The 57,671-nt window shown below is 38.1% G+C and carries 53 protein-coding genes and 2 pseudogenes; 13 read left to right on the forward strand and 42 right to left on the reverse strand.

Translation table 11 applies throughout. The features are described from left to right. The first annotated feature begins 222 nt into the window (after positions 1-222). Positions 223-348 (forward strand): hypothetical protein, encoded by a 126-nt coding sequence (locus AC1M36_RS20355; protein WP_336451548.1) that lies wholly within the window; start codon positions 223-225, stop codon positions 346-348. Here AC1M36_RS20355 and AC1M36_RS20360 read toward each other — a convergent pair. From AC1M36_RS20360 to spo0F, 14 genes are all read right to left on the reverse strand, one after another. After that, a complete protein-coding gene (locus AC1M36_RS20360; RefSeq protein ID WP_336451547.1) occupies positions 326-874 on the reverse strand; it encodes a manganese efflux pump MntP in 549 nt (182 codons plus the stop codon). The two genes, AC1M36_RS20355 and AC1M36_RS20360, sit on opposite strands and share 23 nt — an antisense overlap. Positions 875-1,059: 185 nt before the next feature. Next, positions 1,060-2,103, reverse strand: a complete 1,044-nt coding sequence (locus AC1M36_RS20365) for an L-threonylcarbamoyladenylate synthase (RefSeq protein WP_479846134.1) — start codon at positions 2,101-2,103, stop codon at positions 1,060-1,062. A gap of 108 nt (positions 2,104-2,211) precedes the next feature. Next, positions 2,212-2,670 (reverse strand): mechanosensitive ion channel protein, encoded by a 459-nt coding sequence (locus tag AC1M36_RS20370; protein ID WP_336451545.1) that lies wholly within the window; start codon positions 2,668-2,670, stop codon positions 2,212-2,214. Between the two features lie 50 nt (positions 2,671-2,720). Continuing rightward, positions 2,721-3,590, reverse strand: coding sequence for a stage II sporulation protein R (gene spoIIR, locus AC1M36_RS20375; RefSeq protein WP_336451544.1), 870 nt, complete (start codon positions 3,588-3,590; stop codon positions 2,721-2,723). A 395-nt stretch (positions 3,591-3,985) separates the two neighbouring features. Then, positions 3,986-4,837, reverse strand: coding sequence for a peptide chain release factor N(5)-glutamine methyltransferase (prmC, locus tag AC1M36_RS20380; RefSeq protein ID WP_336451543.1), 852 nt, complete (start codon positions 4,835-4,837; stop codon positions 3,986-3,988). Continuing rightward, positions 4,837-5,904, reverse strand: coding sequence for a peptide chain release factor 1 (prfA, locus tag AC1M36_RS20385; protein WP_336451707.1), 1,068 nt, complete (start codon positions 5,902-5,904; stop codon positions 4,837-4,839). Before prfA ends, prmC begins: the two co-directional genes overlap by 1 nt. Before the next feature lie 516 nt (positions 5,905-6,420). Beyond that, positions 6,421-7,005, reverse strand: a complete 585-nt coding sequence (locus AC1M36_RS20390) for a thymidine kinase (protein WP_336451542.1) — start codon at positions 7,003-7,005, stop codon at positions 6,421-6,423. Between the two features lie 108 nt (positions 7,006-7,113). Next, entirely contained in the window at positions 7,114-7,359 is a 246-nt protein-coding gene (locus AC1M36_RS20395) for a type B 50S ribosomal protein L31 (protein WP_000643436.1), read from the reverse strand. Positions 7,360-7,455: 96 nt separating this feature from the next. After that, positions 7,456-7,680, reverse strand: coding sequence for a hypothetical protein (locus AC1M36_RS20400; RefSeq protein WP_336451541.1), 225 nt, complete (start codon positions 7,678-7,680; stop codon positions 7,456-7,458). Positions 7,681-7,858: 178 nt separating this feature from the next. After that, a complete protein-coding gene (gene rho, locus AC1M36_RS20405; protein WP_017153573.1) occupies positions 7,859-9,130 on the reverse strand; it encodes a transcription termination factor Rho in 1,272 nt (423 codons plus the stop codon). Positions 9,131-9,646: 516 nt separating this feature from the next. Next, on the reverse strand, positions 9,647-10,612 hold the full coding sequence (glpX, locus tag AC1M36_RS20410; protein ID WP_026591839.1) for a class II fructose-bisphosphatase: 966 nt from the start codon (positions 10,610-10,612) through the stop codon (positions 9,647-9,649). A gap of 155 nt (positions 10,613-10,767) precedes the next feature. After that, positions 10,768-12,057 carry a UDP-N-acetylglucosamine 1-carboxyvinyltransferase gene (gene murA, locus AC1M36_RS20415; protein ID WP_336451539.1) on the reverse strand — a complete coding sequence of 430 codons (1,290 nt, stop codon included), beginning with the start codon at positions 12,055-12,057 and terminating at the stop codon, positions 10,768-10,770. Positions 12,058-12,495: 438 nt separating this feature from the next. Beyond that, positions 12,496-13,353, reverse strand: coding sequence for a class II fructose-bisphosphate aldolase (locus tag AC1M36_RS20420; RefSeq protein WP_243525283.1), 858 nt, complete (start codon positions 13,351-13,353; stop codon positions 12,496-12,498). 211 nt (positions 13,354-13,564) lie between these two features. Beyond that, positions 13,565-13,933: a sporulation initiation phosphotransferase Spo0F gene (gene spo0F / locus AC1M36_RS20425; RefSeq protein ID WP_016112701.1), complete on the reverse strand. Its 369-nt coding sequence runs from the start codon at positions 13,931-13,933 to the stop codon at positions 13,565-13,567. Between the two features lie 206 nt (positions 13,934-14,139). Between spo0F and AC1M36_RS20430 the strand changes: the two genes are divergently transcribed. After that, positions 14,140-14,667, forward strand: a complete 528-nt coding sequence (locus AC1M36_RS20430) for a DUF2529 domain-containing protein (RefSeq protein WP_336451538.1) — start codon at positions 14,140-14,142, stop codon at positions 14,665-14,667. A 35-nt stretch (positions 14,668-14,702) separates the two neighbouring features. Here the strand turns inward: AC1M36_RS20430 and pyrG are convergent, their stop codons facing one another. The 8 genes and pseudogenes from pyrG to AC1M36_RS20470 form a co-directional block, all read right to left on the reverse strand. Continuing rightward, positions 14,703-16,310 (reverse strand): CTP synthase, encoded by a 1,608-nt coding sequence (gene pyrG, locus AC1M36_RS20435; RefSeq protein ID WP_336451537.1) that lies wholly within the window; start codon positions 16,308-16,310, stop codon positions 14,703-14,705. 257 nt (positions 16,311-16,567) lie between these two features. Further along, positions 16,568-17,086 carry a DNA-directed RNA polymerase subunit delta gene (rpoE, locus tag AC1M36_RS20440; protein WP_336451536.1) on the reverse strand — a complete coding sequence of 173 codons (519 nt, stop codon included), beginning with the start codon at positions 17,084-17,086 and terminating at the stop codon, positions 16,568-16,570. Positions 17,087-17,601: 515 nt separating this feature from the next. After that, a complete protein-coding gene (locus tag AC1M36_RS20445) occupies positions 17,602-18,231 on the reverse strand; it encodes a TetR/AcrR family transcriptional regulator (RefSeq protein WP_336451535.1) in 630 nt (209 codons plus the stop codon). A 63-nt stretch (positions 18,232-18,294) separates the two neighbouring features. After that, positions 18,295-19,434, reverse strand: coding sequence for an acyl-CoA dehydrogenase AcdA (acdA, locus tag AC1M36_RS20450; protein ID WP_479846135.1), 1,140 nt, complete (start codon positions 19,432-19,434; stop codon positions 18,295-18,297). A 26-nt stretch (positions 19,435-19,460) separates the two neighbouring features. Next, positions 19,461-20,591, reverse strand: coding sequence for an acyl-CoA dehydrogenase (locus AC1M36_RS20455; protein ID WP_336451533.1), 1,131 nt, complete (start codon positions 20,589-20,591; stop codon positions 19,461-19,463). A gap of 92 nt (positions 20,592-20,683) precedes the next feature. Next, positions 20,684-21,535: a 3-hydroxybutyryl-CoA dehydrogenase gene (locus tag AC1M36_RS20460; RefSeq protein ID WP_336451532.1), complete on the reverse strand. Its 852-nt coding sequence runs from the start codon at positions 21,533-21,535 to the stop codon at positions 20,684-20,686. A gap of 19 nt (positions 21,536-21,554) precedes the next feature. Next, positions 21,555-22,839: pseudogene (locus AC1M36_RS20465) on the reverse strand (acetyl-CoA C-acetyltransferase). 9 nt (positions 22,840-22,848) lie between these two features. Further along, positions 22,849-24,954, reverse strand: coding sequence for a (Fe-S)-binding protein (locus AC1M36_RS20470; RefSeq protein WP_336451531.1), 2,106 nt, complete (start codon positions 24,952-24,954; stop codon positions 22,849-22,851). 204 nt (positions 24,955-25,158) lie between these two features. Between AC1M36_RS20470 and cls the strand changes: the two genes are divergently transcribed. The 3 genes from cls (at position 25,159) to AC1M36_RS20485 (ending at position 30,115) form a co-directional block, all read left to right on the forward strand. Further along, on the forward strand, positions 25,159-26,352 hold the full coding sequence (gene cls / locus AC1M36_RS20475) for a cardiolipin synthase (RefSeq protein WP_336451530.1): 1,194 nt from the start codon (positions 25,159-25,161) through the stop codon (positions 26,350-26,352). Positions 26,353-26,397: 45 nt separating this feature from the next. Beyond that, positions 26,398-27,351 carry a UV DNA damage repair endonuclease UvsE gene (uvsE, locus tag AC1M36_RS20480; RefSeq protein ID WP_336451529.1) on the forward strand — a complete coding sequence of 318 codons (954 nt, stop codon included), beginning with the start codon at positions 26,398-26,400 and terminating at the stop codon, positions 27,349-27,351. 79 nt (positions 27,352-27,430) lie between these two features. Next, positions 27,431-30,115 carry a DUF4084 domain-containing protein gene (locus AC1M36_RS20485; protein WP_336451528.1) on the forward strand — a complete coding sequence of 895 codons (2,685 nt, stop codon included), beginning with the start codon at positions 27,431-27,433 and terminating at the stop codon, positions 30,113-30,115. A gap of 39 nt (positions 30,116-30,154) precedes the next feature. Here the strand turns inward: AC1M36_RS20485 and AC1M36_RS20490 are convergent, their stop codons facing one another. Together AC1M36_RS20490 and AC1M36_RS20495 are read right to left on the reverse strand one after the other, a co-directional pair. Further along, on the reverse strand, positions 30,155-30,301 hold the full coding sequence (locus AC1M36_RS20490; protein WP_336451527.1) for a quorum-sensing peptide PapR: 147 nt from the start codon (positions 30,299-30,301) through the stop codon (positions 30,155-30,157). 157 nt (positions 30,302-30,458) lie between these two features. Then, the gene (locus AC1M36_RS20495) at positions 30,459-31,313 is read right to left on the reverse strand and encodes a helix-turn-helix domain-containing protein (protein WP_336451526.1); all 855 of its coding nucleotides are present in this window, start codon (positions 31,311-31,313) and stop codon (positions 30,459-30,461) included. Positions 31,314-31,538: 225 nt separating this feature from the next. On the opposite strand from AC1M36_RS20495, the pseudogene AC1M36_RS20500 reads away from it, so the two are divergent. Then, positions 31,539-31,983, forward strand: a pseudogene (locus AC1M36_RS20500) (M4 family metallopeptidase); the annotation flags it as partial. A 38-nt stretch (positions 31,984-32,021) separates the two neighbouring features. Here AC1M36_RS20500 and AC1M36_RS20505 read toward each other — a convergent pair. Genes AC1M36_RS20505 through AC1M36_RS20520 form a run of 4 tightly spaced genes read right to left on the reverse strand, consistent with a single transcriptional unit; the run spans position 32,022 to position 35,385 of the window. Further along, positions 32,022-32,624: a response regulator transcription factor gene (locus tag AC1M36_RS20505; protein WP_336451525.1), complete on the reverse strand. Its 603-nt coding sequence runs from the start codon at positions 32,622-32,624 to the stop codon at positions 32,022-32,024. After that, on the reverse strand, positions 32,621-33,751 hold the full coding sequence (locus tag AC1M36_RS20510; protein WP_479846136.1) for a sensor histidine kinase: 1,131 nt from the start codon (positions 33,749-33,751) through the stop codon (positions 32,621-32,623). The genes AC1M36_RS20505 and AC1M36_RS20510 overlap by 4 nt, the downstream gene beginning before the upstream one ends. Beyond that, positions 33,752-34,486, reverse strand: coding sequence for an ABC transporter permease (locus tag AC1M36_RS20515; RefSeq protein ID WP_336451523.1), 735 nt, complete (start codon positions 34,484-34,486; stop codon positions 33,752-33,754). Beyond that, on the reverse strand, positions 34,483-35,385 hold the full coding sequence (locus AC1M36_RS20520; RefSeq protein ID WP_336451522.1) for an ABC transporter ATP-binding protein: 903 nt from the start codon (positions 35,383-35,385) through the stop codon (positions 34,483-34,485). The genes AC1M36_RS20515 and AC1M36_RS20520 overlap by 4 nt, the downstream gene beginning before the upstream one ends. A gap of 196 nt (positions 35,386-35,581) precedes the next feature. Here AC1M36_RS20520 and map point away from each other — a divergent pair, with 196 nt between their 5' ends. Together map and AC1M36_RS20530 are read left to right on the forward strand one after the other, a co-directional pair. After that, a complete protein-coding gene (gene map, locus AC1M36_RS20525) occupies positions 35,582-36,379 on the forward strand; it encodes a type I methionyl aminopeptidase (protein WP_336451521.1) in 798 nt (265 codons plus the stop codon). Between the two features lie 440 nt (positions 36,380-36,819). Next, positions 36,820-38,220 carry a M28 family metallopeptidase gene (locus AC1M36_RS20530; RefSeq protein WP_336451520.1) on the forward strand — a complete coding sequence of 467 codons (1,401 nt, stop codon included), beginning with the start codon at positions 36,820-36,822 and terminating at the stop codon, positions 38,218-38,220. 125 nt (positions 38,221-38,345) lie between these two features. Here the strand turns inward: AC1M36_RS20530 and argS are convergent, their stop codons facing one another. After that, positions 38,346-40,016 (reverse strand): arginine--tRNA ligase, encoded by a 1,671-nt coding sequence (gene argS / locus AC1M36_RS20535; RefSeq protein ID WP_431613153.1) that lies wholly within the window; start codon positions 40,014-40,016, stop codon positions 38,346-38,348. Then, on the reverse strand, positions 40,016-40,453 hold the full coding sequence (locus AC1M36_RS20540; RefSeq protein ID WP_336451518.1) for a YwiB family protein: 438 nt from the start codon (positions 40,451-40,453) through the stop codon (positions 40,016-40,018). Before AC1M36_RS20540 ends, argS begins: the two co-directional genes overlap by 1 nt. A 202-nt stretch (positions 40,454-40,655) precedes the next feature. Between AC1M36_RS20540 and AC1M36_RS20545 the strand changes: the two genes are divergently transcribed. After that, positions 40,656-41,642, forward strand: a complete 987-nt coding sequence (locus tag AC1M36_RS20545) for a S66 family peptidase (protein WP_336451517.1) — start codon at positions 40,656-40,658, stop codon at positions 41,640-41,642. Between the two features lie 24 nt (positions 41,643-41,666). On the opposite strand, the gene AC1M36_RS20550 is transcribed toward AC1M36_RS20545, so the two are convergent. After that, the gene (locus AC1M36_RS20550) at positions 41,667-42,029 is read right to left on the reverse strand and encodes a YxeA family protein (protein ID WP_479846137.1); all 363 of its coding nucleotides are present in this window, start codon (positions 42,027-42,029) and stop codon (positions 41,667-41,669) included. Between the two features lie 233 nt (positions 42,030-42,262). Here AC1M36_RS20550 and AC1M36_RS20555 point away from each other — a divergent pair, with 233 nt between their 5' ends. Continuing rightward, positions 42,263-43,300 (forward strand): PTS sugar transporter subunit IIC, encoded by a 1,038-nt coding sequence (locus AC1M36_RS20555; RefSeq protein ID WP_336451515.1) that lies wholly within the window; start codon positions 42,263-42,265, stop codon positions 43,298-43,300. A gap of 149 nt (positions 43,301-43,449) precedes the next feature. Here the strand turns inward: AC1M36_RS20555 and speB are convergent, their stop codons facing one another. The 4 genes from speB to AC1M36_RS20575 form a co-directional block, all read right to left on the reverse strand. Then, entirely contained in the window at positions 43,450-44,322 is an 873-nt protein-coding gene (gene speB / locus AC1M36_RS20560) for an agmatinase (RefSeq protein ID WP_336451514.1), read from the reverse strand. A gap of 272 nt (positions 44,323-44,594) precedes the next feature. Further along, complete coding sequence (gene speE / locus AC1M36_RS20565) at positions 44,595-45,422, reverse strand: polyamine aminopropyltransferase (RefSeq protein WP_174100832.1); 828 nt, start codon at positions 45,420-45,422, stop codon at positions 44,595-44,597. A 365-nt stretch (positions 45,423-45,787) separates the two neighbouring features. Further along, complete coding sequence (locus AC1M36_RS20570) at positions 45,788-46,951, reverse strand: MFS transporter (protein WP_336451513.1); 1,164 nt, start codon at positions 46,949-46,951, stop codon at positions 45,788-45,790. A 5-nt stretch (positions 46,952-46,956) separates the two neighbouring features. Continuing rightward, positions 46,957-47,364, reverse strand: a complete 408-nt coding sequence (locus tag AC1M36_RS20575; protein WP_336451512.1) for a MerR family transcriptional regulator — start codon at positions 47,362-47,364, stop codon at positions 46,957-46,959. Positions 47,365-47,516: 152 nt separating this feature from the next. Between AC1M36_RS20575 and AC1M36_RS20580 the strand changes: the two genes are divergently transcribed. Together AC1M36_RS20580 and AC1M36_RS20585 are read left to right on the forward strand one after the other, a co-directional pair. Beyond that, entirely contained in the window at positions 47,517-48,242 is a 726-nt protein-coding gene (locus AC1M36_RS20580; RefSeq protein ID WP_336451511.1) for a glycerophosphodiester phosphodiesterase, read from the forward strand. Positions 48,243-48,477: 235 nt separating this feature from the next. Further along, on the forward strand, positions 48,478-50,529 hold the full coding sequence (locus tag AC1M36_RS20585) for a transglycosylase domain-containing protein (protein ID WP_479846138.1): 2,052 nt from the start codon (positions 48,478-48,480) through the stop codon (positions 50,527-50,529). Between the two features lie 82 nt (positions 50,530-50,611). Here the strand turns inward: AC1M36_RS20585 and AC1M36_RS20590 are convergent, their stop codons facing one another. Then, positions 50,612-51,121: a YwhD family protein gene (locus AC1M36_RS20590; protein ID WP_336451509.1), complete on the reverse strand. Its 510-nt coding sequence runs from the start codon at positions 51,119-51,121 to the stop codon at positions 50,612-50,614. A 24-nt stretch (positions 51,122-51,145) separates the two neighbouring features. Next, positions 51,146-51,820, reverse strand: a complete 675-nt coding sequence (locus AC1M36_RS20595) for a site-2 protease family protein (RefSeq protein WP_336451508.1) — start codon at positions 51,818-51,820, stop codon at positions 51,146-51,148. A gap of 112 nt (positions 51,821-51,932) precedes the next feature. Here AC1M36_RS20595 and AC1M36_RS20600 point away from each other — a divergent pair, with 112 nt between their 5' ends. After that, positions 51,933-52,118, forward strand: a complete 186-nt coding sequence (locus tag AC1M36_RS20600) for a 2-hydroxymuconate tautomerase (RefSeq protein ID WP_001147171.1) — start codon at positions 51,933-51,935, stop codon at positions 52,116-52,118. A 41-nt stretch (positions 52,119-52,159) separates the two neighbouring features. Here the strand turns inward: AC1M36_RS20600 and AC1M36_RS20605 are convergent, their stop codons facing one another. The 5 genes from AC1M36_RS20605 to AC1M36_RS20625 form a co-directional block, all read right to left on the reverse strand. Then, on the reverse strand, positions 52,160-53,464 hold the full coding sequence (locus AC1M36_RS20605) for an HD domain-containing protein (RefSeq protein ID WP_336451507.1): 1,305 nt from the start codon (positions 53,462-53,464) through the stop codon (positions 52,160-52,162). 150 nt (positions 53,465-53,614) lie between these two features. Beyond that, complete coding sequence (locus AC1M36_RS20610) at positions 53,615-54,556, reverse strand: ABC transporter substrate-binding protein (protein WP_479846139.1); 942 nt, start codon at positions 54,554-54,556, stop codon at positions 53,615-53,617. 201 nt (positions 54,557-54,757) lie between these two features. Continuing rightward, positions 54,758-55,570 carry an ABC transporter ATP-binding protein gene (locus tag AC1M36_RS20615; RefSeq protein WP_174100841.1) on the reverse strand — a complete coding sequence of 271 codons (813 nt, stop codon included), beginning with the start codon at positions 55,568-55,570 and terminating at the stop codon, positions 54,758-54,760. Positions 55,571-55,584: 14 nt separating this feature from the next. Continuing rightward, positions 55,585-56,601 (reverse strand): FecCD family ABC transporter permease, encoded by a 1,017-nt coding sequence (locus AC1M36_RS20620; RefSeq protein WP_336451505.1) that lies wholly within the window; start codon positions 56,599-56,601, stop codon positions 55,585-55,587. Beyond that, a complete protein-coding gene (locus AC1M36_RS20625) occupies positions 56,598-57,653 on the reverse strand; it encodes a FecCD family ABC transporter permease (RefSeq protein ID WP_336451504.1) in 1,056 nt (351 codons plus the stop codon). Before AC1M36_RS20625 ends, AC1M36_RS20620 begins: the two co-directional genes overlap by 4 nt. Positions 57,654-57,671: the final 18 nt, after the last annotated feature.

Consider the following 57,671-nt stretch of genomic DNA (forward strand, 5'->3'; position numbering starts at 1 on the left):
TCCATCTGAATACGTATTGAATGTTGTACCTTTTTTAACCACGAAAAATCCCCTCCAAGTAATAGTGTAACATCCATGTATGTACATGGTCTTTTTACACTGTCTACTTAAAGGGGATAATACCACTTACGCATCATCACGCAAGCCGGTCTTTTTTGTCTCATAAAAAATCCCCCACCATTATAAGTAGGGGATTCATAGAAGAAGATAAAGGAGTCTAAAATGGTCATAGACCTCTCTCGCTATCATTGGTTATTGGTAACAAGTAACAGTGTGATTGGTTATTGGATGATTGGTTTTACCATTTTCTTATATGATAGCAAGATTACATTGGAAAAAGAAGGGTAAGTCCAAACCCAACAAGAATGATACCACCGAGCACTTCACCGTATGTACCGAGCAAACTTTTGGCATGTCTTCCAATTAGTAAGCCACCCCATGCTAGTATCATGCTAACCAACCCAAATAATAAAATCGTTACAATCATTTGCGCTCCATAAATTCCTAAGCTAAGCCCCACTGAAAAACTATCGATACTCACACCAAACGCAAATACCAATAAACTTATTCCTACAGGAGCAGATCTTGTCTCTTCCCCTTCTAAAATTGCAGCGTACACAATATAAAAACCTAATCCAATTAACAAAATAGCCCCAGCAACAGTCGCAATATGACCAAACTTCTCTGATAAAAAACGACCTAGTATCATACCAAGAAACGGCATAACAATATGAAACAGCCCTATTGTCATACCGATATAAAGGATTTGTCGCATTCTGAGCGTTACCATACCCATGCCGAGGCTTACAGAAAATGCATCCATCCCTAAGGCAAATGCCATTATAATTAAAGGTACTAGCTGTTCAACCGTCATTTTGTCCCTCCTCGGACGTGCTACTTCACAATATGCTCATCCGAGGAAAAATAGAATCTATGCAAGTCGTCTATATAAAGTGAAACTTTCTCTCCACATGGGGCCAAAAAAGGCACTGACCGCTTCTATGCATGGCTAGATGCTCTCTTCCACCCTAAAAAATAGGTTTTAATTTTTTAATCCGCCTACTCTTCAATAATAATATGATGTCCTGCCGCTTTCGTTAAACGGTTCATAATCGCATTTCCAATTCCTTCATTCGGAAATGACTCACTAAAAATTACATCTACCTCACTTGCATCAAACGTACGCAATACATCATATAATTTCGTCGCAATGCTCGCTAAATCACTTCTCACACCACAAGATAGCACAACATCCGCTTTATACACATGTTGATACTCTTCTGTTGTTAATACACCCACCGTATAGCCTTCTTCTTTCTTCTTATCCACAAGTTGCTGAATAAACTCACGAGACCCTTCCACAATACTAAGTGGTGCCTTCGGTGCATAATGCGTATATTTCATTCCTGGTGCCTTCGGTTTTTCTTTTTCATCTTTTAGTGCAGGATCCAAAGAAACGGTTCCGATTACTTCTTCTAATTGTTCCTTTGTAATACCACCTGGACGTAAAATCGTTGGCACTTCACTTGTACAATCTACTACTGTTGATTCAACACCAACACCCGTTGCACCGCCATCAACAATACCAGCAATTCTTCCATTCAGATCTTCATATACGTGAGAAGCTAACGTTGGACTTGGACGCCCAGAACGATTGGCACTTGGTGCTGCAACTGGTACATTCGCTGCTTCAATAAGAGCAAGCGCTACCGGATGATCCGGCATTCTCACTCCAACCGTATCTAATCCTGCTGTAACCTTCTCTGAAATCCCGTCTTTTTTAGGCAAAATAATCGTTAATGGCCCCGGCCAAAAATGCTTCATTAATACTTCTGCAACTGGCGTAATCTCTCTAACAATTTCCCCTAATTGCGATTTTGCACCAATGTGGACAATAAGTGGATTATCACTCGGTCTGCCTTTTGCTTCAAAAATTTTCGCAATCGCTTCATCATTCATCGCATTTGCCCCTAGTCCATACACCGTTTCAGTAGGAAAGGCAATCGCTTCATTTTCTCTTAATAATCTTGCTGCTTCTTGTAATTGTGGATAATCTTTTTTTATTTCCACAACATTATCCACAACCCACATATTTGTATGCATTTTTTCACACGCCCTTTTCTTCCATGAAATACTTGTCTGTTATTAGTTTACTATGACATTTATCCAAAAGACAAACAAGGTTTATCCACAAAATGTGGATAAACCTGATCAATCAGTGGATAACTTTGTTAATAGCTGACAATTTAGTATTATTACATTCTGCTGTTTTATATTTTCACAAAAATGTTCTAGTTGCTGAATATCATCTGGAACTTGATCTTTTTCCACAGCTGTAAAGTGAAAAAACTGAAATATTGCCACAGATTGTGGATGATTTGTGAGTAAATATACTTGCCAGATACTTTTTTCTTTCATATACTGCAAAAACATTTCAAAAAAATATAAGAAGGTCCCGTTATCCACAGCAGTTGTGAACAAACAAGAACGAATGAGTGCATTCTCCCCTTTTTGTTCATAACCAATCACAGCCTGGATTTCTCCGTTATCTTCCAAAATCATAAATTGTTTATATAACTCATTTATTTTATCATCTTTCTTATTAGCTTGTCCGAAAAAAGAATGTAATCTTTCAACATCACCTTTTGTAGCAAAATAAGTCTTTTTCATAGCAAATCCCTCCTCATTTCTATATATGAGGAGGGATTTAAAAGTAGTACTTATTTAGAAAATAACGATGAGAATGCTTCTACAATAAATAATTTCACTTCTGGTTTTTCCTCTTGTTCCTCTATTTCTACTGTTTCAATCTTTTGCTTCTTTTCCACAGGTTGTTCTGTTTTCTCCACAATTTGTTTTTCCTCTTGTTTTACACTTTTTTCTTGTACAATTTTTTCGTTCGTTTCTTTCACAGTAGTCTCTACTTTTGAAGCGCCCTCTTTTTTCGGTGACTCTTGTTCTGATTTTTGTTTCGATACAAATTCTTTATCTTGTTTTTTCGATACCTCTTCTTTTTCTTCCTCTGTTTCTACTGGCAGTTCTTCCTCATCAATTGATTCCGCTTTTACAACATGCTCTTCCTTTTTGACAGCTGATCCGCTAGAGAAATCTAAGAAACACATTGGCGGAAATAGCACGCACCACCAATTTGCTCCTTCCCCTTTCCCAATTGAAATAAGCACTGCTTCATATTCCCCTGCGGGATAAATAAAATTCCCATAGACCTTTGTAGGAAATTTAATGTTTTTACCAAATGTAACTTGAAACGATTCTTTACTTCCTTCTCGTTTTAATGTTTTCGCAACCGTTTTTTCGATTTCCGGGATGTGACTTTGAATGACACGACGTGCATCTTCAAACGATTTCAAATCTGCTACCCAACCATCGATTTGCGCCTTTACTTCATCGCGCACTTTACGCTTTAACGCTTGATCTTTATCTGAATCACTATTTGCTAAAATACGTAATCGAACAGCTTCTTTCGGAATCACTGCAGGCCCCTTTGCATCAGCTTTCATATATCCAAACTGCACAAGTAGCTGTGCACCAATTAATAATAAAAGAAAATAGGCAATCGCTTGTTTTTTCATATCTTTGCACCGTCCCTTCTGGTAAACAGTGTAGACACACTTGCCTTTTTCTAAACTATTAAATTCTAAATCTATAGAAAAAATTTAAAGCTTTCTTTTCGAATGGGAGAGAGCATCTAGCCATGTACAAATGCGGTCAGGGACTTTTTCACTCCATCGGATCCAACAGGCCCTTACCTTTTGTCATTATTTGTTGGTTGGTCGATATCCTTTGTCGAATCGCTGATATATTTGAATTTGCGCCGATATATTGTGAGAAATGGTCGATATATTCGAATTTGCGCCGATAAAATTTTATTTACTATTTTCCCACTACCTAAACCGCAGCATTTCTCCCTGTATTTTTGTAACATATCCTTTCTCAATGACCTCAAAAAAAGGAGTAAGGTTCTCCCTTACTCCATCTCCGCAAAGACCATACGATCTTTTCCGTTAATATCAAAAACAACTTCTACACGAGCATATGGAAATGTTTGCTGCAATAATCCTTTCACATCTTCCCCTTGCCCTATACCTACTTCAAAAGCAACAATCGCTTTGCTTTGCAAGACGTTTGGCAATTCTTCCATAAAGCGGCGATAAAAATCAAGTCCATCTTCCCCGCCAACAAGGGCACGCTTTGGCTCATGCTCTTTTACAACCGGAGAAAGCCCCCTCCAGTCTTCTTCTGGAATATAAGGTGGATTTGAGACAACAACATCTAACTTTTGTCCCGTTTCATAAAATGGTGACAATAAATCGCCATGATAGAACGTTACATTCGCACCTAGTGCATTCGCATTTTCTTTCGCAACTTCAATCGATTCTTGCGCAATATCTACTGTATATACATGAAGATTTTGATTTTCTAAAGCAAGTGTAATTGAAATGGCTCCACTTCCTGTGCCAATATCAGCTACATGAAGTTCCTGCTTCCCAAACATACGCTGGATTCTATCTAGCACACCTACGATAAGTTCTTCTGTTTCTGGCCTTGGTATTAACACTTCTTCATTTACAAAAAAAGAACGACCATAAAACATTTCATATCCAATCATATATTGAACAGGAATCCCATCAACGTGTTTGTGGATAAATTCCGTAAAAAACTTCTCTTGTTCCTCAGATATGTCTTCACGCATGTTCATCATTAAACCTGTTCGGTTCGTCTTTAATACATGACAAAGGACGATTTCTCCCGCATTTTCATCTCGTCCATTTTCCTGTAAAAAAGAAGAAGCCCATTTCAGGGCTTCATAGACACGCATTACTCAGCTGCCTCCATCTTTTGCGCTTGATCTTCCATCACTAAGGCGTTGATGAAATCATCTAACTTACCTTGTAAGATTTGATCTAGCTTTTGAATCGTTAAACCGATTCGATGGTCTGTAACACGGTTTTGCGGGAAGTTATACGTACGAATACGCTCTGAACGGTCTCCCGTACCAACAGCTTGCTTACGGTTTTGATCATACTCAGCCTGAGCTTCTTGCCTAAACTTATCATAAACACGCGCACGTAATACTTTCATTGCTTTTTCTTTGTTCTTAATTTGCGACTTTTCATCCTGACAAGATACAACTACACCAGTCGGTAAATGCGTTAAACGTACCGCTGACATCGTTGTATTAACACTTTGTCCACCAGGACCACTAGAAGCAAATGTATCCACACGAACATCTTTTTCATGAATATCGATTTCCACTTCTTCTGCTTCTGGTAATACAGCTACAGTTGCTGTAGAAGTATGGATACGTCCCCCAGACTCTGTTTCCGGAACACGTTGCACACGGTGTGCACCATTTTCAAATTTCAATTTTGCGAAAGCACCTTTACCGTTAATCATAAAGATAATCTCTTTATATCCACCTAATTCTGTATAGCTTGCTTCGATAATTTCAGTTTTCCAACCTTGCACCTCAGCATAACGGCTATACATGCGGTATAAATCACCAGCAAATAAAGCAGCTTCATCGCCACCAGCTGCACCACGTACCTCCACGATAACGTTTTTATCATCGTTTGGGTCTTTTGGAACAAGTAAAATTTTCAGACGCTCTGATAATTCCTTCTCTTGTCCTTCTAGTTCAGAAACTTCTTCCTTTACCATTTCACGCATGTCAGCATCTAACTTATCTTCTAACATTGCCTTTGCATCTCGTAATTGCTCACGAACATCTTTATACTCACGGTAAACCTCTACCGTTTCTTGTATATCAGATTGTTCTTTTGAATATTCACGAAGCTTATTCGAATCACTAATAACCTCTGGATCACTTAACAATTCGTTTAACTTCTCATAACGATCTTCTACAGCTTGCAAACGATCTAACACATCATTCACCTCAACATCCTAGTATCTAATACAAATAGTATATGGCACTTAATCAAAAAAACGCAAATTATATTTAAAAGCGGAGCCGACTGTTTAGGCCCGGTGACTAAGGTTCTTCCCCACAGAAGGTGTTTTTTACCTTCTCGTGGGGAAGGTTCTTAGACGCAAGGGCCTAGGAGGCGCAGCTAGATATATTTAAAAGCGCAAGCGGCTCGCTCAGAATGGGAGGGGGATGGAGCTTCTGACGTTGAGGCGCTTTTTGCCTCGCAGGAAGAAGCGAAGCCACCGACCATTCTTGCCGCTGGAGCTAGATATCACTTAAAAGCGTATGCGGCTCGTTCAGCTCTGACCAGCTAAGGTTCTCTCACACAAAAGGTGCTCTTTGCCTTTTGTGCGGAAGGTTCTTAGATGCGAAGAGCTTGCCGCCGGAACTAGATATCATTTAAAAGCGGAGCCAACTCGCCCCCACTCTTCATCTATTTTCGAAAAAAACCCGCTCTATGTAGCGAGTTTTACTTATCGTTGTTTTGTAGGTACAGCATGACAATGACGACAACGTGGTTCATATGACTCTGAAGCTCCAACTAAAATAATTGGATCATCAAAAGAAGCTGGTTCATCATCAATTAAACGCTGTGTACGACTTGCTGGAGATCCGCATACAGAACAAACTGCTTGCAGCTTCGTTACATACTCGGCAATCGCCATCAGCTGAGGAACTTGTCCAAATGGTAGACCACGGAAATCTTGGTCTAAACCGGCTACAATGACACGATAGCCACGATTTGCCAATATTTGCACCACTTCCACAATGTCCCCATCAAAGAATTGCACCTCATCAATTGCAATAACGTCCATTTCCTCTGTTATATGATTAAATATATCTTTTGAAGCTGAAACAGGAACTGCTTTTACCTTTAATCCATTATGTGATACAACATCTTCTTCACTATAACGGTTATCAATACATGGTTTAAATACAATTGCATTTTGCTTTGCAAATTGTGTACGGCGTATGCGGCGGATGAGCTCTTCTGATTTTCCAGAAAACATACTCCCGCAAATCACTTCAATCCAACCGTTTTGATTTATTAAGTACATTGAGCTCTCCTTTCATCTACTTTTTTTATCCAAAGTAGGCAAAGGTTTAATATTTTCGCAAAAAAAACAGACAAGCGAATAGATACACTTGCCTGTTTTATGTTTTTATTACTTAAGACCGTATTTCTTGTTGAAGCGGTCAACACGTCCGTCTGCAGTAGCAAACTTCTGACGTCCAGTGTAGAATGGGTGAGAATCAGAACTGATCTCAACTTTTAGTAATGGATAAGTGTTTCCATCTTCCCACTCAACCGTTTCGCTAGATCCTTTAGTAGATCCGCTTAAGAATTTGAAGCCTGTGTTTGTGTCCATGAATACAACTTTCTTGTAATCCGGATGAATTCCTGCTTTCATTCTTTTCATCTCCTTCCGCCCTGAATCATTTTCGAAACAGAGTTTTTCATCTTTAGCTGCAATCACAACTATATTGATGAAACACATATGATGAAATTATAACAAGGCTAACTTCATTTTGCAACTACCTGTTTTTAGCATTGTTAAAATAAAAGTGGAAGCAGCTCGCTCAAAATGGGAGGGGGATGGAGCTTCTGACGTTGAGACGCTTTTTGCCTCGCAGGAAGACGCGAAGTCACCGACAATTCTTGCCGCTGGAACTGGATATCCTAAAAGCGCAGGTGGCTCGTTCAGCTCTGACCAGCTAAGGTTCTTTCGCACACAAGGCGCTCTTTGCCTTTTGGGCGGAAGGTTCTTAGATGCGAAGAGCTTGCCACTGGAGCTGGATATCTCTAAAAGCGCAGGTGGCTCGTTCAGCTCTGATCGGCTAAGGTTCTCTCCCAAAAAGGCATGAAAAAACTCGCTTAGCATAAAAATAAGCGAGTCTCACCGTTTCCCTTTACTTCGTTGTTACATATCTCTTGGAATCTGCAACAATGTTTTGTAAAAATTCTTCATTTGTTTTCGTTTGACGAAGTTTACGTAAGAAACTTTCAACAAAGTCCGGTGTATCACGCATTGTTTTACGAATACCCCATAGCTTGTCTAAATGTTCTTTTGGAATTAATAGATCTTCTTTACGCGTACCAGAACGGCGAATATCAATCGCTGGGAAGATACGACGCTCAGCTAACGAGCGATCTAAATGAAGCTCCATATTTCCTGTTCCTTTAAATTCTTCGTAAATGACATCGTCCATACGAGACCCTGTATCAACAAGTGCCGTCGCTAAAATTGTTAAGCTACCGCCCTCTTCGATATTACGAGCTGCCCCAAAGAATCGTTTTGGTCTATGGAATGCTGCTGGATCAATACCACCTGACAATGTACGTCCACTTGGTGGAATAACAAGGTTGTAAGCACGTGCTAAACGGGTAATACTATCCATTAAAATGATAACGTCTTTTTTATGTTCTACAAGACGCATCGCACGTTCTAATACAAGCTCAGCTACTTTAATATGATTTTCTGGTACTTCATCGAAAGTAGAACTTACAACATCACCTTTAACAGAACGTTCGATATCCGTTACTTCCTCTGGACGTTCGTCGATTAAAAGTACGATTAATTCTGCTTCTGGATGGTTCGTTGTGATACTATGAGCAATTTCTTTTAATAGTATCGTTTTACCAGCCTTTGGAGGCGCAACAATTAAACCACGTTGTCCAAATCCAACTGGTGCAATTAAATCCATGATGCGTGTTGACAGCTTCTTTGGCTCCGTCTCCAATTTCATTTGACGATTTGGATACAACGGTGTTAATGCGGGAAAATGCACACGTTCTTTTGCAGATTCTGGGTCATCCCCATTTACCGCTTCAACCTGTAGCAATCCAAAGTAGCGTTCGTTTTCTTTCGGCGGGCGTACTTTACCAGAAACCTTATCTCCATTACGCAAATCAAAACGACGAATTTGCGAAGCTGAAATATAAATATCTTCTGAGCTTGGAGAATAGTTGATTGGACGTAGGAAACCGAAACCTTCTGATTGAATAATTTCGAGTACACCTTCCATAAAGAAGAAACCTTCTTTTTCTGCACGAGCTTTTAATATAGCAAAAATTAACTCTTTCTTTGTTAATTTGCTGTAATACGAAATCTTAAATTCTTTCGCAAGCTCATATAACTCTTTTAATTTCATGTTTTCTAATGCTGCAATTGACAAATTCATTCAGACACCACACTTTAACATTATTCTCTTTTCACATGGGTAAAGGGAAAATATACGGAAGGCAAATACATAATAATGAAAGGCAATAAGTTCAAGTAGGGTAATATTCACTATTGTAACCCTTTTGTCTAGTTTTAATCAATACGTTGTAACACAAATACAAGAAGCGAAGACAAGAAAAGTTGTCTCCGCTTTTATATTGCTTCCGTTTTTCTCTGTTTATAGCATTTGGATAATGGCTAGATTAGAGCTGAACGAGCCATTTCCGCCTTTTATTTATCCAGCCCCAGCAGCTAGAATGGTTGGTGGCTTCACGTCTTCCTACGAGGCAAAATGCGCCTCTACGTCAGAAGCTCCATCCCCCTCCCATTCTAATCGAGCTGCTTCCGCTTTTATTTAATCCAGCTCCGGCGGCTAGCTCTTCATGTCTAAGAACCTCCCACACTAAAGGCAAAAAGCACCTTTTGTGTGAGAGAACCTTAGCCAGTCAGAGCTGAACGAGCCGCCTCCGCTTTTTTATTTAATAACCAAATTCGGTTTTTTGTTTAAGCTGTGACGTCCGTCAACGAAACGAACTGTTCCTGATTTTGCACGCATAACAAGGGATTCTGTTGTACCGACGCTTCCTTTAAATTGAACGCCACGTAGTAATTCTCCATCTGTTACACCTGTTGCTGCAAAGATTGCATCGTCACCTTTTACTAAGTCTTCCATACGAAGAATACGATTGGTATCTTCAATACCCATCTTTTTGCAACGCGCTAATTCTGCTTCATTTTGAGGAAGGAGCTTCCCGTGAATTTCTCCACCTAAACATTTTAATGCAACTGCTGCAAGAACGCCTTCAGGTGCGCCACCAGAACCGAATAAAATATCAACACCTGTACGATCAAATGCTGTATTAATCGCTCCAGCTACATCGCCATCATTAATTAATTTAATACGAGCACCAGCTTTACGAATTTCTTCAATAATTGCTTGGTGACGTGGACGGTTTAGAACTGTTGCCACAACATCTTCAATATCCTTATTTTTTGCTTTTGCAACAGCGCGTAAGTTATCAATAATAGGTGCGTCAATATCAACTGCACCAACCGCTTCTGGTCCAACCGCAATTTTATCCATGTACATGTCAGGAGCATGTAACAAATTACCATGATCCGCAATCGCAATAACAGCAAGTGCATTCCAGCCTCCAGCTGCTACGATATTTGTTCCCTCTAACGGATCAACTGCAACATCAACACGTGGGCCGTATCCTGTACCTAATTTTTCTCCGATGTATAGCATTGGCGCTTCATCCATTTCTCCTTCGCCAATTACAACTGTACCTTTCATCGGAATTGTATCGAACACATCGCGCATTGCTGATGTTGCTGCACCGTCTGCTTCATCCTTTTTACCGCGTCCCATCCAACGTGCTGATGATAATGCTGCAGCCTCTGTTACACGTACTAACTCCATAGATAAACTTCTTTCCACAATAATCCCTCTCCTTTAAGTCTTAATATTTATGCCGTATGTTGTGAACTGTTTCTTTCTATGAAAACTTCCGTCAGTAGCGATTCTTCGTCCCCCATTAACGGAAGCATCACCACTTTATTCGCATGTTTTACCAACTAGTAAAACATACAATATTATGCATTTTTCATTTCTTCAATCTCTTGCTGCGTCATTTGTTCTCGCCAAATATTTGCACCAAGACCTTTAAGCTTGTCTACTATATTCTCGTAGCCTCGATCAATATGTTCGAGCCCTGTTACTTCTGTAATTCCTTCAGCCATTAATCCCGCAATTACAAGAGCTGCACCCGCTCGTAAATCGCTCGCTTTTACCTTTGCTCCCTGAAGTGAGACAGGTCCTGTCACAATCGCAGAACGACCTTCTACCTTAATTTGTGCATTCATCCGGCGCAATTCATCAATATGTTTAAACCGAGCACCATAAATCGTATCCGTTACAACGCCTGTTCCATGAGCCTTCGTTAAAAGGGTTGTAAAAGGTTGCTGCAGGTCTGTCGGGAAACCTGGGTACACAAGCGTCTTTATATCAACTGTCTTTAACTTACGATTCCCATTTACTGTAATTTGATCATCATTCGTCTCAACTTGTACACCAGCTTCACGTAACTTTGCAGTGACTGACTCTAAATGTTGCGGGATTACATTATCAACTGTTACTTCTCCACCAGACGCTGCACCTAAAATCATGTACGTACCCGCTTCAATTCGGTCTGGAATAATAGAATGGTGACATCCATGAAGGGAATCCACCCCATCAATACGAATCACATCTGTACCAGCACCTTTAATTCGCGCTCCCATACTTGTTAATAATGTCGCTACATCAATAATTTCTGGTTCTTTCGCAGCATTTTCAATCACTGTTCTACCTTTTGCACGCACAGCTGCTAGCATAATATTAATTGTTGCTCCTACACTAACAACATCTAAATAAATACGAGCTCCTCGTAATTCATCTGCTCTTAAATAGATTGCACCTTGCTCATTTGTGACATGTGCACCTAACGCTTCAAAACCTTTGATATGCTGATCGATTGGTCTTGGTCCTAAGTGACATCCACCAGGAAGCCCAATTACAGCTTTTTTAAAACGACCAAGCATAGCGCCCATCAAGTAATAAGAAGCACGTAGTTTTTTTACTTTCCCATTTGGCAAGGGCATAGCAACCATTTTGGAAGGATCAACTGTCATCTCTTCCTCCTGACCATACGCTACACTCCCTCCAATTTCCTCTAGTAGGTCTCCTAACATCTTCACATCTGAAATATTAGGTACACCACCGATGGTCACTGGAGTATCAGCTAAAATGGTCGCTGGAATTAAAGCAACAGCACTATTCTTCGCACCGCTCACGCGAATTGATCCGTTTAAAGGTCGTCCACCTTCAATCAGCAACTTTTCCATGTTGAGCTCCCTTCTTGTGAATGTATTTACTTTCAGTTTCCCTTTTAATAAAAAACAGAAAGCCTTTCCTTAAGAATCTCATTCGTTCAGCAAACTATCAACCAACATATTGTATTCTCTCTTCTCTGGTCTAAACTTAACAAGCAGTAAGGCCCCACCTAAAAATAGCTATCTATACCTTAAGTGAGCAGATGAAGACTAACTGCTTGTCAAGATTTGTTCATCGATTACTCTAGATACGTTATTACATTTATTAATAGGACTATGCACATTATGTTCCATTTTTATATTGAAAAGGAGTAGAAAACTCCCTTCATACATAGGTAATACGAGGAAATGTAGAAATTTAATTAATCTTAAGATATGTTCACGCTTTCATTATACAACGAAAGGAAACCGTCTAAAAGAGTAGACGGTTTCCAAAACGGAATTTTATTCTTACGCTTTACCGTTAGAACCGAATTCACGAATTTTACCAATAACAGTTGCTTTGATAGCTTCGCGGCCAGGTCCGATAAATTTACGAGGATCGTAAACTTCTTGGTCTTTGTTTAATACTTCACGAACAGCTTTTGTAAACTCGATTTGGTTCTCAGTGTTTACGTTGATTTTTGAAGTACCTAAAGAAATAGCTTTTACGATATCAGCAGTTGGGATACCAGTACCACCGTGAAGTACTAAAGGTACACCAGTGAAGTCACGAACTTGTTCCATTTCTTTAAATCCTAAGTTAGGCTCACCTTTGTAAGGACCGTGTACAGAACCTAAAGCTGGAGCTAGGCAATCGATACCTGTTGCTTCAACAAGGTGTTTACACTCTTCAGGATCAGCGTAGATAACGCCTTCAGCGATTACATCGTCTTCTTGTCCGCCAACTGTACCAAGCTCAGCTTCTACAGATACGTTACGAGCGTGTGCGTATTCTACTACTTTTTTAGTAGTTTCTACGTTTTCTTCGAATGGGTGGTGAGAAGCGTCGATCATTACAGATGTGAAACCTGCATCGATTGCTTCTTTACATTTTTCGAAGCTTGAACCATGGTCAAGGTGAATCGCTACAGGAACAGTGATGTTCATTTCTTCGATTAAAGCTTTAACCATAGCTACAACTGTTTTGAAACCAGTCATATGACGAGCTGCACCCTCAGATACACCTAGAATTACAGGAGATTTTTCTTCTTCCGCAGCAGCTAAGATAGCTTGAGTCCACTCTAAGTTGTTCATGTTGAATTGACCAACTGCGTATTTTCCTTCTAGTGCTTTGTTTAGCATTTCTTTCATGGAAACTAAAGGCATGGTGAATCCTCCTAAAAAACGTTTTTTGTATCCGATAAGTTCTTATCGCTGGTAGTATGACCAGAATAAGGTAAAACATGTATATTTACATACCGGACTTTTTTCTACACTCAATAGGATAACAACTTGTACTCAAAAACTCAACTGTATTCACCTGCTCATCAGTCCATGTAAACGCTTTTTTCCATATTTTTTATAAAAAATTCATTTTTTAAGCCTCTACAGTAATTTCATTTCGTACTGCTTGACGAATTTCATCAATATCAAACGGCTTCGCAAAATGCATTAAAGCTCCTAAATCCTTTGCTTCTTGAATCATATCAAGCTCCCCATAAGCAGTCATTAAAATCACTTTAATATCTTCATTAATTTCTTTTACATGTTTTAAAATCTCTATACCATCCATACCTGGAATTTTCATATCTAAGATAACTAAATCTGGATTATCCTTTTTCACGATATCTAAAGCTTGAAATCCATTTGCTGCTTGGAACGTTTGATAACCTTCTTTTTGGAACACTTCATGCAACAACACACGAATGCCATATTGATCATCAACGATTAAAATTTTCCCTTCCATAATCCCCAACCTTTCTGTAGTAAATACAAGATTAAAAGCTTCTTATATCTATATCGATTTTACTTTCGCTACTCTTTACCAAATTCCTTCCTGTTCTTTCTTATTTTACCTCCTACCATTTTGTTGTGCCACCCCTATTACTTCGACTTTCTGAAAAAATAGGCTATAATGAAAGCCGCCCTAACATATTCGAAAGGAGCAATATGATGTTAAAAATTTTTTCCACTCAGCTAAGCGGCTATTTCACAAGAATTTCTCAAAAAGAAGAGATGAACATAGAAGATAGCGCCCGTCTACTTGCCCAAGCGTTAGTTGGTGATGGCATCGTTTATTTACACGGTACACAAGAAATGGAAGGCGTGGTTTCAGAAGCATTGCACGGTGCAGAGCCTCTAAAACAAGCAAAGCGCTTAATAGAAAATGGTAACCAAGCAGAGGTTACATCCGCAGACCGCGTACTTCTTATCAGTCGTTTTTCAACAGATGAAAATATCATTTCATTGGCGAAAGGGCTGCAAGAAGAAGGGCACTCCATTGTTGGTATTTCGGCTATCCAAAATGGCGAAGTCTCACTAGAGCAATTCACAGATGTACATATTGATACAAAATTGCTAAAAGGTTTAATCCCCGATGATGAAGGAAACCGTTATGGGTTCCCAAGTTTAATCTTATCTCTATTTGCTTATCATGGAATAAAATTTACAATCGATGAAATGATAGACGAATATGAGTAAAGGAAAAAGGCGTCCAAATTTGGACGCCTTTTGTATTACTTGCTTTCTTTATTCGTAATAGAAGCTTTTACGAAATCATGGAACAACGGTTGTGGACGGTTTGGACGAGATACAAGTTCTGGGTGGAACTGTGCTGCCACGAACCAAGGATGATTTTGTAATTCAATGATTTCTACTAAACGGCCGTCTGGGCTTGTACCAGAGAAGATAAATCCAGCGCCTTCCATGTCTTTACGGAATTCGTTGTTGAACTCATAACGATGACGATGACGCTCGTATACAACTGGTTCGTTATACGCATTGTAAGCATTTGTTTCTGGAGTAAGCTTACATGGGTATAGACCAAGACGAAGTGTACCACCTAAGTCTTCTACATCTTTTTGTTCTGGTAATAGATCGATAATTGGGTAAGGTGTGTCAGGATTAATTTCAGAAGAGTTAGCACCTTCTAATCCTAGTACGTTACGTGCAAATTCGATTGATGCAAGCTGCATACCTAAGCAAATTCCTAAGAATGGAACTTTATTTTCACGCGCGTATTGAATTGCAGCGATTTTTCCTTCTACACCGCGATCGCCGAAGCCACCTGGTACAAGGATACCGTCTGTGTCGCCAACTAATTCTTTTACATTTTCTGCTGTTACGTGCTCAGCGTTTACCCATTTTACTTCTACATCTGTATCGAATGAGTAACCTGCATGACGAAGTGCTTCTACAACAGAGATGTATGCATCTTGAAGCTCTACATATTTACCAACAAGAGCAATTTTTGTTTTCTTAGAAAGATTACGTACTTTTTCAACTAATGCAGTCCACTCTGTCATATCTGCAGCTGGGTTGTCTAGTTTTAAGTGATCGCAAACGATTTGGTCCATATTTTGCTCTTGAAGAGATAATGGAACTGCATATAATGTATCTGCATCGCGCGCTTCAATAACTGCTTTTGTATCAATGTCACAGAATAATGCAAGCTTGTCTTTCATATCTTGAGAAACAGGCATTTCTGTACGAACAACGATAATATTTGGCTGAATACCTAAGCTACGAAGTTCTTTCACGCTATGTTGCGTTGGTTTTGTTTTCATTTCACCCGCTGCTTTTAAGTACGGGATTAATGTACAATGAATGTACATTACGTTGTCACGGCCAATATCGCTCTTAATTTGGCGAATTGCTTCTAGGAATGGTAGAGACTCAATGTCACCAACAGTTCCTCCGATTTCTGTAATAACAACGTCCGCATTTGTTTCGCGGCCCGAACGATATACACGCTCTTTAATTTCATTTGTAATGTGAGGAATAACTTGAACTGTTCCTCCTAAATATTCACCACGACGCTCTTTTTGAAGAACAGAAGAGTAAATTTTACCTGTTGTTACGTTGCTGTATTTGTTTAAGTTGATGTCAATGAAACGCTCATAGTGACCAAGGTCTAAGTCTGTTTCTGCACCATCATCTGTTACGAATACCTCACCGTGTTGGTATGGGCTCATTGTCCCTGGGTCTACGTTAATGTATGGGTCAAACTTTTGAATTGTTACGTTTAAACCACGATTTTTTAAAAGTCTTCCAAGAGATGCTGCTGTAATCCCTTTTCCTAAAGAAGATACTACACCGCCTGTTACGAAAATATACTTAGTCATGAAAGTACTCCCTTCTACTTTGTTGTTATATAATCATCGTTGCAAAACGCAACGTATGTAGATAACACCATATCTATCTTATTGTTAGACTCTTTTTATTTTCTAAACAAAAAACAAAAAAGAAAATTGCTCCCCTCATCACAAAAAGTAATAAGTAGGGAGCAATTTTCTTTTATATTTACACTTTAAAAGTATTATCGTCCTGTTTTAAAGAGCCCAAAAATGATTCTACATGGACGATAATGAAAAGTCAAGAACTACAGTTCTTCCTCTTCTTCTGTTTCATCATACTCGAGTTCTTCTTCAGCGAATTCATCATCATCTTCATCATCTAAATCATCAAGATCTTCGTCTTCATCGAGAACCTCGTCTAAATCTTCTACATCATCATCGTTGTCTTCTTCAGTATCATCGTCAAAGTCTTCTTCGTCTTCTTCAATGTAGTCATCAAAGTCTTCATCCTCTTCAACTTTACGCTTTTTCTTAGCCTTTGGTTGAGGTAAGATTTCTTCATCAATTTGCTCGTATGGGTACCAGCTACGAAGCCCCCAACGGTTTTCTCCTAAATTGATGAAACGTCCATCGATATTTAAATCTGTATAAAATTGTGCGATCTTCGCAGCAACTTGCTCTTGAGATAGTCCCAGCACTTGAGCGATTTCTTGAACTAAATCCTGGAATGACGTTGCTTGTCTTTTATCCTCTAAAACACTATGTACAACTTCAATCATGGAAAATTCTTGTAGCTCTTCTGGTGAATATTGCTTAAAATCCACTTATGCGGCACTTCCTTTCTTAAAATATAATCCTATATATAACGGCCTGTTTAAAAAAATCCATACTATTCATTATAAACAAAACTCCAACAAATATGCTACAAAAAAAACGGGAAACTTTTATGAGGAATTGATAAAAGTGATTATAGACTATTATTTACGAGATTAACTTGTAGGGACTATATAAATCAAGGCTATGAATACAAATACGGACTTTCTCTCATTTTCTCCTTCTAGTTTCACTCGGCATGGGGACAAAAAAGGCACCGACCGCTTCTATACATGGCCGGATGCTCTCTTCCATCTAAAAAAGTTTCTATTAGTTTTTCAATTTGTATTCCTATATGTTAGATCTCCAGCATATAATTCGCGGCTATGAATGCAAAAACAGACTTCCTCTCATCTTCTCCTTCTGGTTTTACTCGGCATGGGCTCAAAAAGGCACCGACCGCTTCTATACATGGCCGGATGCTCTCTTCCATCTAAAAAAGTGCTTTTTGTATTTATATAGCTTTTTATTTCGAAATCATGTGCGCTCCATTCAATACATATCTAATCTGCATCTCTGTATATTCCTCTAATGTATAAAGCTTTTGCAATGCCCAGCGTCTAAATCCCCACATTTGTCCTTGGATGAAAATATTATGAGCCAGCAGTTGTATTTCCTTTTTCGTTAATGTAAATACACCATTTTTCGTGCACTGTTCTAAAATGTTTTCAAACATCCCCACCATTTGAAACTCTTTTTCTAGTACATACGGCAAAGACTCTTTCGGTAAAAAGCGCACTTCTTGATACATAATTAATACTTCCTCTTGCAACTCATCCATTACTTTAAAATAATTCGTAATAGCTATCCTTAAACTTTGGACGCTTCCTTTTTCTGTGTAGACGACTTCTTCTAATCGTTCTTTTACATGTTCATAAATACTATCACAAACTAAATACAACACGTCATCTTTCGTACGGATATATTCGTAAAGTGTCCCAATACTAAATCCAGCCGCTTTTGCAATTTCCCTAGTTGTTGTACGCGGAAATCCCTTTTGCTTAAAAAGCTGTACAGCTCCTTTAATCATTTGCTCACGTCTTAGTGCAACTAGTTTCTCATCTTTCACAGACGCATGCACATTATGCTTAACCATCCCCTTCACCTCTCTCTACTATTTGGAAGGAAAAAGCGTAGGAAAGTCCCTACGCTTTTTCTCTTATTTCGTTAACATGCGAGAAATTACAAGTCTTTGAATCTCTTGTGTTCCCTCATAAATTTGCGTAATCTTTGCATCACGCATGAATCGTTCTACCGGGTAATCTTTCGTATAACCGTAACCACCAAATACTTGCACCGCTTCCGTCGTTACTTTCATTGCTGTATCGCCAGCAAATACTTTCGACATCGCTGATTCTTTCCCATATGGAAGTCCTTCTGATTCTAACCAAGCAGCTTGATATGTTAATAGGCGTGCAGCCTCTACATTTGTTGCCATATCCGCTAATTTAAAACCAATTCCTTGCTGCGCGGCAATCGGCTTCCCAAACTGATGGCGTTCTCTCGCATACTCCACTGAAGCATCTAAAGCTCCTTGTGAAATACCAACAGCTTGCGCCGCAATGCCATTACGTCCACCATCTAATGTTTGCATGGCAATTTTGAATCCTTGTCCTTCTTCACCAAGTAAATTCTCAGCTGGGATGCGACAATCTTCAAACATGATTTCTGTTGTTGGAGAAGAGCGAATCCCAAGCTTGCTCTCTTTCTTACCAACTGAAAATCCTGGTGTATCACTTTCTACGATAAATGCACTTGTGCCGCGCTGCTTCGATTCTGGATCCGTCAATGCAAAGACAACATAAATATCCGCTATACCACCGTTTGTAATGAAAATTTTGGAACCATTTAAAATGTAATGATCTCCATCACGCTTTGCCGTCGTTTTCATTCCGCCCGCATCTGAACCAGATCCTGGCTCTGTTAAGCCGTATGCACCGATTTTCTTTCCTTCTGCCATCGGACGTAAAAACTTTTGTTTTTGCTCTTCTGTTCCAAATTTAAAAATAGGCCAGCCAGCAAGTGAAGTATGAGCAGATAACGTAACGCCCGTAGAAGCGCAAACACGGGATAATTCTTCTACAGCAATCACATACGCTAAGTAATCGCTTCCAATCCCACCGTATTCTTCAGGCCACGGGATTCCTGTTAAACCAAGGTCTGCCATTTGATCAAATAAAGCGCGGTCAAATCGTTCTTCTTCATCGCGCTCCGCAGCTGTTGGCGCCACTTCATTTCTCGCAAAATCTCGAACCATTTTTCTTATCATTTCATGTTCTTCTGATAATTTAAAATGCATGTTTCTTCCTCCCCGCTCTCGTCCTCTTATAGTGCCCGGCTAATAACAAGTCTTTGTATTTCACTCGTTCCTTCATAAATCTCACAAATTTTCGCATCACGGAAAAATCGCTCAACTGGATAATCTTTCGTATAACCATAACCACCAAATACTTGCACGGCTTCAATTGCAACATCCACCGCTGTTTTCGAAGCAAACAACTTGGCAATAGATGCCTCTTTTCCGCACGGAAGCCCTTGCGCTCTAAGTGATGCCGCTCTATATACAAGTAGCCTTGCCGCTTCTACACTCGTAGCCATATCCGCTAGTTTAAAACCAAGTCCTTGCTGCGCGGCAATTGGCTTCCCAAATTGCTGACGCTCCTTCGCATAATCCACTGCACATGCTAGCGCTGCCTCAGCAATTCCAAGTGCCTGCGCTCCAATACCAATACGGCCGACATCTAGATTTGCCATCGCAACTTTAAACCCTTGTCCTTCTTCACCAAGTAAATTCTCTGCCGGAACTTTCATATCTTCAAACGTTAATTGCACGGTACGAGAGCCAAGCAGTCCCATCTTATGTTCGTCTTTTCCTACGATTAAACCTGGCGTATCTTTCTCTACAATAAACGCGGAAATCCCGCTTTTCCCTGCATCTGGATTTGTAGAAGCAAATACGATATATGTATCCGCCTCACCGCCGTTTGTAATAAATACTTTTGATCCATTAATAACATAATGATCGCCTTGCTTTTTGGCTCTTGATTTTAAACTACCTGCATCTGAACCTGCATTCGGCTCCGTTAAAGCAAACGCTCCTAAATATTCACCCGTTGCTAGTTTGGAAACATATTTTTGCTTTTGTTCTTCTGTTCCAAAATATAGGATAGGATTTGTTCCAACCGATGTATGCACCGCCAAAATAACACCAATTGTCGCACTTACCTTTGATAATTCTTCGATAGCTAAAATGTAAGAAATGAAGTCCATTTCTGCACCGCCATATTTTGCTGGCGCTGGGATTCCCATCAGTCCAAGTTCACCCATCTTCGTCAAAATTTCTCTAGGAAACACCCCTTGTTCCATCTCTGGAACAAAGGGAGCAATTTCCTTCTGTGCGAAATCTCGAACCATTTTCCTCATCATCTGCTGCTCTTCTGTAAAATGAAAATTCATATGCCCCGCCTCCATTTGCTATATTTCTTCTTTCGAATTCCTGGTAAGACCACTACTTTATACAAAGAGGGAGACCTACCTACCCTTGCTTTCTACTCGTACACATAGAAGCCGCGGCCTGTTTTTCTTCCTAGCCAGCCAGCATTTACATATTTACGTAATAATGGACATGGGCGATACTTACTATCTCCTAATCCTTCGTGCAGAACTTCCATAATGTATAAACATGTATCTAAACCGATAAAATCTGCTAATGTTAATGGTCCCATTGGATGATTCATGCCGAGCTTCATCACTTCATCGATCGCTTCTTTCGTCGCTACGCCTTCATATAACGTATAAATCGCTTCATTGATCATCGGTAATAAAATACGGTTGGAAACAAATCCAGGGAAGTCATTTACTTCAACAGGTACTTTTCCAATTTTCTTTGTAATATCTTCAATTGTTTCGTATACCGCATCGTCTGTTGCAAGTCCGCGGATGATTTCTACAAGCTTCATAACCGGAACTGGATTCATAAAGTGCATCCCAATTACTTTCTCTGGACGCTTTGTTACCGCTGCAATTTCCGTAATTGGTAAAGAAGATGTATTCGTCGCTAAAATCGCATGTTCTGGTGCAATTTCATCTAAATTCGCGAAAATCTTCTTTTTAATATCCATTTTTTCAACAGCTGCTTCAATGACAAGATCCGCTTCCTTTACACAATCTAGTTCAAGCGTTGCTGTAAGGCGATTTAAAGTCGATTCTTTAACCTCTGCATCCATACGCCCTTTCTCTACTTGTCTAGCTAAATTTTTTGTAATAATAGCTAATCCTCGATCTAATTGCTCTTGTTTCAAGTCTTGCATATACACGTTATATCCTGCCATTGCACATACTTGTGCAATACCCGAACCCATTTGCCCCGCACCGATTACAACTATTTTTTGTACACTCATTTTTTTCTCCCCCTTTTTATTAGTGAACCTCAATCATAATCGCGTCGCCTTGACCACCGCCGCTGCAAATCGATGCGATTCCAATTCCGCCGCCGCGCTGCTTTAGTGCATGAATAAGCGTTACAATAATTCGTGCACCGCTTGCTCCAATTGGATGCCCCATCGCAACCGCGCCACCGTTTACGTTAATTTTCTCTGGATCAATTCCTGCAATATTAGCACTTGCAATCGCAACTGCCGAGAACGCTTCATTGATTTCGAATAAATCAATCTCATCCACCGTCTTACCTGTTTTCTTCAAAAGCTCATTAATCGCATAACCTGGCGTTCTTGGAAAATCTTTCGATTCCACCGCAATTGCTGTATGCGCTAAAATTGTTGCTAATGGCTTTCTTCCTTCTTGCTGCGCTCTGTCCTCGCTCATTAATACAAGCGCTGCCCCGCCATCGTTTAACCCTGGTGCATTCCCAGCTGTTACTGCCGCTGACGGATCGAATACAGGTTTTAATTTTGCTAACTTTTCAACCGTTGTATCTTCACGCGGCGCTTCATCTTTTGTCACAACAATCGGATCTCCTTTTCGCTGTGGTACTGAAACAGGAACGATTTCTTCTTCAAATCTTCCTTCCTTTTGCGCCGCAACTGCGCGTTGATGGCTACGGTACGCCCATTCATCTTGCGCTTCGCGAGAGATTCCGTCCTCCTTCGCAACTTCTCCGCCATACACGCCCATATGTATACCAGAAAATGCACATGTTAAGCCGTCTACTACATTTAAATCAGCAACTTGATTATGTCCCATCCGGTATCCCCAGCGTGCGCCTTGCAAAATATAAGGGCTATTGCTCATGGATTCCATTCCGCCTGCTACAATAAGTGTTTGATCTCCAGTACGAATAATTTGATCCGCTAACGTCACAGAGCGAAGGCCAGATGCACAAACTTTATTCACCGTTTCCGTACGCGTTTCCCAAGGAAGCCCAGCTTCTCTCGCTGCTTGACGAGAAGGAATTTGTCCCTGCCCTCCTTGAATTACCGCTCCAAATATAACTTCTTCAACATCATTTGCAGCAACGTCCGCTCTCTCAAGCGCAGCTTTAATCGCGATTCCTCCAAGTTCCGTTGCTTTTACATCCTTTAAAGATCCTCCAAACTTTCCAACCGGTGTTCTTGCAGCACTTAAAATAACTGTTCTTACCACTTTTATTTCCCCCATTTCTTTTTTTCGGCGCTGAGCGCCCGCTCGGTACTCTTACGCTGAGAAGAGGTGCAAATCTTGCACCTCTTTCTAAAGTTGTATGGATTCTTACGTATTACATAACTTCTTTCTTAGGCCCAATTACAGAGCGTTCTAAAATCTCTGTTATATCAAGCGTTTGAACTTTTTCCTCTACCTCTTTTGCTTTCGTACCATCACTAATCATCGTTAAACAATACGGACACCCCGTACCAATAATTGACGGTGACGTTGCAAGTGCTTGTTCTGTACGCGCAACGTTAATGCGTGAGCCTGTTGTTTCTTCCATCCACATAAGCCCGCCACCTGCGCCGCAGCACATGCCTGTTTCACGATTACGCTCCATCTCAACAACATTTACACCTGGAATTGCTTTTAAAATATTGCGTGGTGCTTCATATACTTCGTTATATCTTCCTAAATAACAGGAATCATGATACGTAATCGTTTCTTCAATACGGTGAACTGGCTCTAATCGCCCTTCTTTCACCCACTGTTCTAATAATTCTGTATGGTGATAGACTTCTGCTTGTAAGCCAAAGTCTGGATACTCATTTTTAAATGTGTTATAGGCATGCGGATCAATCGTAACGATTTTCTTCACACCTGCTTTTTCAAACTCCTCAATATTTTTAGTTGCCATCTCCTGGAACACGAATTCATTTCCGAGGCGGCGTGGTGTATCTCCAGAGTTCTTTTCTTTGTTACCAAGAATCGCAAATGATATGCCTGCTTTATTCATCAGCTTCGCAAATGATATCGCAATTTTCTGACTGCGGTTATCATACGATCCCATAGAGCCAACCCAGAATAAATATTCAAACTCTTCGCCAGCTTTTGTTTTCTCTTTCACAGTCGGAACTGTTACTTCATCATCGCCTTGGCGCCATGTTTCACGCTCTTTACGATTCAGCCCCCACGGATTTCCTTGGCGCTCAATATTTGTCATTGCACGCTGCGCTTCCGCATCCATCTTTCCTTCTGTTAAAACAAGATAACGGCGTAAATCAATAATTTTGTCGACATGCTCATTCATAACTGGACACTGATCTTCACAGTTACGGCATGTTGTACATGCCCAAATTTCTTCTTCTGTAATGACATCCCCAATTAAGCTTGGATCATAAGCAAGTGCCGCTGCTGATTCTTGTTGTCCTTGTCCAGCCGCCATCGCTAACTGATTTCCTTGTGTTTTGTTAAACGCAACTGCCGGAACCCACGGTACCTTTGAGGTTACCGCTGCCCCCTTATCTGTCAGATGGTCGCGAAGTTTTACAATTAAATCCATCGGCGACAATATTTTTCCTGTCCCTGTTGCCGGACACATATTTGTACAGCGCCCACACTCTACGCAAGCGTATAAATCAATGAGCTGATTCTGTCTAAAGTCTTCAATTTTTCCAACACCAAATGTTTCTTGTGTTTCATCTTCAAAATCAATTTTTTCAAGCTTTCCTGGATTAGAAAGACGGCTAAAAAATACATTGGCCGGTCCAGCAATTAAATGTGCATGTTTCGATTGTGGTACATAAACTAAAAACGTTAACAAAATAAGTAGATGCAACCACCAAGAGAAATAGAACACCGAAATGGCTACGGTTTCATTTATCCCCGAAAAAACATAAGCGATTCCAGAAGCAATTGGTTCGCTCCATGAAAGTTCCTCTCCGTGCCATATAAGGCCCATACCGTTACCAAGTAGTACAGAAAGCATCAAACCTCCAATAAAGATAAGAACAAGGCCCGATTTAAAATTACGTTTTAAACGAACAAGCTTTTCAACGTATCTTCTATGAAAAGCCCAAAAAACTGCGATTAAAATCATTAGTGTGACAATTTCCTGGAAGAATGTAAATGCAGGGTATAGTGGTCCAAGTGGAAGATGTGATCCTGGTGCAAGTCCTTTCCAAATGAAGTCTATTGCTCCAAATTGGACAAGAATAAATCCATAAAAAAACATAACGTGCATGATGCCGCTTTTTTTATCTTTCAGCAATTTTTTTTGGCCGAAAACGTTGACCTTCAGAAGATCCCATCGTTCTTTAAAGCGACGATCAAATTCTACTTTTTTTCCTAATTGTATGTAGGCCATCCTCGTTCGTATAAGATATACAAACAAATATCCCGCATAAACAATAACAGCAATGGAAGCCAGCCAATTCATAATCAGTAAGCTATTCATTTTTATGCTACCCCTCTCTTTGTAAGCCCTCTTTCTTTTAGAATCTTCGAAAATAAATAATTTTCTGAATTATATCCCCTATTCCCATTATATAATGAGTGAGCATTCAGTCAACAGTTTTTTGTTATACAACACAACATTTTTTCATAAAGCTATTTATTTAGGTGAAACTATAAGAATGAATTCTCAGGAGGTAATTTGATAATGGTCTTTTTATCTCTCTTACTAACAGGCTTAATCATATGGATTTCACTCGACCTTTTACTCGGAAGAAAACATCATTTAAAAAAAATAAAACCCCGCTCTTTTCCTTTACGATGCAGCGATTTTAAATTATATACATGGGGCACAAATTTATACAATGATTTACTTCTGGATATACAGGAGGCGAAGCATCATATACATATTTTATTTTTCATTGTCAAAAATGATGAAATTAGTCAAACCTTTTTACAGCTTCTCACTGAAAAAGCAAAACAGGGTATAGAAGTACGTCTCCTTCTCGATCGTATAGGAAGTCATCATTTATCAGATGAATCCATTCGCTCACTCAGGCAACATGGTGTATCTTTTTCATATTGTCATAAAATCAAGATCCCTTTTCTCTTTTTTTCTGCAAACCAAAGAAATCATAGAAAAATTACGATTATCGATGGGAAAGTTGGCTATATTGGGGGGTTCAACATCGGAGAGGAATATTTAGGTCATGATCCAGAACTTGGCCTTTGGCGTGATTATCATTTACGCCTGACTGGAGAAGGCGTACAAGATCTACAAAAACAGTTTTTGCACGATTGGCGCGATGATACAAATGAAGATTTGCTAGAAGAAGCATCATTTTTTCCTAAACAGCTACCAGGACCTATAGTGCACCGTTTTATCCCAACAGACGGGGCCTATTTACAGGAAACATTTGTATCACTTATTGAAAGTGCAAAAGAAGAATTATACATTGGGACGCCCTATTTCATTCCAGGAAAAATAGTGATGAATGCGTTATTACAAGCAAAAAAGCGAGGTGTTCGCGTTACAATTCTTGTTCCAAAAAAGGCAGATCATCCACTCGTTCGCGAAGCAAAATTACCATACTGCCGAAAATTGATACAAGCAGGTTGTAATATTTACGAATTTCAACAAGGGTTTTTTCATGCCAAAATTATTATGGTAGATAATCATACTTGTGATATTGGAACAGCTAATTTTGATATGAGAAGTTTATATATCAATCATGAAATAAATTGTCTCCTTTATGATCCAGCTTTTATACAAGAAATTAAGGTTCAAATTAGCAAAGATATTGAAGGCTCTTCATTGCTTACTTGGAAAGATGTTTCCTCTCTCTCTCTCGTCGATAAAGGAAAAGAATGGATTGGGACGTTACTAGCGTTCTTCTTATGAAATGAAACTTTTATAAGTAAATAATAAATAACGGGGGTAGAGCAGATGATTATGCGCTTTGGGTATGTCTCACATGCAGTGGCTTTGTGGGACTGTTCCCCTGCTAAAACAATGACATTTACAACGTGGAAAAAGCTTGGCAAACAGGAACGAGAAGAGAAACTATATAATGTTACAAAACAAAACCTTATGCATACATTACGTATCCTGCATTACAATATCGCACATGAAATTCCCTTATATCGATTATCTTCTTCTATCGTTCCACTGGCAACGCACCCTGAAGTCGATTTTGATTATATCCATATATTCGCACCATTTTGGCGTAAAATGGGGGAATTAATCCGAGAGCATAATTTACGAGTGAGCTTTCATCCAAATCAGTTCACATTATTTACAAGTGACAAACCTCACATTACAGAAAATGCCGTTCTAGATATGACATATCACTATAACGTATTAGACGCAATGGAATTAGCAGATTCTTCTTATATTAACATTCATGTAGGGGGTGCATATGGCAACAAAGAAAAGGCTATCCTACGCTTTCATGAGAATATAAAAAAGTTACCGCCACATATCAGGCAGCAAATGACTCTTGAAAATGATGATAAAACCTATACAGCTTCTGAAACATTAGCTGTTTGTAATCAAGAACAAATCCCTTTCGTATTCGATTACCATCATCATATGGCAAATCCATGCGGCGAACCATTGGAAAAGCTATTACCAGCTATTTTTGAAACGTGGAATCATACAAATACAATTCCTAAAGTTCATATTTCTTCGCCAAAGTCAGAAAAGGAATTCAGAGCTCACGCTGACTATATTGACGCTACATTTATAAGACCCTTTTTGCACATTGCTAAAGCAGTCAATAAAGATTTTGACATCATGATTGAGAGTAAACAAAAAGATCTAGCACTTTTTCAATTAGTGGATGAACTCGCTTCTATTAGAGGAATAAAACGAACAAGTGGTGCAACGTTACAATGGTAATTGTAACGTTTTTTCATGATTCCACTTTCTCTAATGCGATATTATTATAATATAGTATTTTTTGAAATGGAGTCATGCAATGAATGAACACAAAATATATATAAATTTCTTTATTTTTTATTGTTGTATATTTCTTCTATGGATTACAATAATCCCACAAAGCTGGCTTGGAAAAGAGATTGGAATCCTTTTCTTATTTTGCTTTGCTACACTCTTATCCTGTTATTGTTTATATAAGACAATTCGGAAGATTACTAAGGAAGAAAGACTATTTTGGATACTCATCTTATGTACTTGCCTATTCGGTTTTACAATGGAAATCACGCTTTACTTTCAAGTGCTTTCGATTTACAAACAAGCTATTTTTTCATATGAAGCACTACCGTTTTTCATCATACAATACATTTTATTATTCATTGCTTTCGCAGTAAAATTCACAAAAAATTATTCAATAAAGGCTCTATCTCAATTTTTATTTGATAGTATTTTTATCATTATTATGAATATATATTTCATATTTACTGTTATCCTTCCTATACCAAGCCTTAACGCGATTACAGTAGAAATGTGGATTTTAACAGGGTATTTTATCGCCCAATCATCGGTCGTATACGCAGTCATTAGTTTATATAGAAGAGAACAACACTCTTCTAGTAGGATCGCTTTAATTATTGGTTTTTCTTCTATACTTATTTATAGTTATATTTATAAATTTTACAGAGGAATAATAGCTTCTGCTGAATTAATCTATCTTGTTCATACAATTTCTATTTTGTCCATTGGACTGTCTGCATTGCTATATGTATTAAATAAACCTGTCACAAATCCAACAAAAATAAAGTATTATCGCTTTGACTACATTCGGTTTATTTTACCATTTTTTAGTATCGTTGCAGTTTCTATTTTTATAATAGTTGAATATTCACAAAAAAAACCTATTTTAATCGGTTTTGTAGTCTCTTTAGTCTTATTATTCTTAAGACAACTTTATATGTGGAAAGATAATCAAAACCTGATTCATACGTATGAAGAATTAACTATACAACTAGAGGATAAAGTAAAAGAAGGCATTCATGCTCTTTCTAGAAGTGAACAACGCTATAGGTCATTATTTGAAGATCATCCTGATGCTGTTTTTTCACTTGATTTAAACGGGAATTTTCAAAGTACAAATAAGGCATGTACCAACTTATTTAAAGCATATTATTGTGAAGATACTAGTTATACCCTTTTCCATTTCATTGATGTAAATGATTATAAACTGGTAGAAGCTGCCTTACAGCGTACAAAAGAGGGAAAACCACAAACCTTAGAAATACGTACAAAAAGAATGGCAGAAAATCGCTACTTTCACCTGCATATGACACTCATTCCTATTATAGTTGAAAAGTTTGTAATAGGAATGTTTGGCATCGCTCGTGATATTACCGAGTTAAATGAAAAACAAAAACAAATTGAACACTTAGCCTTTCATGATGCGCTTACAGGAGTACCTAATCGCCGCAAATTTGAACTAGACTTACAGACTACTTTAAATAAACTAAGTATAAATCAAACATCGCTAGCCGTATTATTTGTAGATTTAGACCGATTCAAAAAAATTAATGATCGACTTGGACATGATGTAGGAGATTTATTACTCATTGAAGTCTCCAAAAGATTCCAAAATTGCTTGTGCACTCGAGATATCGTTGCACGTCAAGGTGGAGACGAATTTACGCTCATGTTGCCGGATGTCTATTCACAAAAAAGTGCAGGCTTTATCGCTGAGCGGTTATTAACCGCATTAAACAAACCGTTTTTTATCAAAAATGAAGAATTATCTATTACACCAAGTATCGGAATCGCCATGTTTCCTGATCACGGCACAAATGTAACAGAACTCATGAAACATGCAGATATTGCTATGTACCGTGCAAAAGCAACCGGAAAAAATAAATTTGTTTTCTTCTCAGAAGAAATGAGCATTGTTGAAAATGAAACGCAATTTTTAGAAGGAGAACTTTCAAAAGCATTGCAGCAAAATGAATTCTTCTTACAATACCAACCACAAGTCAATACAAGAACAGAAGAAATTATCGGCTTCGAAGCATTGATTCGTTGGAAACATCCAAAGCTTGGGATTGTGTCACCTGCACAGTTCATCCCTATTGCAGAAGAAACGAGATTTATTATTAAACTCGGAGAATGGATTCTACGAACTGCTTGCCAGGAAGCCAAAAAATGGCATGATGAAGGATTTACCCAATTAAAAGTTGGTGTAAATTTATCAGTCGTACAATTTAATGATGGGGAATTAATTTCAACGATCTCAAGAGTATTAAAAGAAACGAGTTTAGCTCCGCAAGCATTAGATCTCGAAATTACTGAAAGTATTGCTCTTAACAAAAAACAATCAGTAATTGAAAAGCTAGAGCAACTGCAAGAAATTGGCGTTCAAATTTCAATTGATGACTTTGGAACAGGTTATAGCTCATTATCCTATTTAACAAAATATCCAATTCACACACTCAAAATCGCAAGAGAGTTCATAAGTCAAATTCATAATAATCCGTTAGAGGAGGCCATTACGTCTTCTATTATTACACTAGCAAAAGATTTGCAGCTTAACGTTATTGCTGAAGGCGTTGAAACACATGAACAATGGTCATTTTTACACCACCAAAATTGCGACCATATTCAAGGCTTTTTAATTAGTAAACCAGTTTCTTCTCATAAAGTATTGAATTTATTACAGAAACAACTACAAATTCATTCTTCTTAACATCTAAAAAAGAACCCTCGCCAGGGTTCTTTTTTTATCTTAGTATTCAAATGGTAAATCAGAAGCCAACTGTACTTCTTGATTGTTATGAATGACTCCATAACTTTCATCTAATAATTTATCTCCAAGAGAAATACCCCATATCATCGCTAACGTCAACATACTACCGATAAGTAGCTTTTTCATATTCCATCACCCACATGTTTTTCTTTCAATATATCATGAAAATTTATCCATCCTATATGCAATTATGCATATCCATTAATGTCCAAACCTTAATTCTATCTACTCTTATAAAAAACTCGTTTTTATCCCATTAATAAGCTCCTTACCAAGAAAAGCATCACTTTAATTTTTTTAAAAGTGTATCTTTATACTCATGCAGTTCTAATAAATCAAAGAAGAACAACGCTTTTTCATAAGCTTCTTGAATGTCTTCTTTTGCATTTCCTAGCTTTTCAAGACATTCACCTTTTTGATATTGTAATTGTCCAATTAATGACATGCTATTAATACGACAAGAGATTTCAATTGCCTTTATAACCTGATAAAGCGCCTCTTCATATCGATTATCTAAATACAGTGCTTTTGCATGATTATATCTAACCTTTACAGCAAATTCTTCATTGCTATGGAGAGATTCCAATTGTTTTAAAATATCTTCAAACAACTCAATACTTTTTTTGAAACATCCATTTTCTGCATAAATGTTTGCTATAGCATTTTCTATATATAAATTTTGAAATACATCAATTCCTGCTAATTCTTGGTTGAGTAATTTTTTTAGTTCTAAAATACAATATTCATAACTTATCTTTTTTAACATATACGCTGCCAAATAATACTGCCACTGAAGAAATTGTTGAAATTCTGGATGATACTCATCTTTTTTGAGTTCCTCCCAGACTTTATTATAAATTTCTTTATATTTCTTTTGCTTACAGAGTAATAGAATATAATCTTTAAACTGTTTCTTTCTTTCAATATCAGAATAAATGAGTACCTCATAAAAATGAATGATGGGAACTCTTAGCTTTGCTGCAATTCCTTGGAGTATATCCATACTTGGATATACTGAGCCTGATTCAATTCTGCTCACTTCTGATTGATGACATATATTATCAGATAACTGTTTTTGTGTTAAACCTCTTAACATTCTAATTTTCTTTATTTCTGCTCCCAGCTTTTCTGCGTGCATAATTGTTCACCATCCCATTACAGAAATCTAACTTCCGAAGTTGTCATACCACTACAATACTGGTTTTCGACAATTTTTGACATGAAATATTGCATAACATGTATAAATTTAGCAAACTTTTCTTATAAATCATCTTAGACAGATACAATACTCGTAGTGTTAGAAATGAATGATAGAAAAGTTGCTAGTGTATTCCTTACTTTTGGTCTACTCTAGCCTTTATCAATGGAAGCAATTCTCGTGCCCCAGAAATTGATAAAAGTGAAGCAAACGTTGAAGTTGCTCAACCTAGTTTCAATAATTCGTACATAAACTGAACTACAAAACATCACAGTAGGAAATATTGCTAAAAATACTTAAAGGGTGAAGTACAAGAGGTTAACGCGTAACAAAAACAAGTTACCACTGAAAAAATGTTGGCTTTCAACCTACAAATAAAAAGGCAAAAGAAAATCAAGCCGAAGTACGTCTTTTCCAAACATATAAAAGTGACAAAATATATGGTCAAGACATCGTTGTTAAAGTAGATAAGCATGAGGCAATTAAGACTGTTAGTGGTAAAGTTGCCCAAAACCTAGAACAGCAACCTCCTCTTACTATAACAAATATTTTGTCGAAAAATGAAGTAAAATCTAAATTCTATAACTCCTTACAAATTGTAAGAGATGCAAAAAAAGATGTTTACCACTATAACTGGTAAACATCTTTTTATATCCAACCCTTTTCTTCAGCAATCGTAATCGCTTCAATTCTATTTTTAGCATTTAGCTTTGTTAATACTTCTGAAATATAATTTCGCACTGTGCCAGGTGAAAGATAGAGTACTTTTGCAATTTCATTTGCTGTTTTTCCCTCTTTCGCTAACAGTAGTACTTCTTTCTCTCGATCTGATAATGGATTTTGTTCCTGCCATAACCCAAACATTAATTCAGGAGAAATCTCTCGTTTTCCCTGCATCACGTTGCGAATCGCTGCCGCTAAATCTTCACTCGGGCTATCTTTTAGTAAATACCCATGAACTCCTGCTTTCATCGCCCTTTCAAAATAACCTGGACGTGCAAATGTTGTTAACATCATTACCTTGCATGGTGATTTTTTCTTCTGTAGCATCTCTGCAACATCTAATCCGCTTTGAATCGGCATTTCAATATCCATAATACCGACATCTGGCTGCAACTTTTCAATTAATTTTAAAGCTTCTTCTCCATTTTCCGCTTGCCCAACCACTTCAATATCATCTTCTAAATCAAGAAGCGCTCCTAATGCCCCACGAAGCATTCGTTGATCCTCTGCAATAATAATTCGAATCATGCCCTCACCTCATCTTTTCCCGTTCTAATTACAATTGGAACCTTCACGATTAACATCGTCCCCGGATGCAGTTCCTCTAGTTCAAGTTCTCCATCAATCAGTGCGAGCCGTTCTTTCATACCTAATATGCCATTCCCATCATGACTTTGCTTTTGTAATCCCACTCCATTATCCTTAACCTGCAAAATAAGTTCTCCCTGTGTTTCAAATAAAGAAACTGTACATATCGCTGCCTTACTATGCTTGACGACATTTGTTACCGCTTCTCGCAAACACATCCCTAAAATATTTTGCTCAAGTGGTGATAATGCACTTGAACTCGCTGTTTGCTCTACCTCTAGTGAAATATTAGCAGCTTGCAGGATAACTTTTATTTGTTCCAACTCTTCTTCCACAGTAATCATCCGCATATCGGAAATCAATTCACGCAATTGTTTTAAAGCTGTACGAGATGTCTGCGTAATTTCCTTCGCTTCTAAGCTTGCACGCTCTGGATTTTTCACAATCAACTTCTCAACAAGTTGGCTTTTTAGAGTAATCAGAGATAATGTATGCCCTAACGTATCGTGGAGGTCCCTTGCGATTCGCTGTCGTTCTTCACGTTTTACTAAATCTTTAATTTGTTCGTTTGCTTGATGTAGCTGGTTCTTTAACATCTTTTTTTGATTGAAATTACGCATACCAAACGGTGTAAGAATCATTAAGATAAACATTGGAACAATATTAACTAAACTTGTAGTTGTTAATTGTTCAAGATATACAAATATAAAGCCTACAAGCATTACAATTAAAAGAACAAATAATACTCGAAATACCTTTTTACTTGGTGCAAATCCCATTGCACTTGCTGTAAAAAATCCAAAAAAGATCATAAAAGGATTATAAAGTAAGGCAAATAAGAATATAAGCACCATTTGAATACATGCCCATAAAATAAATGTCTTCTTCGCAAAATAAAGTTGACGGTATGTGATAACAAAAATGATCAGCATACCAATACCCATTAAAAGCTTCCATCCTGATACTTGCGTTAAATTGTAAATTGGAAATAGTAAATACACAAACCACATATATGGGAAGAACCCCATATGTTTTGGAAAAAATTCAAACTGCTTATTTTCTGTCATTTATACCGCTTCCTGTCTCTTTCTTATATATATTGATATTACAACAAATATAAGGAAATAACCTCCTAACATCGCGATATTTTCCCATCCTATCGATTTCCCATCGACAATATCCCATGCTCCGCTTCCAAAGTGATATGTTGGTGTCCATTCTCCAATTGTTCTTAATACTTTCGGGAAAACTTCAATTGGCATCCATAAACCGCCTAACACTGCTAAACTCATATTTAAAATGTTAGCAAGCCCCGCAGCTGCATCTGCTTTCTTAATGGAACCAATAACCGTTCCTAATGCTAAAAATGGTGTAACACCTAATAACAACCATAATCCAGCACCAATCCATTGCCCAATTGTTAACGATACGTCATTAATTAATATCCCTGCAATAAAGATCACAAGTATTGAAAAAGCATTTACCACTGTTTGAGAAATAATTTTAGCCGTTAAATATGCTCCCTCTGGAAGTGGCGTAATTTTTAAAAGATGTGTCCATCCTTGCCCTTTTTCTTGTGAAATTCTCACACCAAAACTAAAAAGCGCTGTTCCTACAATACTGAAAGTTGCCATTGAAATTAAATAATGCGCTTGCCATGCCGCACCATTTTGCGGCACTTGAATCACGTTTGTAAAAATGTAATAAAACAAAACTGGCATTAATAATGAAAAAAAGATAAATAATTTATTGCGAAATGTACGTAAGATTTCTATTTTGCATTGCATCCATAATGCTTTCATGCAATTCCCTCCTTCTGATTTGCAACAAACTGTTCAAATGCTTCATCAAGACTGCCACGTTCAACTGAAACATCTGTAACAGGTAAACTCTTTTGATAAATTGCTTGTAACGTAGCATCCGTATCGCCTGTTGTTAGGATAAAGCGCCCTTCATGTGATTTCACTCCTGTTACATGCGGTAATTCCTTCAGCAATCCTGTCGGAATATTTTCTTTTGAATAAAATGAAATCGTTTTTTGAGAAATCGTCGCTTTCATTTCCTCTGGTGTACCATCTGCAATGACTTTTCCATTAGCAAATAATAAAATACGATTTGCTAATGCATCCGCTTCTTCTAAATAATGCGTTGTTAAAATGATTGTTTTCCCTTCACTTGCTAGCTTTCGAATCGTTTCCCAGAAATTCTTTCTAGACGTAATATCCATTCCTACAGTCGGTTCATCTAAAAATAATAAATCCGGATTTCCAGCAAGTGCGAGTGCAAAATTCAACCGTCTTTTCTGACCACCAGATAGTTTTTCACATCGTTGCTTTATTTCTGACTCTAAGTTTGATAACTGAAGCAATGTTTCTTTTGCAACTGGATTCATATAATAGCTACGAAACAAATCAATAGCTTCGCCAACTGATATACTATCAATTACACTTACCTCTTGCAGCATTGCGCCAAGGCGATTACGAACGTCTCGATGCTTCGGGCTCTTTCCAAATACAGAAATACCTCCTTCTGATGGATCCTTTAATCCAAGCATCATTGATATCGTCGTTGTTTTCCCTGCACCATTTGGCCCAAGCAGTGCAACAATTTGCCCCTTCTCCACATGAAATGAAACGTTATTTACAGCTTTTTTATGTTTAAATGTTTTTGAAACACTGTTTACTTCAATAATCTTTTCCATCTCTCCACCTCCGCTGTTCCTTATATTTATATTGTATAAATTGGAAGAGATGGAAAACAGTAAGTTACGTCATGACATGCATATGACAATTGTCATAAAATCCTTATGAAATGAATCACACTACTCTGTTCTATACCTCTTCAAACCCTTTATAGAACGAGGTTAATAGTACGCAAGTAGCAGGACAAAAACAAACATGATACAATCGTGTAAGATATACATTCGAGGAAGGACAGTGGTTTTTTTTATGATCATTCGTAATGAACAAGATTTAGAAGGTTTACGAAAAATCGGCCGTGTTGTTGCGCTTGCACGTGAAGAAATGAAAAAACAAGCAAAACCAGGCATGACAACGAAAGAACTTGATTTGATCGGCAAAAAAGTATTAGACGAGCACGGTGCTATTTCTGCACCTGAAAAAGAATATGATTTCCCAGGCTTCACTTGTATTAGTGTAAATGAAGAAGTTGCTCACGGTATTCCAAAAGATCAAGTATTAAAAGAAGGCGACTTAGTAAATGTGGATGTATCTGCAGCACTTGATGGCTATTATGCAGATACAGGTATTTCTTTTGTTCTTGGTCAAGATGAAGAAAAAGAAAAACTTTGCCAAGCAGCAGTAGACGCATTTTGGGCAGCAATGAAAAAAGTAAAAGCTGGTTCAAAACAAAACCAAATCGGCCGTGCAGTTTCTAACTTCGCACATAAAAATGGCTATTCCGTTATTCAAAACTTAACAGGACATGGCATTGGACTTAGCTTACACGAAGCACCAAATCACATTTTAAGCTACTACGATCCAATGGATAATGCGCTTCTGAAAGACGGTCTTGTGATCGCTGTAGAACCTTTCATTTCTATGAAGGCCGACCACATTATCGAACGCGGCGATGATGGCTGGACATTTGTAACACCAGATAAAAGCCTTGTTGCACAATGTGAACATACAGTTGTCGTAACACGTGGTGAACCAATTATTTTAACTGAGCTATAAAAAGAAAAGGAATGCAAATGGCATTCCTTTTTCCATACAAAAAAGAAGAGAAATCAGCATTGATTTCTCCTCTTCGCATATGGATGCCTTACATATTTACTGATAGTAATCATGAAATGTGGGAACATGATTACCATAGTTAAAAGGTTCAAGCATGAAAAACAGAAATCCCACCCTGAATTTCTGTTTCTCTACATAATCTAAAGTTTGGGTACACTAGACATGCATTTTAGGGGCTTTCAAACAAGAAAGCGAACCTTCCTTTCAAATAATAGCATATACACCCCCTCTAGAAATATGTAAATATGCATATACAAATTATCCTTACTTTTATTTCTCAACTCAAATTGATTGAAAATACAAAAAATAACAGGTAGAATATAGTCGTTATCCGTCTTCTTTTGTCAGTCAGATAGAATAGAAGAATGGGAGAGGAATATATGAAGAAAACATGGAAACAAAAAATAGTAAGCTCTTTGCTTGCTGCAACACTCGCTGTCAGCTTAGCTCCAATCGGACAAGCAAAAGCTGATTCCCCGCAAACAACGATTGAGACTCCATCTATTACAAAACAAGTTGATGCAAATCGCGCAATCGAACATGTCCGCTTTTTATCAGAAACCATCGGCCCACGTCCTGGTGGAACACAATCAGAAAAATGGGCTTCCCGCTATGTCGGAATGAAATTAAAGTCAATGGGATATGAAGTAGAATATCAGCCATTTGCTGTACCCGATCAATATGTAGGGTTCATTGAATCACCATTGTCCAAATCGCGAAATTGGCAAGTCGGCGCTGCTCCAAATTCCCTTATTTCAGCTGAAGCTGTTACGGCTCCTCTCATTTTTGTGCCAAATGGGACAAAGTTAGACGAAATTCCAAATGAAGTCAATGGAAAAATCGTTTTATTTGAAAGAGGCGCAACAGTAGCAGATTACAACAAACAAGTAGAAAATGCAGTAGCAAAAGGCGCAAAGGGCGTTCTTTTATATAGTTTAATTGGTAGTCGCGGTAATTATGGACAAACATTCAATCCAAGATTAACGAAAAAACAGTCAATCCCTGTATTTGGCCTTGCTTATGCACAAGGAAATGCCTTCAAGGAAGAATTAGCAAAAAAGGGGAACACAATCCTTTCTTTAAAAGCAAGACATGAATCAAACTTACAATCACTAAACGTTATCGCGAAAAAGAAACCAAAAAACAGCACTGGAAATGAAAAAGCTGTTATCGTAAGTTCACACTATGACAGCGTTGCTGGAGCACCGGGAGCAAATGATAACGCCTCTGGAACAGGGCTAGTATTAGAATTAGCTCGCGCATTTCAAAATGTAGAAACTGACAAAGAAATTCGCTTTATTGCTTTTGGATCAGAAGAAATGGGACTGATTGGTTCTGAGTACTATGTTGATAACTTATCACAAAAAGAACGCGATCGTATTTTAGGCGTGTTCAATGCTGATATGGTTGCGACAAACTATGATAAAGCAAAAAACTTATATGCAATGACACCAGATGGTTCTACGAATCTTGTAACGGATGCTACACTAAATGCGGCTAAACAATTAAATAATGATCTTGTTCTTCAAGGTAAATTCGGCTCTAGTGACCATGTTCCATTTGCATATGCAGGCATTCCTGCAGCTCTGTTCATTTGGATGGGAGTAGATAGCTGGAATCCACTTATCTATCATATTGAAAAGGTATACCATACACCACAAGATAACATTCGAGAAAACATTTCACCAGAACGTATGAAAATGGCATTAGATGTTATTGGTACTGGTGTTTCTGATGTTCTTCAAAAGCCAGCTGTACAAAGTGAACAAAAAGCTGCTTAATTATAGCTAAAGGCCCCCATCTTTTGAAATGGGGGGCTTTTTTCATGATTCCAGATTAATAAAAAAGTGGTTTTCCCTGTTAGGGAAAACCACCGGGACTAAACAGTCGGCTCCGCTTTTCTCTATTACATTTTCTCCGGCGCAGATACACCTACTAATGCTAATGCATTTTGCAGTGTGATGCGTACTGCACGCATTAAGTCGTAACGAGCTTTACTTAACTCTAAGTTATCTTGGTTTAATACTTTTTCTGCATTGTAGAAGCTGTGAAGTGCTGCTGCTAATTCAAATGCATAGCTTGTAATGCGGTGTGGCAAACGTTTTTGTGCTGCGTCTGCAACTACTGCTGGGAATTCACCAAGTTTTTTTAGTAAGTCTACTTCTTTTTCAGATGCAACCAGTTTGTAGTTTACATCCCCACCTGCAGTTAAACCAAGTTCTTCTCCTTGACGAAGAATACTGCATACACGTGCATGAGCATATTGTGCATAGTATACAGGGTTTTCGTTAGATTTTGATACCGCTAAGTCCATATCAAAGTCTAAGTGAGAGTCACCGCTACGCATTGCAAAGAAGTAACGCATTGCGTCCACGCCTACTTCTTCCATTAATTCACGAAGTGTAACAGCTTTACCTGTACGCTTACTCATTTTTACTTTTTCACCATTTTGGTATAGTTGTACCATTTGGATAATTTCTACTTCTAACGTATCTTTGTCGTAACCAAGCGCTTGGATTGCTGCTTTCATACGAGGAATGTAACCGTGGTGGTCAGCACCCCAAATGTTGATTAATTTATCAAATCCACGCTCTAATTTATCACGGTGATACGCGATATCTGGCGTTAAGTACGTGTAAGAACCATCGTTTTTAATTAATACACGGTTTTTATCATCACCGTAAGTCATAGAACGGAACCAAGTTGCGCCTTCTTCTTCAAAGATTTCATCGCGCTCTTTTAATACTGCAAGAGCTTGATCAATCTTTCCGTTTTTGTATAGTGATGTTTCAGAGAACCAAACATCAAATTTAACACGGAAGCTTTCTAAGTCTTTTTGAAGTTTTGCTAACTCATATTTTAAACCGTACTCACGGTAGAACTCGTAGCTTTCTTTTTCATCAGCTTTTGCATAACGATCGCCAAACTCTTCTGCTAAGCGTTGTCCGATTCCAATGATGTCCGCACCATGGTAGCCATCTTCTGGCATTTCTTTTTCTAACCCTAATGCTTGCATGTAACGAGCTTCAACAGAAAGCGCTAAGTTATGAATCTGGTTACCAGCGTCATTAATGTAGTATTCACGAGATACATCATATCCTGCTTTTGCTAATACGTTACATAATGTGTCTCCTACTGCTGCACCGCGTGCATGTCCTAAGTGAAGGTCGCCTGTTGGGTTTGCAGACACGAACTCAACTTGTACTTTTTCACCTTTACCAGTGTTTGTTTCACCGTAAGCCTCGCCAGCTTTAACAATTGCCGGAATTAGGTCTGTTAAATAGCTGTTATCCATATAGAAGTTAATAAAACCAGGACCAGCAATTTCAATCTTTTCAATAGAAGCTTTTGCCTTATCAAAGTTTGCAATTAATTCTTCTGCAATCATACGAGGTGCTTTTTTCGCAACGCGCGCAAGCTGCATCGCCATGTTCGTAGAGAAGTCACCATGTGTTTTATCCTTTGGAGATTCTAATACAACATTTGGAATTTGTTCTTCTGTTGCTAATTCAGCTTTTAATACCGCAGCTTTAATTTCATCTTTAATCAATTCTTTTACTTGTTCTAAAGAGTTCATTATTTTGCCTCCTTCAAATTAATCGTAATTGTATATCGACCAGCTTCTTGTTCACTTAGAAGCAGTGCGTACGTTAAAAAGAGTTGTCCTTTTTTCTTCTCGCCCGACCATTTAAAAAGAACATTATCGGTTTTCGTTTGCAATGCAAACGTACCAAGCTCACTCGTATACGTACCAGTTGTCCATTCACCTTTCACATGCGTCTGACGCATAGAAACAGCACCTGAACGCATAATGAGAACTTGTTCACCTTGAATTTTGATAATTGTCTTCACTTCGCCTTGTTCGTTCGGCTCCTGAAATGTTACATATGTACTTTGACCTTTTACATAGTATTGACCATTTGCTTCAAAAGCAACGGTCTCCTTTCGTGCCCCTTCACGGATTTCTGTTACAAAATGAACGTGTACCGGCAAGCCTGCAAGTTGTTTCTCCACGTCTTGCACACCTTTCAACATGTTATAGATATTAAATACACTTTATAATAAATCACTTTTCCTATCATATCAAAAAAAGCCTCTGTCTGTCTGCTGAAAAATCAGGAAAACTCTGCTTCGAAAAAACAATTTATAAAGATCTATCGCCTATGATAAAATGTCTTTTAAATCTAAATTTTCTTTCAAAAAGGGGATATTACAAATGATACCATCAAAATTAAAAAGGGGAGATGAAATACGAGTTATTTCACCGTCTTCTAGTTTAAGTATTGTTTCAGATTACAATCGAGATCTTGCTATAAAACGACTAACAGATCTAGGATTTCATGTTACCTTTTCAAAAAATGCGGAAGAAATCGACCGTTTTGCTTCTTCCTCTGTTTCTTCTCGTATTCATGATCTGCACGAAGCCTTTGCTGACCCAAGGGTGAAAGCAATCTTAACAACACTTGGAGGATATAATTCCAATTGTCTCCTAAACCATATCAATTATGACTTAATTCGCAACAACCCTAAAATTCTCTGTGGTTATTCTGATATTACATCTCTAAGCAATGCAATTTATGCGAAGACTGGTCTAATTACATATTCCGGTCCTCATTTCTCTTCATTCGGAATGGAGAAAGGGCTTGATTATACAATAGAGTACTTTTTAAAATGCATGACTTCTGAAGAGCCAATAGAAATACAACCTGCTAAAACATGGAGCGATGATTCTTGGTATATGGACCAAGAAAATCGAACTTTCTTCCAAAATGAAGGCTATATTTCCTTACATAAAGGGGAAGCTGTTGGCAAAATTGTTGGCGGTAATATGAGTACCTTTAATTTACTACAAGGCACAGCATATATGCCGAGCTTACGAGATAAAATATTATTTTTAGAAGAGGATGCTTTAACGGGAAACGCAACTGTGCAGACATTCGATCGTTACTTACACTCCCTTATGCAACAACCTGAATTTGAATATGTAAAAGGTATTGTCATTGGAAAACTTCAAAAAGCGTCTGAAGCTGTTATAGAAGATATACAAGAAATGATTTACTCAAAACAAGAGCTTTCCCACATTCCTGTCATTGCAAATGCTAACTTTGGCCATACAACTCCAATATTCACATTTCCAATTGGAGGGCTTGTAAAAATTGTTTCTGACAAAATAAACACATCGATTGCACTTTTAACGCATTAAAAAGGAGCGAACACCTCGCTCCTTTTATACTTTCTGCAACTGTTTTAAAGCTTTTTCTGGAATTTCTTCTTTTGAAATCTCAGCCCATCCTTTTCCTTGCATTCCCTTCGCATAAATCTTTATAAAAGCACCAGAGTGCAATTGACGATTCACCATCTTTTTAATCGTTTGCTTCTCTCCATTTTCTGTGTAACCTTTTAACGTATATAAATATTCATCATCTATTCTCTCACCTTTATTTATAACCGCATAATAATCTTGTATTTCTTTATTTGAAAAGAAGTTATCGACAAATGCCTGAACACCTTCTGTTTTTGTTTGTAAATAATATGCCGTACCACCTAAAAGAATGGCAAAAACGGCTAAAACCTTTATCACCAATTTCATGCATGTACCTCCTATATACATTTCGCTTCATATTCACGTAATCATATTTGTAATTATACAGAAAAGGGCATGCTATTCTCTATTGAAATGTATTACACTTCCCTTACACTATTGTAAGAAAAAACGTTTGTAGTATTTTCCTAACAAAAAAATTTTCCGTTTAAGCAACTTTTGTATTATTATTGAATAATACAAATTTTTATAATAAATATCAAAAAGGAGACAGTTATCAAATGGCTATCTTGCAAGGTTTAGCACTACTACTTGTTGTACTTTTTCTTTTCACACTGTTTAGCTACCGTGCTCCTTACGGAATGAAAGCAATGGGTGCTCTGGCCAACGCTGCAATTGCGAGTTTTCTTATTGAGGCATTTCACCGTTATATTGGTGGAGAAATGTTTCATAATGACTTTCTGCAATCGGTTGGACAAGCCTCTGGTGGCATGAGCGGTGTCGCAGCTGCAATTTTAGTGGCACTCGCAATAGGTGTATCTCCTGTATATGCTGTTTTAATTGGTATTGCCACAAGTGGATTTGGTATTTTGCCAGGCTTTTTCGCTGGATATGTTTGCGCCTTTGTCGTGAAATTTCTTGAAAAAAAATTGCCAGCTGGCGTGGAGTTTTTAGCAATCTTGTTCATCGCTGCACCACTTTCACGCGGAATGGCTATGCTTATGGATCCAGTTGTGAATGCAACACTTGGAAAAATCGGTTCTATTATTTCAATTGCAACTACAGAAAGCCCGGTTATTATGGGGATTATGCTTGGCGGGCTCATCACAGTTATCTCTACATCTCCATTAAGCTCCATGGCTCTAACTGCTATGCTCGGTTTAACAGGCCTACCAATGGCTATCGGTAGTCTTGCAGTAGCAGCCTCTGCTCCAATGAACTTTATTTTCTTTAAACGTTTAAAGATTTGTTCAAAGAAAGATACAATTGCTGTAGCAATTGAACCATTAACACAAGCTGACATTGTCGCAGCGAACCCAATTCCAATCTATGCGACAAACTTTGTTGGCGGTGCACTTGCTGGCATTATTACATCCTTATTCCAACTTGTGAATAACGCACCTGGTACGGCATCACCAATTCCAGGACTCCTTGTTCTATTCGGATTCAACGATGTAATGAAAGTAACAATTGCAGCTATATTATGTGGAATTGTTACCACAATTATTGGTTATATCGGAACAATTATTTTCCGTAAGTACCCAATTCGTACCGCTGATGAAATTCGCGGAATTACTCCGGAAGAAAAAGTTGCATAAGCAAAAGGAGCGAGTTCCATAGGATGGAAACTCGCTCCTTTTTTCTTATACTATCGAATCTTGCAAAAGTGCCGATATATCGGTGCTGTAAGCCGCTTCTCGGTCGAGTGCTCCAATGACCTGCGATTCTGAGCAAGCTGCCTCCGCTTTTACTTCACCCAACCAAGAAGCATTTCCCGCACGAATTTGCTTGCTGCGATTGGTGTTTGGTCACTATGATCATAGACTGGAGCTACTTCTACTAAGTCTGCTCCGACTACTTTTATATTTGAATTTGCAATTGCAACGATGGAATCTAATAGTTCTTTAGATGTGATACCACCAGCTTCTAATGTTCCTGTTCCAGGAGCATGTGCTGGATCTAATACGTCGATGTCAATTGTGACATAGACTGGGCGTCCTGCAAGTTTTGGCAATACTTCTTTTAATGGCTCTAACACTTCAAATTTATATAAGTTCATGCCCACTTCTTTTACCCATTCGAATTCTTCTTTCATACCAGAACGAATTCCGAAAGAATATACGTTTTCCGGACCAATCAAATCACACACTTTACGAATTGGCGTAGCATGGGATAAAGGCTCCCCTTCATATGACTCACGTAAATCAGTATGAGCATCCATATGAATGATTGCTAAGTCCGGATATTTTTTTGCCATTGCCTTAAAAACTGGCCAAGACACTAGGTGCTCACCACCAAGACCTAGTGGAAACTTACCGGCATCTAATAGTTTTGTTACATATTCTTCAATCATGTCTATGCTACGCTGTGGATTTCCGAATGGTAACGGAATATCGCCAGCATCAAAATATTTTACTTCTTCTAGTTCACGATCTAAATATGGACTATATTCTTCTAGTCCAAGTGATACTTCACGAATACGTGCAGGGCCAAAACGAGAACCTGGACGGTAGCTTACTGTCCAATCCATTGGCATCCCGTAAATAACAGCCTCTGACTCTTCAAAACTCGGATGACTTTTAATAAATACTTTACCTGAATAAGCTTCATCAAAACGCATATTCTTTTCCTCCTTATGTGGAACTTAAGGTATCCCAACCTTTCATTATTTCTCAAATTTGGAGCGTTATACTCCTCTTTCTCGATTTACCTCAATCTTCTTTTAACGATGAGAAGATTATTTTATTTATAGAAGTGTAAGTAGCTAGCATGCTCAAATCTTGTGGACGTGCACCTTAAATGAGCTACTTACACTTTCATCTATTATCCAGCCACTTCCGCTTTTCTTTTGTCTAGCTGCAGCGGCTAGAATGCTCGGTGGCTTCCGCTTTTCTATTTAATTAAGTCTCCAACAAACTTAGGTAATACGAATGCTGCTTTGTGCAGTTCTTTCGTGTAATATTTCGTTTCAATTTCGTGGAAACGCTCTTCGCTTACTTTTAATGGATCGTGTTCTTTAGATCCAATTGTGAATGTCCACATTCCACTTGGGTATGTTGGAATATTCGCTGTGTATAGACGTGTAATTGGGAAGATTTCTTTTACGTCTTTAAACACAGTTGAAATTAATTCTGGTGTAAACCAAGGGTTGTCCGTTTGCGCAACGAAGATACCGTCTGCTTTTAACGCTTTAGAGATTCCAGCGTAGAATCCTTTTGTAAATAAGTTTACTGCTGGTCCTACTGGCTCAGTAGAGTCAACCATAATTACATCGTATTCATTTTCACTTTCTGCGATGTGTAGGAAACCGTCTCCTACTTTTACTTCAACGCGCTCGTTATCTAATGCACCTGCAATTGATGGTAAGTACTGTTTAGAATACTCGATTACTTTTCCATCGATTTCAACAAGTGTTGCTTTCTTTACGCTTGGGTGTTTTAACACTTCACGGATTACACCACCATCACCACCGCCAACAACTAATACGTTTTCAGGATTTGGGTGTGTAAATAAAGGTACGTGTGCTACCATTTCATGATAAACGAATTCGTCCTTTTCTGTTGTCATAACCATGCCATCTAAAATAAGCATGTTTCCGAATTCTTCAGTTTCAACCATATCAAGTTTTTGAAATTCTGTTTGCTCCGTATGTAATGTGCGGTTAATACGCGCCGTAATTCCAAAATGTTTTGTTTGTTTTTCAGTGAACCATAGTTCCATCGTACAATCACGCCTTTCGCTGCAAATTTATAATAGGGACATCATTAATGTCCCCTAACAAAAATAAAACAAAACATACAAAATGTATAGTTAAAAGTACAAAAATACCGAAAATATATTTTGGTAAAATTATTTTCGTTCGTAAATTACAAGAACACTATATTTAGCAATAAAGAAAACCCTTTCTTATGAAAGGGTTTCTGCTTGTCGTTACTTGCCGAATGGTCGATATCCTTTGTCGAATCGCTGATATATTTAAATTTGCGTCGATATATTTGAAAAATCGCCGATAAAATTTCATTCACCAAAACCACCTACCCCAAAAAAGCCCACGATCACCCCGCACCAAGTTTCTTCAATTCGTCTTATGAGAGGGTTTCTGCTTCTAATTTGGAATTTTCTCGAACAGGAATCAAAATCGTGACACAACCAACTAATACAACGATTCCTCCAACTAAAAATGGACTTTGTGGTGAAATCGCATGACCGATAATTCCCGATAAAATTGGTGCAATTGCTCCGCCAAGCCAACGGACAAAATTGTATACACCTGATGTAATAGATCTTTCATAAGGTGAAATATCCATGACATAGCTTGTATATAAAGCGTTATTTAATCCAGATGCTAATCCAGATAAGACGATAAGAACAATTTGTAACCACATTACTTTCACAAAGAATAATGCAAGTAACAGAATCGCAAATACAAATAGGCTAAATCTTAACAATGCTTTTGGCTCATATTTCCCTTCTAATTTATGCGCTAATATTGCAGATCCATATGCTAGCGCAAGTCCCCAGCCGCAAAATACGAAACCGAGCTGAATTGCCGATAAATGCATAATGAGTGGTGAATATGCTAATACAACAAAAAATCCATAATAATATAACATGCCTGAAATGGCACCTTGCATAAACGGTTTATATTTAATCAGGTTAAGTAATTCCCCTACCCCAGCTGCCTTGCGCTTTACTTTGCGCTCCGGTTCTTTTACAAAAAAGAAAACAAGAATAAATGCTAATAAAATTAAAAGACTTGTCGCAAAAAATGGGTATCGCCAAGAATGTCCGCCTAGTAGTCCACCTAATAACGGACCACCTGCCATCCCTAAACCAATCGCCGCTTCATATAAACCTACCGCTTCATGTACTTCTTTACTAAGAGCGATTAATAATGTCATCGCTGTTGCGAAAAACATCGCATTTCCTAACCCCCAGCCAGCGCGGAAAAGAGATAACTGTGCAATCGTTTGTGATATACCGCATATAAAAGCAAATACAGTTACAATCGATAAACCAATTGTCATCATTCTCTTATCGCCAAACCGCGCTGCAAATAAACCAGCGGGCAACATCATAATTGCCATCGTTAAAATATATGCTGTAAATAACATTTCCACTTGCCAATGTGTGGCACCAATTTTCTCAGCAATAATTGGCAAAATAGGATCGACTACTCCGATGCCTGAAAAGGCAAGGAAAGTAGCCAGTACTGTAATCAATCTCCCTAATTTTTGTTTGCTCTCCATATTTATTACTCTCCTTTTGTTTCCTCCAAGAATCTAATTGCGCGCTCTAAACTATTCTCTAATTCTGCTTTCACGCGCTCCATTTGTTTCATTTTTGTATCTAACGTTTGTACTTGGTTCTCAAGCATATCCTTAATTTCTTGAATCACTGCACGATCACGTGGATTTTCGCTATTTCGTCTTTGCTCCATACGCTCTTTTAATGATAAGAAATGATGCATTTCTTGAAGTGTGATTCCTAATACTTCTTTCGCTTCTACAATCTTTTTAATACGAGCAATATCTTCATCCGTATAAAGACGAATATTTCCTTCACTGCGCTCCGGCGGATGAATTAAGCCAATTTCCTCATAATAACGAAGTGTACGTTTTGTTAATCCAACTTGCTTTGTTACTTCATCAATCTTATACATGTATATTCCTCCTTCCATCACATTATTACATTTTACGTTAACGTTAACTTTTATGCAACTGTTATACTTTTGTAAATGTTTGGCATATAGATTGTATTTTTTTTGCTACAGTTTCATAATGAAAGAAATGAACTCATAAGGAGATTTTTCAAATGAAGAAAACACTTATTTTTGCCCATCGCGGAGTGAAAAGTACACATCCAGAAAATACAATGATCGCTTTTCAAGAAGCAGAACGTGTTGGTGCTCATGGCATTGAACTTGATGTTCACCTTTCAAAAGATGGGGAGCTCGTTGTAATTCACGATGAAACTGTTGATCGTACGACAAATGGGATTGGACTTGTTTCTGAGAAAACAGTAGCGGAATTACAAGCTCTTGACGCAGGCAGTTATAAAGAACCTTCCTTCCACGAAGCGAAAATTCCAACATTACGCGAAGTATTCATTTGGTTATCTACGACAAATTTACAACTTAATATTGAATTAAAAACAGACGTAATCCACTATCCAGGTATCGAAGAGAAAGTTGTTGATCTTGTTCGGGAGTATCACCTTTCAAACCAAATTATATTCTCATCGTTTAACCATGATTCTGTTTCTTTGCTTGCAGAACTTGCTCCTGAAATTCCGAGAGCTATCTTATATGATGAACCAATTGCTGATCCAATTGCTGAAGCAAAGAAAAGAGAAGCAACCGGATTACACCCTAATTTTCAGCTATTAACAAAAGAATTTGTCCAAACTGCGCAGCAGCAAGGATATGTATTCCGGCCCTATACAATCAATGAATATAAAGATTTACAAACTATGATTGATTACGGCGTAGATGTTATTATTACAGATTGGCCGATGCGCGCTTTTGAGCTCCTTTCTTAATTGAAAGGGCTCTTTTTCATTTTGTGTTTAAAATACGAAAAAACCCTCAATACTATTAAAGTGAAACTTTAATCAGTGGGAGATCCTCATCCTCACTGAATTATTAGCCTTCACCAATCGGGCTGTTACGGACAGTTTATCCCTCCACCTTACTTCTTTGCCTTTGCTAAAGTTTGAGGTGGGGGGACTGCCCTCGAATAGCGGGATAAAAGTATATGATGAGGGGATGAAAAAGATGGATCAAACTATAAATCCAAAACTTAAAAAATATAAACGTCTTTTCTTCACCGCACTTTTTTCATGCGTTCTTTTTTTCGTTTTTTCTTTTTTTATTATCATTATTGCTGCAAAGATTATGGGACCACCTCCCATTGCTGTTCCGCAGACAAGTACCTTTTATGCTAACGATGATACTGTAATGGGACAAAGTAATGGAATGCAGAATCGTTATAATGTGTCACTCGACCAAATTTCTCCCTATGTAAGAGAAGCGACACTCTCTATTGAAGACCAACGCTTTTATAATCATCATGGCTTCGATATGAAACGAATTGCCGGCGCAATCGTTGCAGATATAAAAGCAATGGCAAAGGTTCAAGGTGCTAGTACCATTACACAGCAGTATGCCCGCAATCTATATTTGGACCATGATAAAACTTGGAAGCGAAAAGCTTTAGAAGCAATATATACGATTCGTCTTGAAGTCAACTACAATAAGAATCATATTTTAGAAGGATATTTAAATACGATTTATTATGGACACGGCGCTTATGGTATTGAAGCTGCCTCCCGTCTTTACTTTAATAAATCCGCTAGTGACTTAACATTAGCAGAGGCAAGTATGTTAGTCGGCATTCCAAAAGGCCCTAGCGTATACTCTCCCTATGTAAAAGAAGAACGGGCAAAAACAAGACAATCCATTATTTTAGATGAAATGGTAGAGCAAGGATATATTACAAAAAATCAAGCATCCTCTGCTAAAAAAGAAAAGCTTGCGTTTGCTTCGTTAGAAACAAAAAAGGTCACAGAAATTGCACCTTATTTTCAGGATGCTGTACAATCATCTCTCCTCCATGACATTGGACTCGATGAGCAAACTCTGCAGCGCGGTGGACTCCGTATCTATACAACACTAGATCAAAAACTACAAACAATAGCTGAGCAAGCTGTAAAAGATACGATTCCAGAAACAACTAGTATACAAACCGCTCTTGTCTCAATGAACCCAAAAACAGGGGAAGTAGCAGCTCTTGTTGGTGGAAAAGATTATAAAGAGAGCCAATTTAACAGAGCGATTCAAGCAGCTCGCCAGCCAGGGTCCACCTTTAAACCGTTTTTATATTACGCCGCACTCGAAAAAGGATTTACACCAGCGACACGCTTAAAAAGTGAGTATACAGTGTTTACATTAGGCGATGGTGTTTCTAAGTATAAACCGAAAAATTATAAAGACTATTATGCCGATGATTTTGTAACGATGGCGCAAGCTCTTGCAGTATCAGATAACGTATATGCTGTGAAAACACATTTATTTTTAGGCGAAGATTCTCTTGCTAAAACTGCAAAACAATTCGGTATTACAAGTTCATTAAAAGACGTACCCTCCCTTGCCCTTGGTACTTCTCCTGTCAAACCAATTGAAATGGTAGGAGCGTACAGTATGTTTGCAAACGGAGGAAAACAAGTAAAACCAACCTTTATCCGTCGCGTTGTCGATAACGAAGGAAACATTTTATATGATGCGCATCTACAAAGTAAACAAGTTCTCGATAAAAACAATACGTTTGTAATGGAAGAGATGATGACAGGAATGTTCAATGACAAGTTAAGTGGTTATGCATCTGTTACAGGACATTCTCTTCTTCCAAAACTATCACGCACGTATGCAGGAAAGTCTGGTTCCACAGAAACAGATAGCTGGATGATTGGTTTCACACCACAAATTGTAACTGGTGTTTGGGTAGGATACGACAGGCCGAAATCTATTTCCAATCCGGCTGAGCAAGGATACGCCAAGAAAATTTGGGCCATTACGATGGAAAAAGGACTAGACGGTCAACCTAAAAAGGATTTCAAACAACCAAGTGACGTTGTTGCTGTAAATATCAATCCCGAAAATGGGAAAATCGCAACGAAAAGCTGTCCTGTCTCTGTAAAAATGTATTTTACAAAAGGAACAGAACCAACCGAATACTGCATAGATCATGTGGATGACAAAGAAGAATTCGAGAAGGCTAGCAAAGAAAAGAAAAAAGAAGGCTGGTGGAAAAAGTATTTTCCATGGTAATCCAACATATCGGTGATTCCACAATATACGACATAAAATAATAAAACAAAGGCTACCAGAATTTCTCCTGGTAGCCTTAAAATTATTCTCCTAATAATGCTTGACGCAATTCTTCACTAGATTCATTCCAAATTGCTTCATTATGCTCTTTCAAGAATGTTCCAAGCACTTTTTTAGATGATTCATCCATATGGTCAACCATGATGTGACGTTTTAATGATTTATCCATCTTATTTACATGCTCCGGAAGTGATTTATAACCACGGCGAATTTCACGGTCAACTGTCATTTCACAAGCTGTTACGCCTGCATAATAAGCACCTTTTGCTGTTCTCTCAATCGTTACCCATACGAGCCAATACGGCTTTCCATTTGGAACTTCGTCTTTATTCGTTAAAAATTTAATTCCCTTTTCAACAGTACTACGTGCATGCATCGCCCCAATATCAACGAATGCTGTTTGCTCAATTACATCTACGAAAACAGGTGAAATATTTTCTAAACTTAGTGCTCCAACACCAAAGCCACCATGGCCATCTGTTGAATCATTCTTCACGATATTAAAACCAATTTTTTTCTTTTTCTCTGTCATATGTAAGTCCTCCTCACTCATTTATTACATAATCCCAAATATAGGTGCAATAATGCTGTGCAAAATACCTAATACATATGGAATAACCACTTGGAAGATTGGTTGAATTGTATAACGATCAAGCGGTGTAATAACAAGAATCAATAAAGCAATTGCTCCATATTTCTCATATTGCGTCATTTTCGCACGAATATTTGCTGGTGCTAAATCTTCAATCACGCGATATCCGTCAAGCGGCGGAATCGGTAATAAATTGAAAACAAGTAAAACGATATTAAGAGTAATAAAAATTTGAAAGAATTGTCGTAATGTATCTGCCACTGCAAATGGAATGGCATCTAACAATCCAAATCTTATCATGCTATACCAAATCATTAACCCGATCGCACTCAAAATGAGGTTACTAATTGGCCCTGCAATCGAAACAAGTACGCCAGCAAGACGTGGCTTTTTAAAATTATACGGATTAACAGGAACTGGGCGCGCCCAACCAAATCCAATGATTAATATAGCAATCATACCAATCGGATCTAAATGAGACATTGGTGATAACGTTAAACGCCCCTGCCTTTTCGCAGTATCGTCTCCAAACTTATATGCAACATATGCATGTGCAAATTCATGCACAGACAATGCAATAACAATAGCCATTGCGACCAACGGTATTTGGTGCAGTGGATATACAAAAAAATTCTCCATACTTCATCTCCTCTTCATTATGTCGAAAAAAGAAAATATTTGTTTTTCCGATTGTTCTTCTCTAGAATCCGTTATAATAAGATTGTAACTTACATAAAAGGAGCGATTGTACATGCCATACGTAACAGTGAAAATGCTAGAAGGACGCACAGAAGAACAAAAGAAAGCTCTTGCTGAGAAAGTAACTGCAGCAGTAAGCGAAACAACTGGTGCTCCAGAAGAAAACATCGTTGTTTTCATCGAAGAAATGTCTAAAAATCATTACGCAGTTGGCGGAAAACGCTTAAGCGACAAATAATCTCAAGTTTCTTTAATAAGAAGCAGTCCTGAGGCTGCTTCTTATTTTTTCCCTTCTAATAACTCAATAATTTTCTCTTTATATTTTCCTTTTCTTCCGTTTTCATAGATTAAATCATGCGGATAGAAGAGTTTTTGATCTGTTCTCTTCTTACCAGTAATCGCTTCTACGATATCAGATTCACGTGAAAGCTCCCTGAGATCTCCGTTTGGCATAAGAAGTAAGATTGGAAGCCGCTCTTCTTCTTCTCCAGCACGATAAAAGTCATACGGTAAATCCGATGTTGAATCCACAACTAAATAGTACTCTGGATCAAGTCCAATCTTTTTAAATAAACTACTTAATTCCATCCAATTATCTAAACCGTGCTTCTCTGTAAATTCTACATATTTAAAGAGATTTCGGTTCATAAAACGACGACATAAATCACTTAGAATTTGGTCATCTTCATCTTGCCATACCTGGAAATAATAATACATTACATTCTCATCTAGTTTTAAATAATCCTCTACTGTTACTTCTTCTTCAAATAAAGAATAGAAATGAACCGGATGATACTTAAATGTATAATACTGCTCATGCAATGTTTTGGCACGGTGTAAAATCTTTGTTAAAATCACTTCTGCACTGCGCGTTACCGGATGGAAATATACCTGCCAGTACATTTGATAGCGGCTCATAATATAATGCTCAACAGCGTGCATACCGCTATTTTTAATCACGACTTGATCTCCATACGGGCGCATCACACGGAGTATACGCTCCATATCAAAGTTCCCATACTTTACACCAGTAAAATAAGCATCTCTTAATAAATAATCCATACGATCTGCATCAATTTGACTAGAGATCATACTAATCGCTAATTTATTATCAGACGTTTTCGCAATCACATCTGCTACTTTTTGTGGAAATTCTCGGTCTACACGGCTAAGTACATCATTGATTTCCGTATCACCGACAATAATTTTCTGCGTGAACTTCTCATGATCTAATGAAAAAACTTTTTCAAAGGAATGTGAGAACGGACCATGTCCAACATCATGCAAGAGCGCTGCACATAAACATAATAATCTATCTTCTGCATTCCAATTTGGTCTGCCATCAAACACATCATCAATCATACGACGAATAATCTCATATACACCTAATGAATGAGTAAAGCGACTATGTTCCGCACCATGAAATGTAAAAAATGTCGTTCCAAGCTGCTTAATACGGCGCAAACGTTGAAATTCCTTCGTTCCGATTAAATCCCAAATGACACGATCACGCACGTGTACATATTTATGTACTGGGTCTTTAAACACTTTTGTTTCGCTGAGTTTGTCGTTTAAATATACCATATCGACACCCTCCTTCCTTACTGCATTCTTACTTTATATTATAAACGAAATAGGAAACAGAAAGAAACGAAAGACTATAGAAATGCATAAAATTCCCCTATATACAAAGAAAATCACCTTCGCCAAGGCGAAAGTGATTTTCTTTGTTTACTATTTTCCTAAAACGAACTCAGCAATTTCGTCTAAGATCATTTCTTTACCAAGTGGGAAGTATCCTTTATTTAGATCTTCGCTCTTAATTGTAAATACGTGGTTGTTCTTAACAGCGTTCATGTTTTTCCAAATTGTTTCTTCTTGGAATTCTTTGAAGCGCTGAGAACCGTCACCAGTTGTAAATACGAATAAGTAATCTGGGTTGTAATCGATTAATGCTTCTTTTTGTACTTGTACTAATGGTTTATCCATTGGTGTACCTGGAACTGCTGGTAATTTTAAATCTTTGAAGATTACGCTACCGTAACCGTAGTCACCGTATACACGGAATGCATTTGGATATGCAGCCATTTTCATGAATTTCGCATCGCCAGTTTTTGCCACGATTTTATCGTGTAACTTGCTTGCTTTTTCATCATATTTCTTGAACCATGCAGTTGTTTCTTTTTCTTTATCGAAGATTTTACCTAACTCTTCAAACTTTGGACGCCATTGATCTAATGGAGTTTTTAACATAACAGTTGGTGCAATTTTAGATAATTGATCATAGATTTTTTCTTGACGATTGTTCACAAGAATTAAATCTGGTTTTGCAGCAGCTACTGCTTCGATGTTAATTTTGTCGCCCCAAGCAGAGCCAACTGGTTTTACATCTTTTAATTTATTTACAATATGTGCATCAATTTTTTCTTGAGACGTATTTGCAGTAATGATTGGTTTCATTCCAAAGATTAATAATTCTTCTGTTGAACCACTAAGGTCAGCAATTTTCTTTGGATTTGCAGGGATTTTAATTTCACCTTTTGCATGTTGTACAGTGCGCTCTTCCGCTTTTGCGTCTGCTTTCTTTTCTTCTTTCTTGTCAGAAGAACAAGCTGCAAATAGTACAGAAGTAACAACTAATACCATTGCTAGTAATGCTACTTTAAACTTCTTCATATTTCCACTCCCTCTGGATGTATTTCTCTTATAAGTTGTATATAAATATAAGAAACCACAAACAACATTGCATTAATATATGTTTATTAATCGTTGTATGTAACCCGTTCTAACGGGCGTTCAACTTCCCATGCTAAATGAGAAGCTCAACGTCCATTAGAATCCCCTCCTATCTAAATACGGATAGGAAGAGGATTTCTCTTATGCTTGCTTACGTACTTGTTTATTTATCATTGTTAAATCATAAGTTAAGCAAATCGGTTTACAGTTTACAGGACATGGAACAATTTGCGCTTCAATTTCAAATACATTGCGAAGCGTTTCGCACGTCATAACTTCATCTGGTGTTCCTTGTTTCATTAACTTACCCGCTCTTAACGCAATCATATGATCTGAAAAACGAGAAGCATGATTTAAATCATGAATAACCATAACGATTGTGCGGCCTTCTTCTTGATTTAACTTTTTCAATAAATTTAATACTTCCAGTTGATGGGCCATATCTAAGTATGTCGTTGGTTCATCTAATACAAGTAAATCCGTTCCTTGCGCAAGAGCCATTGCAATCCATACACGTTGGCGTTGACCACCTGATAAAGCTTCTGCTGGACGGTTCGCAAACTCTGTCATCCCTGTTACTTCAAGCGCCCAGTGAATATAACGGTAATCTTCTTCTTTCAGCGTCCCAAATCCCTTTTGGTGGGGGAAACGTCCATATGAAACAAGTTCAAACACAGTAAGACCTGTCGGCACTTCTGCAGTTTGTGGTAAAATCGCCATTTTCTTTGCGATTTCTTTTGTCGGCTGCTTCTCAATTGCTTTTCCATCAAGATATACAGTACCTCGTTTTGCTTTTAAAATACGAGAAGCTGTTTTTAACAATGTGGATTTCCCGCATCCATTCGGTCCAATAATTGTTGTAATTTTCCCTTCTGGAATTTCCACTGACAATCCATCGATAATTAACCCTTCATTATAGCCAACAGATACCGAATCAACCGCTAAAGTTGCCATAAAAAAGCCTCCCTTTATTTTGTCCTCATAAGTAAATAAATGAAATACGGTGCACCAATTACAGAAATAACAAGACCGACCGGTATTTCAGATGTCGTTAGTACACTTCTTGAAATCAAATCTGCAAATAGTAGAAGGAATGTTCCAATTAATGCTGCTGTCGGCAACATAATTTGATGTTTCCCGCCGACAAGTCGCCTCGCCAAATGCGGTGCCATTAAACCAATAAAGCCAATTCCACCAGCGACTGCAACAGACGCTCCCGCTAAACAAACAGCAATAAATAATAATTTTCGTCTTTCTTTCTCTACGTTTACACCAAGTCCAACTGCCGCAGCATCTCCTAAATTCATTACATTTAGCACATGTGCTTTACGAATCGCAATTGGTAAAAAGATAAGCATCCACGGAAGTACGCTTAATACGAATTTCCAGTCTGTTCCCCATAAACTTCCCGCTAACCAAATCGTTGCAAAGCGGAAATCATTCGATGTCATTTTCATTGAAAAAATTAAACTAACAGCACCAAACCCTGCTGCGACTGCGATACCCACAAGTATTAAACGAGTTGATGAAACGCCGTCCTTCCATGCCAATACATAAATAATGACTGCTGCTAGTATTGCACCGACTAATGCAAAGAATGGAAGAATGAATACGGACAGAAGAGTACCAGTTCCTACTTTTCCAAAAAAGAAGTATACGAAAATAACAACAGTTAATCCTGCACCGGCATTAATACCGATAATTCCAGGATCAGCAAGCGGATTTCGTGATAATCCTTGCATAATTGCACCGGACATTGCTAATGCTGAACCCACTAATATAGCAATTACCATACGTGGCATACGAAATTCAAATAAAATAACTGACTGATCTTCTGCTCCTAATCCAACCAATGATTTTAATACGTCCATTGGTGGAATTTTAAATGTTCCTGTATTTAAGCTAATAAGAAATACTGAAACAATTAAACAAGCTAAAATTGTTACGATTGAAACGTTCTTTTTTGTTAAGACGGTTGTCTTCACATTTTCCCTCTCCCTTCATTACGTGCTAAGTAGAGGAAGAATGGAACGCCAATTAGTGCTGTAATTGCTCCAATTGGTGTTTCAAACGGCGGATTAATAATTCGTGATAGCATATCCGCACATTCAATTAACAATCCACCTAATACAGCAGAACATGGAATTACCCATCTATAATCTGAACCGACAAGAAAACGTGTCATATGCGGGATGACAAGCCCAACAAACCCAACGGAACCTGCCATAGATACTGCTGAACCTGTTAACACAAGCACAAGTATAGTTCCGATAAATTTAATTAATGTTGTATTTTGACCAAGACCAATTGCAATTTCTTCACCAAAACTTAAAATTGTAATGTATCTCGACATCATAATCGCTATAACAAGACAAACAAGTCCAATGGGCAGGAGCATATCAATACTCTGCCATTTCACACCAGCAACGCCGCCTGCATTCCACATGCTCACCTCTTGTGCAAGATTGAAATAGAGTGCGATACCAGATGAAATAGCCCCGAGTAGGGCGCTAATTGCCGCTCCAGCTAACGCTAATTTAACAGGTGTTAATCCGCCCGGTGAAGATGCCCCAATTCCGTATACAATACTTGCACCAAATGCTGCTCCAATAAAAGAAGCGATAACAAACATTAAATACGGTGAATTTGGGAAAAACGCATACATAATTGCAATCCCAAATACCGCTCCATCAGTAATCCCCATTAATGATGGAGATGCAAGTGGATTCCGCGTCATCCCTTGCATAATTGCACCGGATACCGCTAGAAAGGCACCAGCAACAACTCCGCCAATTGCCCTAGGCATGCGCAGCTCCCAAATCACATTATGATGCGTCAAAGAACCATCAAACTGAAAGATAGCTTGCCATACAGTCTGTAAACTAATATCCGCTGCACCAAATGAGATTGAAGTTGCCATACTTAAAGCTAACAAAATTGTTCCCGCTATTAAAATAATAGAAGCAATGAGCGGTCTACTCTTAATCTCTTTCACATTTACTTCCTGTTGTTCAATATTCCTCGCGCTTGCTTCCATCCCTCAACCATCCTAACC

Source organism: Bacillus sp. Medicinal_06 (assembly GCF_056711665.1).

Excerpts from the sequence above, each read along its gene's own strand:
- AC1M36_RS20355 (WP_336451548.1), top strand. The coding sequence starts at position 223 with ATGGTCATAGACCTCTCTCGCTATCATTGGTTATTGGTAACAAGTAAC.
- murA (WP_336451539.1), bottom strand. The coding sequence starts at position 12,057 with ATGGAAAAGTTGCTGATTGAAGGTGGACGACCTTTAAACGGATCAATT.
- acdA (WP_479846135.1), bottom strand. The coding sequence starts at position 19,434 with ATGCATTTTAAATTATCAGAAGAACATGAAATGATAAGAAAAATGGTT.
- AC1M36_RS20520 (WP_336451522.1), bottom strand. The coding sequence starts at position 35,385 with ATGGAAAAGATTATTGAAGTAAACAGTGTTTCAAAAACATTTAAACAT.
- pyrG (WP_336451537.1), bottom strand. The coding sequence starts at position 16,310 with ATGACTAAGTATATTTTCGTAACAGGCGGTGTAGTATCTTCTTTAGGA.
- AC1M36_RS20545 (WP_336451517.1), top strand. The coding sequence starts at position 40,656 with ATGATACCATCAAAATTAAAAAGGGGAGATGAAATACGAGTTATTTCA.
- AC1M36_RS20470 (WP_336451531.1), bottom strand. The coding sequence starts at position 24,954 with ATGAATAGCTTACTGATTATGAATTGGCTGGCTTCCATTGCTGTTATT.
- AC1M36_RS20595 (WP_336451508.1), bottom strand. The coding sequence starts at position 51,820 with ATGGAGAATTTTTTTGTATATCCACTGCACCAAATACCGTTGGTCGCA.
- AC1M36_RS20390 (WP_336451542.1), bottom strand. The coding sequence starts at position 7,005 with ATGTACTTAATAAATCAAAACGGTTGGATTGAAGTGATTTGCGGGAGT.
- AC1M36_RS20610 (WP_479846139.1), bottom strand. The coding sequence starts at position 54,556 with ATGAAGAAGTTTAAAGTAGCATTACTAGCAATGGTATTAGTTGTTACT.
- AC1M36_RS20495 (WP_336451526.1), bottom strand. The coding sequence starts at position 31,313 with ATGCACGCAGAAAAGCTGGGAGCAGAAATAAAGAAAATTAGAATGTTA.
- spo0F (WP_016112701.1), bottom strand. The coding sequence starts at position 13,933 with ATGGAAGGGAAAATTTTAATCGTTGATGATCAATATGGCATTCGTGTG.
- AC1M36_RS20585 (WP_479846138.1), top strand. The coding sequence starts at position 48,478 with ATGGATCAAACTATAAATCCAAAACTTAAAAAATATAAACGTCTTTTC.
- AC1M36_RS20505 (WP_336451525.1), bottom strand. The coding sequence starts at position 32,624 with ATGATTCGAATTATTATTGCAGAGGATCAACGAATGCTTCGTGGGGCA.
- AC1M36_RS20420 (WP_243525283.1), bottom strand. The coding sequence starts at position 13,353 with ATGCCTTTAGTTTCCATGAAAGAAATGCTAAACAAAGCACTAGAAGGA.
- prmC (WP_336451543.1), bottom strand. The coding sequence starts at position 4,837 with ATGCGTGTCTATGAAGCCCTGAAATGGGCTTCTTCTTTTTTACAGGAA.
- argS (WP_431613153.1), bottom strand. The coding sequence starts at position 40,016 with ATGAACTCTTTAGAACAAGTAAAAGAATTGATTAAAGATGAAATTAAA.
- spoIIR (WP_336451544.1), bottom strand. The coding sequence starts at position 3,590 with ATGAAAAAACAAGCGATTGCCTATTTTCTTTTATTATTAATTGGTGCA.
- AC1M36_RS20510 (WP_479846136.1), bottom strand. The coding sequence starts at position 33,751 with ATGACAGAAAATAAGCAGTTTGAATTTTTTCCAAAACATATGGGGTTC.
- AC1M36_RS20625 (WP_336451504.1), bottom strand. The coding sequence starts at position 57,653 with ATGGAAGCAAGCGCGAGGAATATTGAACAACAGGAAGTAAATGTGAAA.
- AC1M36_RS20550 (WP_479846137.1), bottom strand. The coding sequence starts at position 42,029 with ATGAAATTGGTGATAAAGGTTTTAGCCGTTTTTGCCATTCTTTTAGGT.
- AC1M36_RS20395 (WP_000643436.1), bottom strand. The coding sequence starts at position 7,359 with ATGAAAGCAGGAATTCATCCGGATTACAAGAAAGTTGTATTCATGGAC.
- speB (WP_336451514.1), bottom strand. The coding sequence starts at position 44,322 with ATGCGTTTTGATGAAGCTTATTCAGGTAAAGTATTTATTAAAAGTCAT.
- AC1M36_RS20590 (WP_336451509.1), bottom strand. The coding sequence starts at position 51,121 with ATGACAGAGAAAAAGAAAAAAATTGGTTTTAATATCGTGAAGAATGAT.
- AC1M36_RS20365 (WP_479846134.1), bottom strand. The coding sequence starts at position 2,103 with ATGCATACAAATATGTGGGTTGTGGATAATGTTGTGGAAATAAAAAAA.
- AC1M36_RS20555 (WP_336451515.1), top strand. The coding sequence starts at position 42,263 with ATGGCTATCTTGCAAGGTTTAGCACTACTACTTGTTGTACTTTTTCTT.
- map (WP_336451521.1), top strand. The coding sequence starts at position 35,582 with ATGATACAATCGTGTAAGATATACATTCGAGGAAGGACAGTGGTTTTT.
- AC1M36_RS20490 (WP_336451527.1), bottom strand. The coding sequence starts at position 30,301 with ATGAAAAAGCTACTTATCGGTAGTATGTTGACGTTAGCGATGATATGG.
- AC1M36_RS20580 (WP_336451511.1), top strand. The coding sequence starts at position 47,517 with ATGAAGAAAACACTTATTTTTGCCCATCGCGGAGTGAAAAGTACACAT.
- AC1M36_RS20445 (WP_336451535.1), bottom strand. The coding sequence starts at position 18,231 with ATGGTTAAGCATAATGTGCATGCGTCTGTGAAAGATGAGAAACTAGTT.
- AC1M36_RS20455 (WP_336451533.1), bottom strand. The coding sequence starts at position 20,591 with ATGAATTTTCATTTTACAGAAGAGCAGCAGATGATGAGGAAAATGGTT.
- rho (WP_017153573.1), bottom strand. The coding sequence starts at position 9,130 with ATGAATTTGTCAATTGCAGCATTAGAAAACATGAAATTAAAAGAGTTA.
- AC1M36_RS20460 (WP_336451532.1), bottom strand. The coding sequence starts at position 21,535 with ATGAGTGTACAAAAAATAGTTGTAATCGGTGCGGGGCAAATGGGTTCG.
- uvsE (WP_336451529.1), top strand. The coding sequence starts at position 26,398 with ATGATTATGCGCTTTGGGTATGTCTCACATGCAGTGGCTTTGTGGGAC.
- AC1M36_RS20615 (WP_174100841.1), bottom strand. The coding sequence starts at position 55,570 with ATGGCAACTTTAGCGGTTGATTCGGTATCTGTTGGCTATAATGAAGGG.
- AC1M36_RS20360 (WP_336451547.1), bottom strand. The coding sequence starts at position 874 with ATGACGGTTGAACAGCTAGTACCTTTAATTATAATGGCATTTGCCTTA.
- AC1M36_RS20530 (WP_336451520.1), top strand. The coding sequence starts at position 36,820 with ATGAAGAAAACATGGAAACAAAAAATAGTAAGCTCTTTGCTTGCTGCA.
- AC1M36_RS20575 (WP_336451512.1), bottom strand. The coding sequence starts at position 47,364 with ATGTATAAGATTGATGAAGTAACAAAGCAAGTTGGATTAACAAAACGT.
- speE (WP_174100832.1), bottom strand. The coding sequence starts at position 45,422 with ATGGAACTATGGTTCACTGAAAAACAAACAAAACATTTTGGAATTACG.
- AC1M36_RS20570 (WP_336451513.1), bottom strand. The coding sequence starts at position 46,951 with ATGGAGAGCAAACAAAAATTAGGGAGATTGATTACAGTACTGGCTACT.
- AC1M36_RS20370 (WP_336451545.1), bottom strand. The coding sequence starts at position 2,670 with ATGAAAAAGACTTATTTTGCTACAAAAGGTGATGTTGAAAGATTACAT.
- AC1M36_RS20605 (WP_336451507.1), bottom strand. The coding sequence starts at position 53,464 with ATGGTATATTTAAACGACAAACTCAGCGAAACAAAAGTGTTTAAAGAC.
- AC1M36_RS20430 (WP_336451538.1), top strand. The coding sequence starts at position 14,140 with ATGTTAAAAATTTTTTCCACTCAGCTAAGCGGCTATTTCACAAGAATT.
- cls (WP_336451530.1), top strand. The coding sequence starts at position 25,159 with ATGGTCTTTTTATCTCTCTTACTAACAGGCTTAATCATATGGATTTCA.
- AC1M36_RS20600 (WP_001147171.1), top strand. The coding sequence starts at position 51,933 with ATGCCATACGTAACAGTGAAAATGCTAGAAGGACGCACAGAAGAACAA.
- AC1M36_RS20485 (WP_336451528.1), top strand. The coding sequence starts at position 27,431 with ATGAATGAACACAAAATATATATAAATTTCTTTATTTTTTATTGTTGT.
- AC1M36_RS20515 (WP_336451523.1), bottom strand. The coding sequence starts at position 34,486 with ATGAAAGCATTATGGATGCAATGCAAAATAGAAATCTTACGTACATTT.